The sequence below is a fragment of the Actinomycetospora rhizophila genome, from assembly GCF_042657905.1.
In the GTDB taxonomy this organism is placed as follows: domain Bacteria; phylum Actinomycetota; class Actinomycetes; order Mycobacteriales; family Pseudonocardiaceae; genus Actinomycetospora; species Actinomycetospora rhizophila.
In genome coordinates this window covers 55,531-111,758 of sequence record NZ_JBHSKG010000007.1, presented here as the reverse complement: position 1 = coordinate 111,758, position 56,228 = coordinate 55,531, and the positions used below count along the sequence as shown (strand labels likewise).

Here is a 56,228-nt window from a genome sequence, read left to right as displayed (position 1 = left end):
TCGACGAGTGCCACACCTACCGCGGGCTCTTCGGCTCGCACGTGGCGCTGCTGATGCGCCGGCTGCGGCGGGTCTGCGCGCGCTACGGGGCGCACCCGACGTTCGTGCTCGCCTCGGCGACGGTGTCCGAGCCCGCCGCCTCGGCCTCCGTGCTGACCGGGCTCGACGTGGTGGAAGTCACCGACGACGGCTCACCGCGCGGGGCACGGGCGGTCGCGCTGTGGGAGCCGCCGCTGCTCGAGGAGGTCACCGGGGAGAACGGGGCGCCGGTGCGGCGCTCGGCGGGCGCGGAGACCGCGCGGATGCTCGCCGACCTCGTGCTCGAGGGCGCCCGGTCGCTGGCGTTCGTCCGGTCGCGGCGCGGGGCCGAGCTGACCGCGCTCGGGGCGCGGCGGGTGCTCGCGGAGGTGGATCCGGAGCTCGCCGGGCAGGTGGCGGCGTACCGGGCCGGCTACCTGCCCGAGGAGCGCCGGGAGCTGGAGCAGGCGCTGCTCACCGGGGCGCTGCGCGGCGTCGCGACGACGAACGCGCTCGAGCTCGGCGTCGACATCGCGGGCCTCGACGCCGTCGTCGTCGCGGGCTTCCCCGGGACGCGGGCGTCGTTCTGGCAGCAGGCGGGACGCGCCGGGCGCTCGGGCGACGACGCGCTGGTCGTGCTCGTCGCCCGCGACGACCCGCTGGACACCTACCTCGTGCACCACCCGCAGGCGATGCTGGGCGCGCCCCTCGAACGCTGCGTGCTCGACCCGACCAATCCCTACGTGCTCGCGCCGCACCTCGCCTGCGCGGCCTCGGAGATCCCGCTGACCCGAGACGACGTGGCCGCGCTGGGCGGGACGGCGGCGCTCTCGGTCGTGGACGACCTCGTCGCCGAGGGCCTGCTGCGCCGGCGGCGCGGGGGCTGGTTCTGGTCGCACCCCACCGACCGGCCGCACGCCGGCGTCGACATCCGGGGCTCCGGCGGCGAGCAGGTGGTGCTCGTCGAGTCGGACACCGGGCGGATGCTCGGCACCGTCGACCCCGGGACGGCACCCGCGACCGTCCACCCCGGCGCGGTGCACCTGCACCAGGGCGAGAGCTACGTCGTCGACGCCCTCGACCTCGACGAGGGCCTGGCGCACGTGCACGCCGAGGACCCGGAGTGGACGACCCAGGCGCGCACGGTGATCGACATCTCGGTCGAGGAGACCGAGCAGTGCGCGGGGTACGGCGAGCTGCAGGTCTGCCTCGGCTCGGTCGAGGTCACCGAGCAGGTGGTGGGCTACCTGCGGAAGCTCCCCTCCGGGCGGGTGCTCGACTCGACTCCGCTCGACATGCCGGCGCGGTCGCTGCGGACCCGTGCGGTCTGGTACACGCTGTCCGAGCCGGCGCTGCTGGCGGCGGGCCTGGTGCCCGCGCGCTGGCCCGGCGCCCTGCACGCCGCGGAGCACGCGGCGATCGGGCTGCTCCCGCTGGTGGCGACCTGCGACCGCTGGGACATCGGCGGCGTCTCGACCGCCCTGCACCCCGACACCGGGCACCCGACGGTCTTCGTCCACGACGGCCACCCCGGCGGTGCGGGCTTCGCCGACCGGGCCCACGAGGCGCTGCGGGAGTGGCTCACCGCGACCCGGGCCGCGATCTCCGACTGCGAGTGCCCGTCGGGGTGCCCGTCGTGCGTGCAGTCGCCGAAGTGCGGGAACGGCAACGACCCGCTCGACAAGGCCGGCGCGATCCTCGTGCTCGACGCGGTGCTGGGGCGGTTGGGCGTCGCCCCGGACTGACGTTGGCTCCGCCGCGGGTCGGGGGATCGGGGTCCGTCCCGACCCGCGGCGAGGTCTGGAGCGCCGCAGGCCGGGGAGTGGCTCGACCCGGCCTGCGGCGCCGTTTGTGGCGGCGGTGGGCGCGCGACGCGGTCGCGGGCGGCCCACCGCCGCGGGGTCCTCCCCCGGCCCGGACCGTCGGCCGGTCGCGACGGGTGGACCGGCGCGTCGGCCTTCGGAGGTCCGGGTGGGGTGACGGGCGCGCGGCGCTGGTGTGGCCTCGCTGGTCCGGCGTCGCCCCGAGGGGACCCGAAGTCTGTGGAGTTGTGGTGGTGCCGCCGCCGGCTGCTAGGAGCGGACCCCGGTGGCGACGGTGGCGAGGCGGTAGGTCGACCCGCCGCCGGCGACGGCCGGACGCTGGGCGACGGCCTCGGCCAGCGCGTCCTGGACGCGGAACGGGTCGGGCAGGTTCCAGCTGCACGCGGCGGGGCGGACCCGCCAGTGCGCCGAGCCCTGCGGGTGGGTGGAGGGCGGCGCGACGAACCAGCTGCCGCGGCCGTGCAGCACGATCCCGGCGCGCTCGGCGAGGTCGGGGCGCAGGGGCTCGCCCGGGAGGACCGGGAACAGCCACTCGCCGGTCGGGGTCGCCGCGATCGGCACCGGGACGCCGACCGCGCGCAGCACGGCGGCGGCGCGGCGCCCGACGGTGGCGGGCACCTCGAGCACGTCGAACGTCAGCCCTGTGGGCAGCAGGATCGAGTACGGCAGGCCGGACCACCAGTCGGCGATCTGGTCGCAGTCGGTGGACGCCCGGCGCGCCCAGTCGTCGAGCACGGGGCACGGCCCGTCCTGGGCGGCGTCCGGGCAACCGCTCCAGACCTCGCCCTGCGGGAACGTGCCCGGAACGACCGCCCAGCCGTGGTCGGCGAGCACCATGGCCTCAGCGCGGAGCTCCGTGCCGTAGACGGCGCGATAGCTGTCCCACCACTGCATCGGCTTCCTCCTGAACCGGTTCCTGCCCCCGGCGTGCTGTATCCAGTAACGGCCCGCACACGTCACTTCGCCACCCGTCATCGCTCATCGGCCGTGATCACACGCCGAGCGTCACGGTCGGCCCCGTTCAGCGGGCGAGCGCGCGACGGACAGCACGACGGCCCCCGATCGCCCACCCGGCCCGCCGCTCACCCGGGGCCGCCCTCCGCTCGTCCCGGCACGTTCACCTCCCGGTCGCCGCGGGTCACCCCTCCAGGACCGGACGGGGGTCCGGCGACCGCGACCGGACCCGCACGGGCTCGCCCGGTGGCGTCACCGGACACGCTCGGCAAGCAGCGGCACGGCGCCGCGGTGATCACCCTCACGGTCCAGCCCTCGACGGCGCACGCCACGAGCCGCGCGTCGTTGCCCGCCGCGATCTCCCCGGCCCGCGCGCAGGCCACATCGGCCCCGCGTACGGCCTCGCGGGCCCCGGCGAGCGCGGCGAGGTCGGCGGCCGCCTCGGCCCGGTGCCGGGCGAGCGTGGCCGCGCCCAGCTGCAGGCCCAGGCCCAGCAGGCACACGAGCACGCCCACCGCGGCGGCCGCGAGGACCGTGGCCGACCCGGCGTCGCCGACCGCTCGTCGACCGCCCGCCGCGCCGCTCACCGCGGGGCTCCCGTCGGTGTCGGCGGCGGTGTCGGCGATCCCCGCAGCGACCCCGGCAGCGACCCCGGCAGCGACCCCGGCAGCGACCCCGGCGGGACCGTGCCGGAGGCCGGCGCCGGGTCGGTCCCGGCCTCGGCCTCCGGCAGCCCGCCGGGGAGCGGATCGGGGCCCTCGGCCGGCGCCACCGGCGAGGGTTCGCGGGACGCCAGCGCCTCCGCGCCGACGCGCACGCCCGGGAGCGCCGAGCCCAGCGGCACCGCACGGACGCGGGCCACGACGTCGTCGCCCCGGACGTCGACGCTGACCTCCGAGCCGCCGGGGAGCAGCCGCTCCGCGGCGTGATGGGCGGCGTCCTCGTCGCCGCGCGCCGCGAACCGGGCGGCCTCGGTGGCGGCGTCGACGCAGCGCAGCTGGAGCACCACCGCCCCCATCGCGGCGAGGACGATGCCGAGCACCACGACGAGCGTGCCGACCGCGAACGCGGCCTCGACGGTGACCGACCCGGAGTCACCGATCAGAAGGTGCTGGTCAGCGCCCTCTGCACGATCTCGGTGAGGGCGCCGACGATCGAGTCGCCGGTGACCACCTGATAGAGGATCGCGCCGAACGCCGCGGCGGCCACGGTGCCGATCGCGTACTCGGCGGTCGACATCCCGGCGTCGTCGTCTCGCAGGTGCGCCAGGCGGTCGCGCAGGCGTGATCGTGCCGTCGGTGCTGTCATGGGGATCTCCTCTCCTCCCACGCCCCGGCGGGGCGGGCGGCCTCATCGCTGCTCCAGCAGCGGCCCGGCGAGGCCCACGACCACCGGGACGATGCCCAGGGCCAGGAACGCCGGCAGGAAGCACAGGCCGAGCGGCCCGGTGACGAGCACACCGGCGCGCTCGGCGCGGGCCTCGACCGCGTCGGCGGCCTCGGCGCGCAGGTCGGCGGCGACGGCCTCGACGACGTCGGCGACCGCGGCCCCGCTGCGCGACGAGCGCCGGGCGGCGCGGGCGAGGCGCGCCGTGTCGGGCACCTCGAGGGCGGGCGCCCAGGCTGCGGCCGGGTCGGCGCCCAGCGCGACGAGGTCGGCCACGCGCCCCAGGGCCTCGCCGGCGGCGGCGGGCAGCACCGGCACGACGGCGCGGGCGGCGCGGTCGAGCGAGAGCCCGGCGCGCAGGCAGGCCGCGAGCTGGTCCCACGCCCCGGCGAGCCCGAGCGGATCGGGGCGCGGGCGGGCCCGGTGCGCCCGCCAGCGGGGCAGCAGGGCGACCACGGCGACGCCGGCGGCCAGGGCGAGCACCCCGGCGACGCCCGCCCCACCGGCCAGCGCGGCGAGGCCGACGGCGACCAGCGCGAGGCCGGGCGCCAGGCCCTCCCGGGCGGCGCGCCGCGGCGGGGCCGGCGGGGCCGTGCGGCAGTGGGCCGCGACCGGGCCCGGCGCCGCCACGAGGGCGGCGGCCAGGGACACCAGGGCGAGGGCCACGCCGACCGGGACGCTCACCGGGTCACCCCCGCGACGATCCGCTCGGTCCACGCGAGCCCGGCGCACACCAGCCCGACGCCGACGACGAGCAGCGCCTGCCCGAGCAGGCCGCCGGTGAGCACCGCCCACGGCCGCGCGCCGATGCCCTCGCCGAGCAGCAGGCCGAGCACCGGCAGCCCGGCCAGCACCGCGGCGGTCGCGCGCGGCCCGGCCAGGCGCGCCCGCAGACCGCCGGCCATCCGGGAGCGGGCGCGCAGGTCGTGCGCCACGGCGCCGGCGGGCCCGGCGAGCGCGATGCCGTGCCGGTCGGCGAGCGCCCACGCGCCGGCGAGACGGTCGAGGTGCACCCCGACGGCCGGCTCGCGGGACCGCGCGGCACGCAGGGCGGCGGGGACGTCGCCCCCGAGGTGCGCGGTCGCCCCGAGCAGCGTCATCACGCGCGCCGCGGCCGGGTGCGCGTCCGCGCCCGCCGACGCGGCCGCCGCGGCGGGCGGAGCGCCGGCCCGGATCTCCGCGGCGAACGAGGACAGGGCCTCGGCGAGGGCGCTGGTGGCCGCGGTGCGCTCGCGCTCGGCGCTCGCGGCCACCCGGTGCCGGTCGAGGGTCGCGGCGAGCACGACGGCGGCGAGCGCACCGCCGGGACCGGCGGCCACGAGACCGAGGAGGGCCGCGGCGGGCAGCAGGACTGCCCGGCGTCGCAGGAGGCCCGACAGCCCGGGCAGGTCGCGCCGCGCCGGCGTCGCGGGCCGGGCGAGGCGCAGCGCCGCGCTCGGGGCCGGCCAGCACACGAGCGCGGCCGCGACGAGCGCCAGGACCGTGCTCACGCCGGCTCCCGGTGCAGCACGGCGACACCGGCGGCGACCGGCACGGCCCGCGGGGTCCGGGCGGGGACGAGCGCCGGCGGCGCGGGAGCCGGCGGCTCCGGCGGGTCGGGCGCGTCCTCCCACGGCGGTGCCACCCCGCGCTCGCGCAGCATGGCCGCGAGGTCGGCGCGCCCGACGGCCCATCCGTCCCCGCGGGTCCACGCCGGCACGACGACCACCTCGCCGGCCCCGTCGCGGCGCCGCAGGATGCCGACGGCGTCGAGGGTCCGCGCGCCGTCCCGCCCGCGCCGCACCTGGAGCACCACCTGGACCGCCGCGGCGAGCTGGCTGTGCAGGGCGGCCGGCCCGAGCCCGCCGAGCGCCGCGAGGGCCTCCAGGCGGGCGGGCACCTCGCGCGGCGCGTTGGCGTGGACCGTGCCCGCCCCGCCGTCGTGGCCGGTGTTCAGGGCCGCGAGCAGCTCGACGACCTCGCCGCCGCGCACCTCGCCGACCACGAGCCGGTCGGGGCGCATCCGCAGCGCCTGGCGCACGAGATCGCGCAGCAGCACCTGGCCGGCGCCCTCGACGTTCGCCGGGCGGGACACCATGCGCACGACGTGGGGGTGCACCGGCCGCAGCTCCTCGGCGTCCTCGACGCAGACGATCCGCTCACCGGGCGCGACCTCGCCGAGCAGCGCCGAGAGCAGCGTCGTCTTGCCCGACCCGGTGCCGCCGACCACGAGGAAGGCGAGCCGCGCGGCCACCACCGCGCGCAGCAGGGCCGCGCCGTCGGCGTCGACCGTGCCGGTGGCCGCGAGCGTCGCGAGGTCGTGGCGCGCCGGGCGGAGCACCCGCAGCGACACGCACGTGCCGTCCGCCGCGACCGGGGCGAGCACGGCGTGCAGCCGCACCCCGGAGCCCGGCAGGCGGGCGTCGACGTAGGGGCTGGCGTCGTCGAGACGCCGGCCGGCCGCGCTCGCGAGGCGCTGGGCCAGGCGGCGCACGGCGTCCTCGTCGGGGAACGTCACCGCGGTGCGCTCGAGCCCGGCGCCCCGGTCGATCCAGACCGCGTCCGGCGCGGTGACGAGCACGTCCGAGGTGCCCGGCTCGCGCAGGAGCTCCTCGAGCGGCCCCGCCCCGACCAGCTCGCGCTGCAGGCCGCGCACGGCGGTCAGGACGTCCGCGTCGCCGACCACCCCGCGCGCCTCGGCGCGCACCGCGGCCGCGAGCTCGCCCACGCCGGCCTGTCCGCCGGAGGTGACCAGGCGCGTCCGGACCCGGTCGACGAGCTCGGCCGGCGCGGACTCGGGCGCGGCGCTCATGCCGCCCGCCCCCGCTGCGCGCCCGCCTCGAGCGCGTCGACCACGGCCTCGGCGGCGTCCTGGAGCGGCCCGCGGCGCAGGCCCGGCACCTTGCCCTGGTCGAGCGACCGGCCCAGCCCGGGCTCCTGGTCGACCGAGGCCAGCACGTCGAGCCCGAGGGCGTTCGCCACGTCGTCGGCGTCGAGCCCGCCCGGCGCCGGGCCGCGGACCACCAGCCGCAGCACCGCCCCGCGCTCGGCCAGGGGCTCGACGACGCGGGCGGCCGCGGCGACGGCGCGGACCTCGGCCGGGACGACCACGACCACCAGGTCGGCGACGTCGGCGACGGCCAGCGCGGTGTCGGTGGGATGGCGCGGGAGGTCGCACACCACGACCTCGCCGGCCCGCCGGCCGGCCTCGACCACGGCGACGGCCGCGCCGGGATCGGGGCCCGCCCCGGCTCGGTCGCACGCCAGCACCGTGAGCATCCCGTCGGGCGAGGGCAGCGCCTCGTGCAGCGACGCGGCGGCCACCCGACCGCCTCCGCCGCCGCCGAGCGCGAGCCCGCTCCAGCGCAGGCCCTCGAGCTCCTCGGCGCCGGCGAGCAGGTCGAGGCCTCCCCCGAGCGGATCGCAGTCGACGAGCAGCACCCGCGTGCCCCGGGTCCGGGCGCACGCCGCGACCGCCACCGCGAGCACCGAGGCGCCGGCGCCGCCGCGCCCGCCGACCACCGCGACCACCCGCCCGGGCTCCGCGTCGGCGCGCGGACCGGTGTCGGCGAGCTCGGCGACCAGCCACTCCTCGCCCTCGGGCAGCGAGACCACGTGCTCGGCGCCCACCCCGACGGCGTGCTCCCACAGCGTGCCCGGCGGGTCGCCCCGGCACAGGAGCACGACGCCGTCGCGGCGCCCGAGCCGCAGCGGACCGGCGGCGCGCGCGGCGCCCTCGTCGACCAGCACCAGCGCGGCCGTGTGCCACCGGCGCCGCAGGCCCGCCGCGTCCGGCACCCGTTCGAGCTCGACCTCCGCTGCGGCCGCGAGCCGCACGACCTCGTCGAGGAGCTCCTCGTCGTCGGTCATCGCGACCACGCGCCGCTCGGCCGTGCCATACCTCGCCGCCATCGCCCGTGCCCTCCTCGCCCACCGCCTGACGAGGAGCACGCTGCCGTGCCGGGGACCGGGGCCGTGAGCAGCGACTCCGCGCCTGGGGACCGACCGAGGGGGTGGGGACAACCCACGCCCGTGCTGGGCGCCGAACCGGGCCGGACGTCGCAGCGGAGGCGCCCGAGCAGCCGTCCTACGCGGACGCCGCGTCGGCGATGCCGAGCCCTTCGCGCGCGCCGACCTGCCAGGCCTGGGCGCAGTGCGCGAACCAGCGCGCGAGGCCCTCGGGCTCGCCGGTGGCGAAGGCGGCCGCCGACGCGCGGTACTCCTCGGCCGCGCGGTAGTGCCCGACCTCGGGGACCGCGAGGCCCTTCGGGTCGAGTCCCGTCGCGACCGCGGTGAGGCGGGCCGCGGCACGCGCGACGACACCGGTCGCGGTGGCGAACGGCGCGAGGGCGAGCAGCTCGCCGTGGACGACGGCGACCAGCACCGGCGCGGGCACCGACGTCCCGCCCGTCACGAGCCCGGCGAGGGCGTCGAGGCGCTCGCCGACCCCGGGGTCGCGGCGGGGCCGGCCGAGGTCGTCGTCGGTGACCCCCGGCAGGTCGGCGGCGGCGAGCACGTGCAGCCGCGCGAGCGCCTGCCGCGGGGCCGAGCGCCAGGCCGACAGCAGCCCGCCGAGCGCCTCGGCCACACGCAGGGAGCCGGCGAGCACGGGGTCCTCGACCGGACCGTCGGCGGGCAGCTCGGCCGAGCCGCCGTCGAGGCTCGCCGAGGCCCGCGCCGCGCGGACCGACGCCTCGGCGGCGGTGGCGGGCCAGCCGCGCCGGTTGGTGCGGTGGTTGTGCACCCGGGTCAGCGCCTCGCGGACGGCGGCGGCGTCGTCGGCGACGCCCGGCAGGCGGGTGAGGGGCTCCAGCGGGTCGGCCACGACGGGCCATGGTCGCAGGACGGCCCCGACGACCCACGTCACAGTCCAGTAGACACGGCCGAACGGCCCTCGCGGCAACCGCCGGACGGACCTGTATCGGTCCGGTGAATCCATTTCGATTATCCGGTTCGCGAACGCGGGCAGTCCCAGGTCCACGTGATCCGCAGCACAGCCGACCGGAGTGGAGAGCAGCCCATGTCCAGCACCACCGAGATGCGCGACGAGCGCACCGTGAGGACGACGCCGGAACGAGCTCCCGCCCCTGCCGACACCACCCAGAACATCGCCGATCCCGGCCCGCTCGGCCTGGCCGCCTTCGCCCTGACGACGTTCGTGCTCAGCCTGTTCAACGCCGGACTCGCCCCGGAGGCCCTGGAGCCCGCCGTCCTGCCGCTGGCCCTGTTCTACGGCGGGATCGCGCAGTTCGTCGCCGGGCTGTGGGAGTTCCGCAAGGCCAACACGTTCGGCGCCACCGCGTTCTGCTCCTACGGCGCGTTCTGGCTCGCCTTCGCCGCCTACGTCCAGTTCATCGAGCCGGAGATGGAGGCCTCGGGCGTCCCGGAAGCGAGCATCACCACCGCCACCGGCATCTTCCTCGTCGGCTGGGCGATCTTCACGCTGTACATGCTGATCGCCTCGCTGCGCACCACGAGCGCGCTCGTCGGCGTGTTCGCCACCCTGTTCCTGACGTTCGCGCTGCTGGCCGTCGGTGACCTCACCGGGGCCGACGCCATCGCCACCGTCGGCGGTTTCGTCGGCCTCCTGTCGGCGCTGATCGCCTGGTACGCCTCCGCGGCCGTCGTCACGAACGCCACGTGGGGCCGCACCGTGCTGCCGGTGGGTCCGCGCAGCTGAGCGGGCATCCTGCCGGTGTGCCACCGGCGGGACCCTCCAGCACCGACGTCGCGGGTGACCTCGTGGTCACCCGCGACGTCGTGCTCCCCGCCGCCGCCCTGCGGTGGCGCTTCTCCCGCGCGGGCGGCCCGGGCGGGCAGGGCGTCAACACCACCGACTCGCGGGTCGAACTGTCGGTCGACCTCGGTGAGGCACCGCTCCGGGACGCCGACCGCGACCGGCTGCTCGCGCGCCTCGCCGGCCGCCTGCACGACGGCGTCCTGACCGTCGTCGCCGCCGACGACCGCTCCCAGCGACGCAACCGCCGGTCCGCCCGCGAGCGTCTCGCCGCCCTGATCCGCGACGCGCTGGCCCCCGATCCCCCGGACCGCCGCCCCACCGCACCCTCCCGCTCGGCGCGTCGACGACGCCTCGAGAGCAAGCGTCGTCAGGGCGCGGTGAAGGCCCTGCGCCGTCGTCCGACGGGCGAGTAGCCCCCTTCGGGGGAACCGGCGGAGTACGCACCGGCGCTGAAGGGAAGACCCGGGCCGAGCGTGATCAGCGCGCGGCACACCGTGTGGCGCGGAGTACCGCCGGTGACGTGGCACGATGACCGACCTCAGCACCCCGCTCGCCGATCCGACCCGAGCGACCGAACACCGCCAGGAGCGCCCGTGACCCGCCCCGAGCAGCCGGCCAGCGGCTCGTCGACCCCGCCGGTCGTCCCCTCGATCCCCCTCCACGCCGAGCCCGTGCGCCAGGACGGCGACGCCTCCGTCGGCTCGCTGGTGAAGGAGGTCACGACCCACGTCTCGACCCTCGTGCGGGCCGAGGTCGAGCTCGCCAAGACCGAGATCACCGCCGAGGTGAAGAAGGGGGTGCAGGGCAGCGTCTTCTTCGTCGTGGCCGGCGTCGTCGCCCTGTTCAGCCTCTTCTTCTTCTTCATCGCGGTGTCCGAGGCCTTCAACCTCATCTGGCCGACCCAGCAGTGGGCGGGCTACGCGGTCACCTTCGGGCTGATGATCGTCGTCGCCGGCATCGCGGGCCTCCTGGGCTACCTCAAGGTGCGCAAGATCAAGGCGCCGGAGCGGACCATCGAGTCCGCCAAGGAGTCGGTCGCGGTGTTCAGCCGCGGCCGCAGCGACGCCGCCTGAGCGCCGTCGCGGGGTCCGACATCCCGGGCCCCTGGAGCCACCGGACGGTCTCGGCCAACGGCGTGCAGCTGCACGTGGCCGAGGCCGGGCCGGAGTCCGGGCCGCTGGTGCTGCTGCTGCACGGGTTCCCCGGCTTCTGGTGGGCCTGGCGCCACCAGCTGCCCGCGCTCGCCGCCGCCGGGTTCCGGGTCGCCGCCGCGGACCTGCGCGGCTACGGCGACTCCGACCGGCCGCCCCGCGGCTACGACCTGTGGACGCTCGCCGGTGACGCCGCCGGTCTCGTCCGGTCGCTCGGGGCGCGGGAGGCGACGGTCGTCGGTCACGGCTGGGGCGGGGCCGTCGCCTGGACGCTGGCCACGCTGCGCCCGGGGGTCGTGTCCCGCCTGGGCGTCGTCGCCGCGCCGCACCCGCTGGCGCTGCGGGCCGCGGCCCGCCGTCGGCCCTGGGGCCCGGCGCTGCGCACCCTCATGTCGCTGCAGCCGCCGCGGCTGCCCGAGCGGCGGGTGCGCCGGGACGGGGGCGCCTGGGTCGCCGAGCTGCTGCGCACCGGCTCCGGGCCCGGCTGGGCCGCCGCGCCCGAGTTCGCCGAGGTCGCCGCGCACCACCGCGCCGCGATGCTCCTGCCCCGCGTGTCGCACACCGCGGTCGAGGGCTTCCGCTGGAGCGTGCGCTCGCAGTTCCGGCCCGACGGGGCGCGCTACGCCGCCGCGATGGACCGCCGCGTCACCGTGCCCGTGCTGCAGGTCCACGGCGGCGCCGACCCGTGGGTGCCCGACCGGGTCGCCCGCGCCTCGGCCCGCTGGTGCGACGCCGGGCACCGGCACCGGACCCTCGAGCGCGTCGGGCACTTCCCGCACCAGGAGGCGCCGCAGCACGTCACGGACGCGTTGCTGGACTTCCTCGACGACGGGTGATCGTGGGGCGTTTCCTGACGTTGAACGTCAGCGTGGCCGCCACGCTGACACACCCCGTGCGGCAGTAGCCCGTCAGGCCGCGCAGGAGCCGGTGCTGACGCGGCCCGTGGCGGTCGGGGAGGCGTCGAGGGCCGGGCGGACCTGGTCGGCGGTGAGGACGAAGCCCGTGTCGCCCTGGTCGACCGCGGCGCCGAACACGACGCCGATCACGCGGCCCTGCGGGTCGACCAGCGGGCCGCCCGAGTTCCCCGACCGGACCTGCCCGCGGATCGTGTAGACGTCGCGGGTGACGGTCTCGCTCTCGTAGATGTTCGGGCCGCGCAACTGGATCCGCTGGCGGACCTTCGCCGGCGAGGACGAGAACGGGCCGTCGAGGGGGTAGCCGAGCGCCACCGCGTTGTCGCCGGTCTCGGCGCTCGCGAAGTCGAACTCGAGCGGGTCCGCGTCGAGCCCGGGCACCGCGAGCACGGCGACGTCGACCTCGTCGTCGTAGTAGACGACCCGCGCCGAGCGGGTGCGGGCGTCGCCGTCGGAGGTCGGGACCTCGACCGACACCTCGTCGGTGCCGGCGACGACGTGCGCGTTGGTCATCACCCGGTCCTCGCCGATGACGAAGCCGGTGCCCTCGAGGGCGCGCTGGCACGACGGCGCGCGGCCGCGGACCTTGAGCACGCTGGAGCGGGCCTGCTGCACCACGGGGTCCTCGACGAGCGCCTGCTCGGGCGGCGGGACGTCGGCGATCGGCGTCGAGGAGAACGGGCTCAGCACGTCCGGGAAGCCCGAGGCGTCGAACAGCGCGCGCAGCTCGTTGGGCAGCTGGCGCAGCGGGGTCGGCATCACGGCGTCGACGCCGGCGAGCACCCGCGAGTCGCGCAGCGAGGAGGCGAGCGCGGTCTCCGACGAGCCCGCCAGCGGCAGCGCGATCAGCCAGGCGACGATCAGCGCGGTGACCGCCTGCAGGATCGAGCCGAAGAACGAGTCGACGGTGCGCACCGCGGGCAGGCGCATCCGGTCGCGCAGCGCGCGCCCCAGGTACACCCCGAGCGTCTCGCCCAGCGCGACGAGCGCGACCACGAGCAGGACGCTCACGACGATCTTCGAGGTGGTGCCCTCGAAGGTGTCGACGAGCGCGGGCGCGATCTTCAGGCCGAGCAGCGCGCCGCCGAGCACGCCGAGGAAGCTCAGGGCGGCCACGGCGAGCCCGTGGCGCCACCCGGAGATGCCCGCGGCGATCGCCAGCAGCACGACGACGACGTCGACCCAGCTCACCGGATCGGCCCTCCTTCGGCGGCCGTGTCCGGCCGGCTCGGCGCGCGGTGCGCGGTGCTCAGATCGTGCCGCTGCGCCCACACCTCGTCGAGGTCACGCACGTCGGAACCGTCCCAGGGTCTCGCCCACCCGCCCAGGGTCAGCATCCAGTCCACCAGACCGGCCGTGAAGCCCCAGACGAGCAGTCCTCCTGCGGCGAACGCGGGACCGGTGTATCCCGAGGGCCCCGTGACGCGGAACCGCGTGGCCGGGTCGGCCAGCGTCGCGACCGGCACGCGCACCACCGCGGCGGTCTCGCCGGGGTCGACGACGTGCACCGGGGACGGGCGCGCCCAGTGCGCGAGCACGGGCGTCACCGCGAAGCCGGTGACCGGGATGGTCAGGGGCGGCAGGGTCAGCAGGGGGGCGACGCCGTCCGGGTCGAGCCCGGTCTCCTCCCGGGCCTCGCGCAGCGCCGCGCCGACGGGGCCGGTGTCCTCGGGGTCGATCGCCCCGCCGGGGAACGCCGCCTGGCCCGCGTGGGCGCGCATCTCGGCCGCGCGCTCGGTGAGCAGCAGCTCCGGGCCGTGCCCGGCGTCCGCGAAGAGCATGAGCACCGCCGCACGCCGCCCGCCCGGCGAACCACGCCGGCGGAACGGGACGTCGTCGGGGCCGAGGCGCCGGCACGCGTCCACGAGCGGGGTGAGCCAGGCCGGCGCGGCGTCGGGACGGACGTCCTCGTGACCCGGGCTCACCGCGCGGCCCCCCGGGCCGTGTCGACCGCCGCCCGCACCTGCTCGGGCGTGCGCAGGGCCTGCGGCGGGATGTCGACGACGGTGCCGTCGGCGCGCACGAGCACGCTCGCCGGCAGGATCGGCGGCGCGCCCAGCTTCGGCCCGACGACCTGGTCGGGGTCGCTCACCGACGGGTAGCGCGCGCCCAGGCTCTCGAGCAGCCCGAGCGCGGTCGTCGCGCGGTCGGCGGCGTCGACGCCCACCACGGCGACGGCCCCGGGCTGCTCCGCGTAGGCCTGCAGCGCCGGGATCTCCTCGCGGCACGGCCCGCACCAGGACGCCCACAGGTTGACCAGCGTCTCGCGCCCGCCGAGCGCGGCGGCGAGGTCGACCGGGCCCGGGGCGCCCAGGCACTCCAGCGTCACGCCGGCGAGCGCGGCGACCGGCGCGGCGCCGGGCACCGGGGCCGGGCACGGCGCGAGCCCGGCCGAGGCGCGGGCGTCGGCGAGCGCGCCCGGCTCGTCGGGACCCGCGTCCCGCGCCGGCTGCAGCACCGAGGAGGAATCGGCCGTGGGCGGGGCCGGCTCCCCCCGCGGCCACAGCGCGATGACGCCGACGACGACGAGCACCACGACCACGAGCGTGGCCCGGATCTCCGCGCGGGTCACCGCTCGAGGCCGACGAGGGCGAGGAGGTGGTCGGCGTCGGGACCCTTGACGAGCTTCGCGGCCTTGACCGGGTCGAGCTCGCCGGTCTGCGACGACGGGCAGTCGCGCCGGATCGAGCAGGCGCCGCACGCCGGCTTCTTGGCGTGGCAGACGCGGCGGCCGTGGAAGATCAGCCGGTGGGAGAGCATCGTCCAGTCCTTGCGCGGGATGAGCTCGCCCACCTCCTTCTCCACCTGCACCGGGTCCTCCGACGTCGTCCACGCGAAGCGGCGCGCGAGGCGCCCGAAGTGCGTGTCGACGGTGATCCCGGGGACGCCGAAGGCGTTGCCGAGCACGACGTTGGCGGTCTTGCGCCCCACGCCGGGCAGGGTGACGAGGTCCTCCAGGCGCCCCGGCACCACGCCGTCGAAGCGCTCCACCAGCGCGGCCCCGAGCTTCGTCACCGACTCGGCCTTGGCCCGGAAGAAGCCGGTCGGGCGCAGGATCTCCTCGAGCTCGTCGCGGTCCGCGGCCGCGAACGCCGCGGCGTCCGGGTAGCGGGCGAAGAGCCCCGGCGTCACCCGGTTGACCGTGACGTCGGTGGTCTGCGCCGACAGGACGGTGGCGACGAGCAGCTCGAGCGGCGAGGTGAAGTCCAGCTCGCAGTGCGCGTCGGGGTGGGCGATCGCCAGCCCGCGATCGATGCGTCGGGCCCGCCGCACGAGGGCGAGTCGGCTCTCGTCCCCGGCGGCGCGGGCTGCCCTGCTCACCCACCCAGGGTAGGGCCCGGCCCGTCGGCGCCCGGCCGGAGGTGCTGGTCGGAACGGTTCCGCGACACGCCCGACGGGCCCCCGGTGCGTGACGCCGCAGGTCGGTGCGGGACGATGCGCACACCATGACCGCCTGGCTCGCCATCCTCATCCCTCTGCTGGTGATGGTCTTCGCGCTCGGCATGGAGCGCCTCGAGACCCGCCTGCGGTCGGGCACCGTGCGCGAGGACGAGGTCGAGGACTTCCTCGAGCGCGCCCGGCCCGACGAGGTCAAGGCACTGTTCCGCCAAGGCATCGGCGGCGCACTCCAGCTGTTCCGGCTGCGGAACCTCGGCAAGCGCGGGGGTCCACGGCGAACCAAGGAACGGGCCTGACGCTCACGCACGGCAGCGACGCTTCGGGATCTCGGGGGCTATGATGGTCCGATCGGGCGAATACCGGGTGCGAGCCCGGCGGATCGGCCCCGATGCGGTGAGTCCCGACGGCACCACGTGGCGCGATCACGGGTACGGACGTGACTATGCTGTTACGGCGAACGTGACTGGTGACACAGAGGTGCGGGCGCGGGCCGACGGTCCGGCGCCCGTGCGCAGGTGAACTGAGAGTGGGCGAGGAGCGCACGGTGGACGAGGTACTGGCGCGGGCCGGGATCTTCCAGGGGGTCGACCCCGCCGCGATCGAGGTGCTCACGGAGTCCCTCGAGCGCGTGGAGTTCCCTCGCGGGACGGTCATCTTCAACGAGGGTGAGCCCGGCGACCGGCTCTACATCGTGTCGACCGGCAAGGTGAAGATCGGCCGCCGTTCCCCGGACGGCCGCGAGAACCTGCTGTCGATCTTCGGCCCGTCCGACATGTTCGGCGAGCTCTCCATCTTCGACCCGGGTCCGCGCACCTCGACGGCCACGACCGTCACCGACGTGCGCGCCTACACGATGGACCGCAACGCGCTCCGCGAGTGGATCGCCCAGCGGCCCGAGATCGCCGAGCAGCTCCTGCGCGTCGTCGCCCGCCGGCTGCGCCGCACGAACAACCTGCTCGCCGACCTCATCTTCACCGACGTGCCCGGCCGCGTCGCCAAGGCGCTGCTGCAGCTCGCGCAGCGCTTCGGCTCGCAGGAGGCCGGCCTGCTGCGCGTCACGCACGACCTCACGCAGGAGGAGATCGCCCAGCTCGTCGGCGCCTCCCGCGAGACCGTCAACAAGGCGCTCGCCGACTTCGCCGCCCGCGGCTGGCTGCGCCTCGAGGGCAAGAGCGTCCTCATCCTCGAGCCCGACCGCCTGGCCCGCCGCGCTCGATAGCTCCAGGGTCCGCCGGCCACTACCGTCGGGGGCCATGACCCGGATGCTCGACCTGCGGGTCCGGGCATCGGACTCGCCGTACGTCGAGCGCGTGTGGCGCAGCGTCGCCGCGGGCGGCCCGATGGCCTCCGTCGCCGGCGCCCACCAGGAGATCGTCGTCTGGGGTGGGCCGGGGGCCGTGCGGGTCGAGGTCCGCGGACCGGAGACCCGCCCCTGCACCCTCGACGTCCCGCCCGGGCTCACCGCGGTGGGCATCGTCCTCGCGCACGGCACCTCGATGCCGCACCTCCCGGCGCCGACGCTGGTCGACGCCACCATCGCGTGCCCGAGCACCGGGCCCCGCCGGTTCGTGCTGCGCGGCGAGGAGTGGACCGCCCCGGCGTACGACGACGTCGAGATGCTGGTCGGGCGCCTGGTTCGCGGCGGAGTCCTCGTGCGGGACCCGCTCGTCGACGACGTCCTGGGCGGCGGCGCCCCGCGGGTCGGCGCGCGGTCGCGCGAGCGGCGGGTCCGCGCGGCGACGGGGTTGAACCGCCGCGTCATCCACGGCATCGAGCGCGCCCGCGCCGCCGCGGTCCTGCTGAGCGAGGGGCGGACCCCGCTCGACGTCGTCGGGCTGCTGGACTTCCACGACCACCCGCACCTGGCGCACGCGATGACCCGCTTCGTCGGCCGCAGCGCCTCGGGGCTGCGGGCGCGCGACGTCGACGTGTCGCTCGCGTACAAGGCCGACGCGCAGGGGCGCTCCTAGCGTGCTGCGCATGCCCACCTTCACCGCCCCCGACGGCGCCCACCTGTCCTACACCGACGTCGGGACCGGGCCGCCGGTCCTGCTGCTCCACGGCTGGTCGCTCGACGCCACCATGTGGGAGTACCAGGTCTCGGCGCTCGTCGAGGCGGGGTTCCGCTGCGTGACGCCCGACCGCCGCGGGCACGGCCGGTCCGAGGTGGCCGGCACCGGCTACGACATCGACACCCTCGCCGACGACGTCGCCGCGCTCGCCGAACACCTCGACCTGCGCGAGGTCACGCTGGTCGCGCACAGCATGGGCACCTGCGAGGCCGTCCGCTGGCTCGGCCGCGGCCCCGACCGGGTGGCCCGCGCGGTGCTCGTCGGCGCGATGACCCCCTACCTGGTCGGCGTCGTCGGGCCGGGGTTCGTCGACGCGCTGGTCGCCGACCTGCGCGCCGACCGCCCGGCGTGGTTCGCCGACGGAGCGCCCGCCTACTTCGCGACCACCGGCACCGGCGCCTGGGTCTCCCAGGCTCTGGTCGACGACGGGGTGCGCACGATCCTGCGCACGCCGCTCGAGGTGCAGATCGCGTGCCTGCGGACCTTCGCCGGCACCGACCTCAGCGACGACCTCGCCCGGGTCGCCGTGCCGGTCCTGGTGGTGCACGGGGACGCCGACGCGTCCGCGCCGTTCGAGATCACCGGCAAGCCGACCGCGGAGCTCCTCCCGAAGGCCCGCCTGCGCCTGTACCCCGGCGGCCCGCACGGGCTCTACGTCACCGCCAAGGACGCGGTCACCGCCGACCTCCTCGACTTCGTCGCGACCGGCGCCTGACGCGTGCGCCCCGACCCGGCCGCCCGCTTCGTCGCCGCCCTGCACGCGGCGCACGACCCGGCCGAGGTGGCCACGGTCCGCCGCCGGGTCGCCGCGGACGACGAGGTGATCGGCATGCGCATGCGCGACCTCTTCGCCGCCGCGAAGGCCGCCACGGGGATGCCGCTCGCCGACGTCGACGGCCTGCTCGACAGCCCCGTCTACGAGGTGCGGATGGGCGCGCTGTGCATCATGGACTTCCGCGCGAAGGACCGGCGGGTCACGCCCGACGAGCGCGCGGAGCTCTACCGGCTGTACCTGGATCGCCACGACCGGATCACCACGTGGGACATGGTCGACCGGGCGGCACCGTCGGTCGTCGGGGGCCGGCTGCTCGGGCGCGACCCGGCGCCGCTGGCCCGGCTGGCCGCCGCGCCCGAGCCGCTGCGCCGGCGCACCGCGATCACCGCGCCACTGTGGTTCGTGCGCCACGGCGGGCTCGCGGACGTCGAGCACGTCTTCCCGCTGGCCGCCGCGCTCGCCGGCGACCCCGACCCGTCGGTGAGCGCCGCCGTCGGCATCGCCCTCGAGCACGCCGGCGCCCGGCACCCGCAGGCCGCGGCGGCCTTCCTCGACGCCCACGGCGCGACCCTGCCGCGCCCCGTGCTGCGGGCGGCGATGAGCAAGCTCCCCGCCCCGTAGGACCGGTCAGCCGCCGGCGCGGCGCAGGTGCGCGAGCTGGGCGGCCACCGACTGGTCGGCCGCCGGCCAGAGCGACTGGTCGACGTCGGCGTAGACGATCTCGACGACCTCGCGCGGCGCCGGTTCCGGGCCGAGCTCGCGCAGCGCCGCGCGCACCTGGTCGAGGCGTTCCTCGCGGTGGCGCAGGTAGTACCGGGCGGTGTCCCCGGCGTCGGGCAGGTCGGGGCCGTGCCCGGGCAGCAGCGTCGTGCCGGGCGGGAGCTCGGCGAGGCGGCGCAGCGAGGCGAGGTAGTCGGTGAGGGCGCCGTCGTGGTCACCGAGCACGGTGGTGCCGCGCCCGAGCACCGTGTCGCCGGTGAGGACGCTGCCGTCGTCGTCGACCACGAGGCACAGGGAGTCGTCGGTGTGGCCCGGCGTCACGAGCACCCGCAGGTCGAGCCCGGCGACCGCGAGACGCTCCCCCGCGGCGAGCCCCTCGGCGCCCAGGCTCAGCGCCGGGTCCAGCGCCCGGACCGGCGCGCCCACGCGCTCGGCGAACGTGCGGGCGGCCTCGGTGTGGTCGAGGTGGCGGTGGGTCAGGACGACGAGCTCGACCGGCCCGCAGTCGGCGAGGCGGTCGAGGTGCGTCGGGTCCTCGGGGCCCGGGTCGACCACGACGCAGCCCGGCTGGCCGGGCGCGCGCAGGATCCAGGTGTTCGTGCCGTCGAGGGTCATCGGCGACGGGTTGTCGGCGAGGACCACCGACGCGGCCGCGGTGACCGGACGCAGCTGCTCGTAGGCCGGGTGCGCCGGCGCGTCGGGCCCGGGGACGACCCGCCCGCTCATCGCTGCGCCCCGATCGCGTGGGCGGGGACCGCGATCCCGACCCGCTCGCCGGCGGGCCGCAGGCTCGGGGTCACCGGCTCCGGGCGGCGCCCGGCCGCCGACGCCAGCAGCGTCGCGACGTCGGGCGCCGCGGCGAGCTCGGTCAGCACCGCCCACGTCGGCGGCATCAGCGCCCGGTCGGTGTCCTCCCACTCCCGCAGCGCGCGGGACGGCGCGCACCACCCGGCCCCGACCGCCTCGCTCGTCGCGCCGTCGGGCTCCTGGCCCTCCGGCACGGCGGCGACGAAGAACGCGGTGTCGTAGCGGCGCGGCATCGGTTCCGGCGTCAGCCAGCGCGCCCAGGGCCGCAGCCGGTCGGCGGCGAGGCGCCCGACGACGTCGCGCATCCCGATCTCCCGGGCCGCGAGGCGCTCACGGGTGCCGGGCGCCGGCGCGGCGACGTCCGCGAGCAGGACCCCGGTCTCCTCGTAGGTCTCGCGCGCCGCGCAGGCGAGCAGCGCCGCGGCGTCGGTGGGCGTGGTCCCCCAGCTCGCCGCGGCCTGCGCCGCCGCGTCCGCGTCGACGAGCCCGTCGGCGAGGGCGGTGCGGTCGCCGGCGTCGAGGCCGCCGCCGGGGAAGACCGACATGCCCGCCGCGAAGGCCATGCCGTCCGCGCGCTGGAGCAGGAAGACCTCGAGGCCGTCGGCGCCGTCGCGGGCGAGGATCACCGAGGTCGCCGCCCGCAGCTCGCCGGGCGGGCGCCCCTCGAGCTTCTCGAAGGCGGGGCGGTCCATCCCGAACCGCGGAGGCAGGTCGACGAGATCGGTGGTCACCCGCCGCACCCTAGGCGTGGGGCCGCCTGCTCGCCGGGGCCGCTCACGCCTCGTGCGGCGGGCCGTCCTCGTCGTCGTGGTCCCGCCGGTGCGGCAGGCCGTGACCGTTGACGGGGCCGTGCCCGTTGGTGCCGGCCCCGTTCGTCCCCGCGGCGCCGGGGGGCGGGCCCTGCCACGGCCCGGGGCGGCCCGGTCCCGGCGGCGGGCCCGTCGGGCGGGGCCGGGGCGCGGTGGCGTCCTCGGACCCGGGCGGGGCCGCGGGCGGGCGTCCGAGCAGGGGATCCGGGCTCTCGGGGGCGAGGCGCTCCCGGGAGGCCAGCTCCTCGTGCAGGCGCGCCAGGAGCTCGCGCTCGCGCTCGGAGAGCTGCACGTCGAACGAGTCGGGACCCGACGACGCGGGCGGCCGCGGGCCGGACGGCGCCTCGGGCTGCTCGACCGGGCGTGCCGGGGAGGGGGCCGCCTGCCCGGGCCACTCGACCGGGCCGGTGGCCGCGTCGCCGGCGCGGTCGTGGCCGTCGACCTCGGGCCCGTGCCGGTGGCCGTTGGTCGGCGCCGCCGGGGCCGGCAGGTCCGCCGGCAGCTCGATCTCGCCGGTCTCGTGGCGGCTGTGCCGGGCGCGCCGGACCTGGCCGTTCGCGGCGGCCGGGGTCTCCGGCGCGGGCACGTCGGGGCGCGGCCCGACCACGGGCATGTCGCCGGTGGCCGCGTCCGGGTCGACCGGCGCCGTCTCCCGCGCCGGGGCCGGGTCCGGCGCCGCGGTGAGCGGGTCGTCGTCGCCGGGCCCGAAGGTCGGGCCGACCGGGCCCTCGCTCCACGTCGAGATCGGGTGCTCGTCGGAGAGGATCTCGTCGGGCGGCGGCACGCGCCAGAGCGCCGCGATGCGCTCGGCGGTGACGTCGGGGTCGAGATCGACCGGTGCGGGCTCGGAGGTCTCAGGGGGCTCGGAGGGCTCGGAGGTCTCGGCGGGCTGGGGCGCTGCGGCGGCCGGGGGCGGGGTCACCGGCGACCGGGGCGGCTCGCTGTGGGCCGCCTCGACCTGCGGGGCCCGCTCCGGCGCCGGCGCGGCGCGCTCCAGCGGGTCGCGGCCCGCGGACGCGACGGTGCGGTACTCCTCGTCGGCGGGCTCGGCCGGTGCGTCCGGGGCGTCCGCCGGCTCCTCCGCCGCCGGTGCGACCGGCGCCGTGACGGGCGGGGTGACGGGCGGGGTGACGGTCGGCGCGGGGGTGGCCACACCGAACGGCGGGACCTCCTCGTCGCCGCGGCGCCACGTCGGCGCGGGGTCCGCCCGGCGGGGGCGCACGGGAGCCGCGGGCCCGGCCTCGAGCGGGCGGGCGGCCCGGACGGCGGCGCGGTGGTAGGCGGGGAGCTCGGCCCCGGCCGCGAACACCTCGACCGACACGGCCCCGTGCTCCCGGGCGGCGTGGGCCACGTGGTGGGCCACGTGCTCGCAGTCGTCGGCGGAGCGGGTCTCGACGAGGACGACCCGGTGGGGCACGGGCCCGGGCGCGGTGCCGGCCGGCGTGGTCCGCCAGCACTGGTGCACCCGCTGCACGCCGGGCAGGCGGGCGGCGGCCCGCGCGACGGCCTCGCCCGCCCCGCCCGCCGCGGCGGCGCCGGAGGGCGGGTCGGCGGTGAAGCGGTGCTCGTCGCGCCGGTCGGCCTCGGGGTCGCGGGGCAGGGCGTCGACCAGCTCGGGGTCGACCCGGGACGCGGCGAACCAGCGCCCCAGGACGGCGTGCTCGCGCGCGGTGACGCCCGCGCCGGCCGCCAGCAGGCAACCGCCGAGCAGCTCGGCCGCGGCCGCCTCGTCCTCCACGGCCACGAGCTCGCGCACCGAGGTCAGCGCGTCGTCGTCGATCCGCCCGGCCAGCGACAGCAGCACCTCGTGGCGCCCGCCCGGCTCGGACGGTCCGCCGCCCGGCCGGGGTTCGTGCCCAGCGCCGGCGCTCGGGGGGCCGGACGGCCGCCCGGGCGGGCCGGCGTGCGCGTCACGGACCTCGGCCTCGACCGGACCGGACGCGAGCCACGGCCCGAGGCCCTCGTCGGCGGGAGCGTCGCCGGGGGCCTCGGCGGGAGCGTCCTCCGGGGCCGGGTCCGGGCCGGCCGCGACGGGCTCGTCCGCGACGGGCTCGTCCTCGACCGGCCCCTCCTCGACCGGCTCGGCGGCGGCCGCCACGGGGACCGCCGGGATCGCCGGGACCTCGGCCGGCTCGTCCTGCGCCGCCGCCCGCTCCAGCGCCGCCAGGGCCTGCTCGGCGAGCAGCCGCTGCGACATCGGCGCCACGGGCACCTCCGCGGGGTCCTCGGCCCGGGGCTCGACGGGCGCGTCGGTGTCGTCGGTGGCCTCGACGGCGTCCCCGGCCGGCTCCGGCGTGACCGCCGCGGCGCGCTGGCGGCGACGCTCGGCCACCCGGCGCCAGGCGGCGAGCGCCACCGGGTCGCGGTCCGGGCGCTCGGCGCCGGCCTGATCGTCGCGGACCGACCACGGCGGGAGGTTCGCGAGATCGCCCCGGCCGCCGGCGAGGCCGTCGAGCTCACCGAGCCCGCCGATCTCCCCGAAGCCGCCGATGTCGCCGAAGCCGAACCGGCCGATGCGCGGCGGGTCCTCGGCGCGGCGGCGGGCGAGCTCGGGGGTGTCGAGCTCCGGGCGGTCCTCGCCGGTCATGTCCCGCTCAGCCATGGCCCACCAGCTCCCCGGCCTGCGCGCCGAGCCCGGCGCGGGTGGGCGAGGGCACGCGGCCCTCGGTGGAGCGCCACAGCACCTCGGACGCCGCGAGCGCCGCCCGGTGGTAGGGCGAGGCCGGGGCCGTCGGCCCGAGCACCTCGACGCACGGGTCGGCCTCGCCGCGGGCCCGCAGCGCGCGCTGCACGGCGCCGGCCAGGGCCGCGCGGTCGGCGGTGGCGTCGGCCGCCACCAGCACGATCCGCACCGGCCCGTGGGCCCCGGCGCGCCGGGCCCGGCGGATCGCGGTGACACCGGCGGTCACGGGGGCCAGCGCGCGCAGCACGAGGTCGGTGTCGTCCCAGCCGGGCCCGGCGGCGGGCTCGGTGAACGTCACCGCCGGCTCGGGCGCCGCGTCGACGTGCAGCACCGCGTCGACCAGCCGCGCCGGCCCGCCCCAGGCGAGCACCGCGGAGCGCAGGCGCGCCCGCTCGTCCTCGGTGACCCCGACCCGGTGCCGCAGGAGCGCCCGGGGCAGCGCCGTGCGCAGCGCGACGTGCGCACCGCAGGACAGCCAGTCGCGCAGGCGCCAGAGCAGGCGGTCCGGCAGTCGCCCGGCCATGGCCAGCAGGACGTCGTGACACGCCCGCTCGGCCTCGTCGGACGACGCGGTCCGGGATCCGGTCCCGGTCCTCGATTCCACGCTCTGCGCTCCGATCCGCCGCGGCGTTCCCGCCGGCCCGCCCGGTGCCGGGCGGGTCCTCTTCCAGCTCACGTGAGGTCGACGACGACCTCAACCTCGACCGGGGCGTTCAGCGGCAGCGCCGCGACTCCGATCGCCGAGCGGGCGTGCTCACCCGCCGAGCCGAAGACCGCGCCCAGGAGCTCCGAGGCACCGTTGACCACACCGGGCTGACCGCCGAACCCGGGGGCGGAGGCCACGAAGCCGACGACCTTGACCACCGACGCCACCGCCTCGAGCCCGACCAGCGCGTCGATCGCGGCGAGGGCGTTCAGCGTCGCGATGCGGGCGTAGGCGGCCGCGTCGTCGGGGTCGACCTCGGCGCCGACCAGCCCGGTGGCCGGGAGCTCGCCGCCGACCAGCGGCAGCTGGCCCGACGTCCACACCTGGCCGCCCGTGCGCTTCGCCGGCACGTAGACGCCCTTGGGCGTCGCGACCGGCGGGAGCTCGAGACCGAGCGCCGCCAGCCGCTCGCGCGGTCCGTCGCTCATCCCCGCGGCTTCTTCAGGTACGCCACGTGCTGCTCACCGGTGGGGCCGGGGAGCACGGTGACCAGCTCCCAGCCGTCCTCTCCCCACTGGTCGAGGATCTGCTTGGTCGCGTGGGTCAGCAACGGCACCGTCGCGTACTCCCACTTCACGGCGTCGGCACTCATGTCCGCGAGGGTAGAGAAGGCCCCCGACCCCGCTGTGACCCGGACCCCGTGCGCACCGCCCGCGGGGCCCGCCGACCGGGCCTAGGGTGGATGCCGTGACCGATCAGCGCTGGCCCGCCGCCCTCGCCGAGGCCCGGCTGCACGTGGTGAGCGGCAAGGGCGGCACGGGCAAGACGACACTGGCCGCGGCCCTGGCCCTGGCGCTCGCCGCGGGGGGCCGCCGCACCCTGCTCGTCGAGGTCGAGGGCCGGCAGGGCATCGCCCAGGTCTTCGACACCCCGCCCCTGCCGTACGCCGAGCAGCGGATCGCCGTCGCCCCCGACGGCGGCGAGGTCCGCGGGCTGTCGGTGGACGCCGAGGCGGCCCTGCTCGAGTACCTCGAGATGTTCTACAACCTCGGCCTCGCCGGGCGGACCCTGCGGCGGATGGGCGCGATCGAGTTCGCGACCACGCTCGCGCCGGGCCTGCGCGACGTCCTGCTCACCGGCAAGGTCAAGGAGTGCGTCGGGCGCACCGTCGGCGAGGACCGGCGCGGCGGCCGGCGCGTCCCGCTCTACGACGCGGTCGTCCTCGACGCCCCGCCGACCGGGCGCGTCGTGAAGTTCCTCGACGTCACCAAGGCGATGGGCTCGCTGGCGCGCACCGGGCCGATCCACTCTCAGAGCGAGGGCGTGGTCGAGCTGCTGCACTCCTCGCGCACCGCGGTGCACCTGGTGACCCAGCTGGAGGACCTGCCCGTGCAGGAGACCCTCGACACGGTCGAGGAGATCCGCGAGGCCGGGCTGCCGATGGGCGGGGTGCTGGTCAACCGCGTCCGCCCCTCGCGCCTGCCGGCCACCGCGCTCACCGGGGCCGCCACCGGCGCGGGCCTCGGCGCCGGGCTGCGCTCCGGGCTGGAGGCCGCGGGCCTGTTCCTCAAGGACGAGGAGGTGGACGGGCTGGTCAGCGAGACCGTCGAGCACGCCGAGCGGGTGCAGGTCGAGGCCGCCGTGCGGTCGGGACTGGACGCCGCCGGGCTGCCACAGCTCGAGCTGCCCGAGCTCACCGAGGGCGTCGACCTGGGCGGGATCTACGAGCTGGCCGAGCTGCTGCGCGAGCAGGGGGTGCGCTGATGACGGAGACGACACGCTCGGGGCGGCCCCGCCACCTCGACCTCGACAAGCTGCTCGGCGACCGCGCCACCAAGGTGCTCGTCTGCTGCGGCTCGGGCGGGGTCGGCAAGACGACCACCGCGGCCTCGCTGGCCCTGCGGGCCGCCGAGCAGGGCCGCCGCGTCGTGGTGCTGACCATCGACCCGGCGCGCCGGCTCGCGCAGTCGCTGGGGCTCGAGGAGCTCGACAACGAGCCGCGCACCGTGCCGGGCGCGCTGCCGCCGGGAGCGGGCGCCGGCGAGCTGCAGGCGATGATGCTGGACATGCGCCGGACCTTCGACGAGATGGTCTCCGGGCACACCACGCCCGACCGCGCGCAGGCGATCTTCGACAACCCCTTCTACCAGACCATCTCCACGTCGTTCTCCGGGACGCAGGAGTACATGGCGATGGAGAAGCTCGGGCAGCTCACCGCCACCGGCGAGTGGGACCTCGTGGTGGTCGACACCCCGCCGTCGCGCTCGGCGCTGGACTTCCTCGACGCCCCGCAGCGGCTCTCGTCGTTCCTCGACGGGCGCATGATCCGGCTGCTCTCGGCGCCCGCGCGCGCCGGCGGCAACGCCTTCCGCAAGATCGTCGGCTCGACGTTCAACCTGTTCGCCAAGGCCGTGTCGACGATCCTGGGCGGGCAGATGCTCGCCGACGCGTCGGCGTTCGTGCAGGCCTTCGACACGCTCTTCGGCGGCTTCCAGGAGCGCGCGAACAAGACCTACCAGCTGCTGCGCGCCCCGGGCACCCAGTTCGTCGTGGTGGCGGCGCCCGAGCCCGACGCCCTGCGCGAGGCCAGCTACTTCGTCGAGCGCCTGTCGGCCGAGAAGATGCCGCTCGCGGGCCTGGTGCTCAACCGCACCCACCCCGTGCACGCCACGCTCTCGGGCGCCCGGGCCCGGGAGGGCGCCGAGACGCTCGAGGCCTCGCGCGGGGACGAGCTCGCCGCCGCGGTGCTGCGCCTGCACGCCGACCGCGTCGAGACCGCGGAGCGCGAGCGCCGCGTGCTCGGCCGCTTCACCCGCGCGCACCCCACGGTGCCGATCGTCGACGTGCCCGCCATGGCCACCGACGTGCACGACCTCGAGGGTCTGCGCGAGATCGGCCGCCGGCTGGCGTCCTGACGTCAGCCGGCGTGCCGGCGGCCGCCCTCCGTGCCGCCCTCGGCGGCGTCCGGCGCCGGGCGGGACGCCCGGCGCTCGCGGGCCGCGGGCACGTGCGGGTTGGCGGGCGGGCTCGCGGCCGCGGCCCGGCGCGCCGACTCGAGCAGCGCCGCCCACGAGATGACGTCCGGGCGGCGCTTGAGCAGCGCGCGCCGCTCGCGCTCGGTCATGCCGCCCCACACCCCGAAGCGGATGCGGTTGTCCAGCGCGTGGGCCAGGCACTCGGTGCGCACCGGGCACGCCCGGCACACCTCGCGGGCGTCGCGCTGCTGCGCGCCCTGCACGAACAAGGTGTCCGGGTCCTCGTCACGGCAGCGCGCGGAGTGCCGCCAGTCGATCGAGGTCGCCCCGCCCGCCGGCATCGACTCACCTGTCACGTCGTGTCCCCACCCTCTGTTCCCCGTGCGGGCCCCTCGTCCGTGGACACACCTCCCCGCAGGTGGGTCCCCGTGCGCGCTCCGGATCGGTCCCCGGGCGCGGCCGGCCCGTCGTTGGGGTCTGACGCACTCTAGGAGCGCCCGGTTCCCCCCACAACGAAATCGGAAGGATCCGTGACGATCCGTGCGCGCGGGGCCACGGCACGCGCGCCGCACCGACAGGCCCCACACCACGCACCGCGTACCCTCGTCGCCGTGGCGAGGGGCGGACGGAACATCGGGGCGAAGGTCCGGCCGATCACGAAGCTCCTGGCGGTCTGCCTGGTGGCCGGCGTGATCGCGGCCGGCATGGCCTTCCCGTTCGTCGGCGGCGTGGGGCTGCTGTCGAACGACGCGAGCGACACCGTCAACGCGACGTCCTCGGACCTCGCGGCGGGCCAGCTGCCCGGTGTCACGACGGTCATGGACAACCAGGGCGCCCCGATCGCCTACCTCTACGAGCAGAACCGCACCCCGGTCTCGCTGCAGCAGATGTCGCCCGCGATGCGCGGCGCGATCGTCGCCATCGAGGACCGCCGGTTCTACGAGCACGACGGCGTCGACTGGACCGGCACGCTGCGCGCGCTGGTGACCAACCAGACCGCGGGCTCCACCCAGCAGGGCGCCTCGACGCTCACGCAGCAGTACATCAAGAACTACCAGCTCTACGTCACCGCGCAGACCGAGTCCGAGCGGCTGCAGGCCACCGAGCCGACCTACGCCCGCAAGCTGCGCGAGGTCCGCGTCGCCCTGCAGCTCGAGCGCGAGCTCGCCTCCGGTCGCACCAAGCGCGACGCCAAGGACGAGGTCCTCGAGCGCTACCTCAACATCGTCTTCCTGGGCAACAACTCCTACGGCGTCGCCGCCGCGGCGCGCACGTACTTCAACACCACGCCCGACCGCCTCACGATCCCGCAGTCGGCGATGCTCGCCGGGATGGTGCAGTCGACCACCCAGTTCGACCCGACCCGCCACCCGCAGGCCGCGACCGGCCGGCGCAACGAGGTCATCAACCAGATGCTGGGCCAGGGCATGATCACCCAGCAGCAGGCGCAGGAGGCCGTCGCCTCGCCGCTGGGGATCGTCGAGCCGCTGGCGACGCCGCCCAACGGGTGCATCGGCGCCGGCAACGCCGCGTTCTTCTGCAAGTACGTCGTCGACTACCTCGGCGAGTCGGGCATCTCGTCCGAGCAGATCAACCGGGGCGGCTACACCATCCGCACCACGCTCGACCGCAACGCCATGAACGTCATGCAGCAGGCGCTCAACGACGAGGTCCCCGCCCGCCAGCGCAACGTCGCCGACGTCATGGCCACGGTGCAGCCCGGCCGCGAGAAGCACCGCGTCGTCGCGATGGGCGCCAACCGCGTGTTCGGCGTCGACGGCGACGCCCAGGAGACCAGCTACGGGCTGCCCTGGGAGCCGGTGAACCTCGGCGCGGGCTCGACCTACAAGATCTTCACGGCGGCCGCCGCCCTGCAGGAGGGGCTCGGCATCAACTACCAGATGCCGATCCCGCCCGACGGCTACGCGTCGCCGATCTACCGCGACGGCAGCGGCCGGCCGTTCCCGGTGCGCAACGCCGAGGAGGGGCTCGCCCCGTTCCTGAGCATGACCGACGCGCTGGCGCAGTCGCCGAACACCGGGTTCGTCAAGCTCATGGAGACCACCGGCGTGCCCCCGGTCGTGGACATGGCGGTCAAGCTCGGCCTGCGCTCGCTCGCCGACCCCGGCCCGAACGGCGAGTCCATCGCCGACACCGCCCGCGAGCAGAACCAGGGCTCGTTCACCCTCGGCGTCACGCCGACCAGCACGCTCGAGCTCGCCAACGTCGGCGCCACGCTGGGCTCGAGCGGCATGTGGTGCCCGCCGAGCCCCATCGAGTCGATCACCGACACGAGCGGCGCGCCGGTGCCCGTCGCCGAGCAGCCCTGCGAGCAGGTGGTCGACCCGGCCCTGGCCGACACCCTGATGACCGGCCTGAGCAAGGACGACCAGCCCGGCGGCACCGCGGCCGCCGCGGCCGCCGCCAACGGCTGGAACCGGCCCCTCTCGGGCAAGACGGGGACCACGCAGAACAACCGCTCCGCGGCGTTCCTCGGCTTCAACACGCAGTACGCGGGCGCGGTCATCACGTTCGACGACTCCTCGTCCCCCCGCACGCTGTGCGACGGCGGCGGCGACAGCCCGCCGTTCCCCTGCGGCGACGGCAACCTCTTCGGCGGCACCACGCCGGCCCGAACCTGGTTCAAGGCCATGAACCCGCTGTTCGCGCCGCTGCCGGTGGCCCCGCTGCCCCCGACGAGCCCGCGCTACCTGCAGGGCGGCTCGAACGAGCAGGTCCCCGAGGTCGTCGGCGACCGGGCCGAGGAGGCCACCGAGGAGCTGCAGGACGCCGGGTTCCGGGTCGAGCAGCAGGTCGTCGGCAACCGCGCGCCCGCGGGCACGGTCGTCGGCCAGAACCCGCGCGGCTCGGTGCTGCCCGACCAGGTCGTCACCATCCAGGTCTCGAACGGGACGGTGCCGGCGGCGCCGTCGCCGCCGAGCGGGCCGCCGCTGGTCGGCGCCCTGAACGGAGGGGGCGGATGAGCGGGCTCCTGCGTCGCACCGCGGCGGTCGGGGCGGGCCTGAGCGCCGCCGGCGCGCTCGGGCTCGGCTACGCCGTCGGCGTCGAGCGGCAGTGGTTCACGCTGCGGCGGGCCCGGCTCGAGGTGCTCGACCCCGTCACGGCCGCCGGCCGCTCCCTGCGGGTCCTGCACCTCTCGGACCTGCACCTGCGGCCCGGCCAGCGTCTCGAGCAGCGGTTCGTCGAGGGTCTCGCGGCCCTCGAGCCGGACCTCGTGGTCGACACCGGCGACAACCTGTCCCACACCCGCGCCGTCCCCGCGGTGCTGCGCGCCCTCGGCGGGCTGCTCGACCGGCCCGGCCTCGTCGTCTGGGGCAGCAACGACTACCACGGCCCGAAGCCGAAGAACCCGAGCCACTACCTGTTCCGCCCGCAGCACCGCGTCCTCGGGCCCGAGCTGCCGTGGCGCGACCTGCGCGCGGCGATGCTCGAGCACGGCTGGCTGGACGCGACCCACGCCCGGCACACGCTGACGGTCAACGGCGTGCGGATCGCCGCCGCCGGCGTCGACGACCCGCACATCGGCCGCGACGACTACGACCGCATCGCCGGGCCCGCCGACGAGCCGTGCGACCTGCGGCTGGGCCTGACCCACTCCCCCGAGCCGCGGGTGCTCGACGCGTTCGCCGCCGACGGCTACGACCTCGTGCTCGCCGGGCACACCCACGGCGGGCAGCTGCGGCTGCCCGGCTACGGCGCGATCGTCACCAACTGCGGGCTCGACCGCTCGCGGGCGCGGGGCGCGTCGCGCTGGGGCGAGCACATGCGCCTGCACGTCTCGGCCGGTCTGGGCACCTCGCCGTACGCGCCCGCGCGGTTCTCGTGCCGCCCCGAGGCGACGCTGCTGGAGCTCGTGCCGCGCACGTCGGGGCCCGCGGCGGCGTCCGCGCCCGCGGCCGCACGCCAGGGGCATCCCCCGTCGGCCCGCTCGGGAGCGGACGGGTAGAGTCTCGACTGCGCGATCGCCTCCGGGGTGTGGCGCAGCTTGGTAGCGCGCCTCGTTCGGGACGAGGAGGCCGTGGGTTCGAATCCCGCCACCCCGACACCGCCGTCCAAGGCCCCCATCCACCGTGTGGATGGGGGCCTTCGTCGTTCCGGACCAGTGACGTTGCTTCCCTCGTCCGCACCAAACACTTGTCGGTCTCCGTCCGGTAACGACACGATGTCGCTCGACGATGGCCCATGTGCATCACCCTGTCGGGGGGCCGTTACACGATCGGGGACTCCATGGGACACGGACGGGCATCGGACACGCCCGCCGGACGGCACGCGGCACCGGCCGCACCCGCCGTGCCGGCGCCGCCGGCGACCGGACGGCACTCGCGCCACGCCGGCGCCGAGTCCGCGCCGGAGGCCGGCCCGCGGTCCGACCGTCGCCTGCGCGCGGTGCCCGACCTCCCCGAGGTGCGCGACGCCGAGCGCCGCCGCACCCCCCGCCTCGCCGACATCCTCGCCGCGACGCCCGCGGAGTCGGCACGGCCCGACGCCGGGCCCCGGTCCGGCGCGCGCCCCTGGCTCGACGTGCTCGACGCCCCCGACGGGGCGGCCGGCGTGCCCGCACCCCGCCGCGTCCCGGAGCCCCGCGCCCCCGGGACCCGCGGCCCGGAGTCCCGCGCACCGGGCGGGCCCGCGCGGCTCGGCGACCACCCCTCGCTCCCGAGCGTGCCGCCCGTCCCGCGCCCGCCGGCACCCGCCGGCCCCACCGGCGTCGTGACCCCGCCGGTCCAGCCCGCCACCGCCGCCACCCGCGCGACCCCCCGCCACGCCCCGGCGACCGCCGTGACGCGCACGCCGGCCGAGCACACGACCACCACCGGCACGAGCACCGGCAAGCCCGCGAAGCCCCCCGCCGCCCGCCGCTCGGACCCGTCGGAGATCGCCGCACGCGCGACGACGACGCTCATCAGCGCCTCGCCGGGCGGGCGCCGCCGGGCCGACCGCGCCGACCGTGCGGTCATCGCCCCGCCCGCACCGCCCCTCGAGAGCGCCTCGGGCCCCGCGACGCCGGTGTTCGCCGACGGCACGGGCCGCCGGGCCAAGCGCTGGCGCACCGCGGCGATCGCGGCCACGGCCGTCTGCGCGTCGTACGTCGGCGTGGTCGCCGTCGGCGCGATGGCGGGCCCGGTCGGGCCGACGGCCGCGCCGACCCTGCTGCCGTCGCCGACGCTCGCCCCGCCCGCGCCCGTCGCGCCCACCGTCGACGCCCGCAACATCGCCGAGGTCGAGCCGACCACCACCGCGCGCTCCACCCGGGCGACGACCACCAAGCGCGCCACGCCCCGCTCCACGACGGCACGCGTGCCGCGCACCACGCCGCGCCCGGTCGTGGTGGCGCCGGTGGTGCCCGCCGCGCCCCGGGTCCAGCAGCAGGCTCCGCCGGCCCAGCAGGACGACGAGGACGACCAGGGCGCGAACGGGCCCCAGACCGACGGGGCCGCGGGCAACGGCGCCACGGCGACCTGAGCCGCGCCCGGCGCCCGGCGGCCCGCCCGTCGCTGCGCGCCGTCCTGCTCGCCGCGCTGGTCGCCGTGCTCGTCACGGCACCGGTGGTCACCGGGGAGACGCCGACGCCGCAGCCCACGCTCACGGAGGTCACCGCCGGGAGCACCGCGGACGCCCCGCGGCGCCCCGGCGTCGCGGCGCCCGCGGGACCGCTGCCCGCCGTCGCGTTCGCCCCCTACGTCGACCTGACCACCCCGCCGCTGCCGGCCATGACCGACATGGCCGACGCCACCGGCCACGCCGACGTGGTGCTGGCGTTCGTCCTCGCCGGCGCCGACGGGTCGTGCGCGCCGACCTGGGGCGGCACGACGGCGCTGCGCGACCCCGCCGTCATGGCCCGCATCGCCGGGCTGAGGGCGCGCGGCGGCCGGATGACGGTCTCGTCGGGCGGTGCCCTCGGCGACTACCTCGAGAAGGCCTGCCCGGACGCCCCGTCCCTGGCGCGCGCGTACGCGACCGCGCTGGACGCCGTCGGCAGCGACCACCTCGACGTCGACGTCGAGACCGACCGCGGCCGCACGGTGTCCTCGCAGCGCATCGCCGAGGCCCTCGCCCTGCTCCAGCACCAGCGCGGGACGCGGGTCACGCTGACCGTGCAGATCGACGGCGTGTCCGAGGGGCTCAGCGAGGACGCCCGCGACCTCGTGCAGGCGGCCACCACCGCGGGGGTCGCGGCGCGGGTCAACCTCATGGTGATGAACTTCGAGTACCAGGGCGCGTGGGCCGACGCGATGATCGGCGCCGCGCGCTCGGCCGTCGGCCAGCTCGAGGCCATGTGGCCCGGGAGCGAGCCCGCCGACGTCCGCCGGCGCACCGGGATCACGTTCATGCTCGGGCGCAACGACATGGACATGACCACGACGCCCGACGACGCCCGCGCCGTCGTCGACGACGCGCGCGGCAACGGCTACGGCGGCGTCGGGTTCTGGGCGCTGGCCCGCGACAACGGCTCGTGCCCGGACACCGAGGACGAGGCCGACGACTGCAGCGGCATCGAGCAGGAGCCCTGGGCGTTCACGCGGATCGCCCAGGGCTTCACCGCTCCCGCCTGATCACCGCTCCGTGGTCAGCACCATCCGGAAGCGCGCGTCGCCCGTCATCATCCGGTCGTAGGCCTCGGGGGCCCGCTCGAGCGGCATCGTCTCGATCACCGGTCGGACGTCGGTGAGCCGCGCGAAGCGCAGGGTGTCCTCGGAGTCGATCGAGGTCCCCGACGCGTGGCCCGCGATGCTCGCGACCGGGCCGATGAGGCTCATGGCGTCGACCTGCAGCGGCGTCTCGGCGGCGCCGGCGACGAGCAGCTGCCCGCGGCGGTCGAGACCGGGGATCAGCCCGGAGATCGCCTCCCCGCTGGTGGCCGTGGCCAGCACGACCGCGCAGCCGCCCTTCTCGGCGAGCGCCCGGCCGGGGTCGACGGCCTCGCTGTCGACGTAGTCGTGCGCGCCGAGCTTGCGGGCGAGGTCCTCCTTGTCACGGCCGCGGGAGACGGCGACGACCTCGAAGCCCATCCGCGCCGCGAACTGGATGCCGAGGTGGCCCAGGCCGCCGACGCCCTGCACCGCGACCCGGTCGCCCGGACGGGCCGGGCTGGTGCGCAGCGCGTGGTAGGTCGTCACGCCCGCGCACATCAGCGGGGCGGCCTCCTCGGAGGAGAGCTCGTCGGGCACGTGGGCGAGCGCGTCGGCGGGCACCACGAGGTGGTCTGCGTAACCGCCGTCGAAGGTGACGCCGGGGATGCGCCCGTTCTCGCAGGTGATGAAGTCACCGCGGCGGCAGGGCTCGCAGTGGTGGCAGGCGCCGCCGAACCAGCCGACGCCGACGCGGTCGCCCGCATTCCAGTCGCCGAGCACGTCGGGGCCGATCTCGTCGACGCGCCCGACGACCTCGTGGCCGGGCACGATCGGGAACGGGGTCGCCGGCATGACGCCCTCCTTGGCGAACATGTCGCTGTGGCAGACCCCGCAGGCCTCCACGCGGACGCGGACCTCGCCGCGGCCGGGCGTCGGGACGTCCCGCTCGACGAGCTCGAGGTCTCCCCCGGCCCGGGCGATCTGGACGGCGCGCATGGTCGGCACGGTGCTGCTCCCTGAGGTTCGACGATCAACTACTCGCCGGTTGCGTACCCGCGCATGTCCGGGCGCACGCGGGGCATGCGCCGCCTCACCGGGGGTCGCCGCACCACCCCACCGGGTAGGGTCCGCGGGAGACCAGGAGCTGCGGCGACGGGCAGCTCGTCGTCGGGTACGCGACGTCGCGAGGGGCGGAGGTGCGGCGTTGAGCACGCTGGACGACACGGCCACGCTCCCGGATCCGGGGGACCGGCCGCTGGTCGTCCTCGTCGACGCCCCGTCGAGCGTCGAGCGCCGGCTGGTCGACCGCTGGCTCGCCGGCATCCGTCCGGGGATGCGGGGCGGCCGGGGCGTCGAGGTGCTCCCGGCCGAGGGCGAGCAGCTCGCCGGGCGCCTGACCCGCGGCGACAACCCGTTGCTCGTGCCGGTGCGCGTGGTGTGGTCGGCCGACCCGGAGCCCGACCGCACACTGCTGCGCCTCGCCGACGTCCTCACCCGCGGCTGGGCACTGCGGGCCCGCGCCCGCGCGGCGCGCCGGGGGCCCCAGCACCACCGCGTCGTCGTGGGCCGGCCCGCGACGGTCCACGAGCTCATGCGCCGCCACCGCCGTGAGCGCTCGGCCACCGACACGGCCGACTTCGTGCGGTTCGTGGCGCGCCAGGCCACGCTCGCGCTCGACCGCGCCGAGCGGGCGCTGACCGGCAACCGCTTCAAGGTCCCGCGCGAAGTCGCCGGCCAGATCGTCGGGTCGGCGCACTTCAGCCGCGAGATCCGGCGGCTGGCGGAGACCACCGGACGGCCCGAGGACGAGGTCGCCACCGAGGCCGCGGCCGACCTCGAGAGCATCGTCGCCTCCCTCGACCCCGCCGCCGTCGACCTGTTCTCCGGGGTCCTGCGCCCGATGCACGAGAAGGCCTGGACGGTGCACGCCGACACCGCGGGGCTCGAGCCGTTGCGCGAGCTGAACGCCGGGCACGCGCTGGTGTTCCTGCCCTCGCACCGCTCCTACACCGACCCGTTCGTGCTCGCCGACGTGCTGCGCAGCAACGACTTCCCGCGCAACCACGTCCTGGGCGGCGACAACCTGCGCATCCTGGGCCTCGAGGCGCTGGCCCGGCGCAGCGGCATCATCTTCATCCGCCGCAGCTTCGGCGGCGACCCGGTCTACAAGGCCGTCGTGCGCGAGTACTTCTCCTGGCTGTGCGCCAAGCGCTTCAACCTCGAGTGGTACATGGAGGGCGGGCGCACCCGCACCGGCAAGCTGCGCCCGCCGAAGTACGGGCTGCTCGCGGACGTGGCCAGCGCGGTGGAGCGCCGGCGCACCGAGGACGTCTACCTCGTCCCGGTGTCGATCATCCACGACCAGCTGCAGGAAGTGCACCAGATGGCCGCCGAGCAGACCGGCGCCCAGAAGACCCCGGAGGGCCTGCGCTGGCTCATGGGCTACGCCCGCGCGCAGCGTCGCCCCGTCGGCGGGGTGCACGTCAGCTTCGGCCAGCCGCTGTCGCTGCGCGCCGCGCTCACCGCGGCCAACGACCCCGCCCTCGACGCCCGCGCCGAGTCCGACCTCGACGCGGCCGTCGAGGACCAGCCCGCCCGCCGGCTCGCGCTGCAGAAGACCGCGTTCGAGGTGTTCGTCCGCATCAACAGGGTGACGCCGGTGACGCCGATCGCGCTCGCGGCCCTGGCGCTGCTGGGGGTGCGCGACCGCGCGCTGACGCTGTCGCAGGTGCGACGGGTCGTCGAGCCGGTCCTCGACTACGTCGACGCCCGCGGCCTGCCGCACACCGGCATCGCCTCGCTGCGCACCAACGGCGGCGTCGCCGAGGCCCTGCTGTCGCTGCGCCGCGAGAAGGTCGTCACCGCCTACACCGAGGGCTCCGAGCCGGTGTTCTCGGTCGAGAGCGGCCACCACATCGTCGCGGCCTTCTACCGGAACTCCGCGATCCACCACTTCGTCAACCGGGCGATCGTCGAGCTCGCGATCCTCGACGTCGGCGACCTGACCGGCCGCGACGCGCTCGCGCGGGGCTTCCAGGCCGCGCTCGACCTGCGTGACCTGCTGAAGTACGAGTTCTTCTTCCCCGACAAGGAGACCTTCCGCGCCGAGCTGATCGACGAGCTCACGCTCATCGACCCCGACTGGCGCTCCGACGACAACGACGTCGCCCGCACCCGCAAGCTGCTGCGCCAGAGCCGCTTCCTGTGCGCGCACCGGGTGCTGCGCTCGTTCGTCGACGCGCAGTGGGTGGTGGCCGAGCGGCTCGCGGAGCACGACCCCGACACCCCGGTCGACCAGGACCAGCTGCTGGAGCGCTGCGCCGCCGTCGGGCAGCAGCTGCTGTTGCAGGGCAAGCTGCACGGGCCGGAGTCGCTGTCGCGGGAGCTGTTCGCGTCGGCGCTGCGGCTGGCCTCCAACCGGGGGCTGCTCGCCCCGAACACCGCCCCCGCCGACGGGGGCCCCGACCTCGCGACCCGCCGCCGCGCGTTCGCCGCCGAGATCCGCGGCGTGGTGGAGCGGGTCGTGGCCATCGACGAGACCGACGCGACCAACCGACAGGAGTCCGCGGGTGTCCGACCCTGAAGGACGCGAAGCGGAGCGGAGCCGGACCATGGATGAAGCCACCGTGCAGGGCCTGATGGACGCGGTGGAGGCCGCGCCCGACGGCCCCGAGGTGGGCGCGTTCTTCGACTTCGACGGCACGGTGATCGCCGGTTACTCGGTCACCGCGTTCATGCGCCACCACGTCAGGCACCTCGACCTGCACCCCCGCACGACGCTCGAGACGCTGGCCAGCGGCTGGCAGGGCCTCCACGGCGAGGAGGACTTCCGCAAGTTCCTCGGCATCACGCTGCGGACCTGGGCGGGCCGCACGCCCGAGGAGCTCGAGAAGATCGGCAACCAGCTCTTCCGCGACGAGATCGGCCCGAGCGTCTACCCCGAGTCCTGGCGCCTGATCCGGGCGCACCTGGAGAAGGGCCACACGGTCGTGCTGGCCAGCTCGGCGACGCGCTTCCAGGTCGAGCCGGCCGCGAAGGCGCTCGGCGTCGACCACACGATCTACACCGCGGTCGAGGTCGGCGAGGACGGCACGCTCACCGGGCGCCCCGACGGCCGCTCCCCGTACGGCGAGGGCAAGGCCGCCGCAGTCAAGGAGTTCGCCGCCGCGCACGGCGTCGACCTCGACGCGAGCTTCGCCTACTCCAACGGGGGCGAGGACGTGCCGTTCCTGGCCACCGTCGCCCACCCGGCCGCGGTCAACCCGTCCGCCGGGCTGCGCCGCGCCGCCGCCGAGCGGGGCTGGCCGGCGCTGGACTTCACCGGGCGGCCGTGGACGACGCCCGTCGAGATCGCCCGCACCGCGGCGACCTTCGCGGGGATGATGGGCGGCTTCGCCACCGGCCTCGGGCTCGGGCTGCTGGGCGGCTCGCGGCGCGCCGGGCTGAACCTCGGCATCGGGCTCGGGGGCGACCTGTCGCTCATGGCCAGCGGGGTCTCGCTCGACGTGCACGGCGCCCGCCACATCTGGGAGGCCCAGCCGGCGGTCTTCCTGTTCAACCACCAGAGCCAGCTCGACGTGCTGGTGCTCGGCGGGCTGCTGCGCGGCAACTTCGCCCCGGTGGCGAAGAAGGAGCTCGCCAACGACCCGCTGTTCGGCGGGCTCATGCGCCTGCTCGAGACGGCGTTCATCGATCGCGCCGACAACGCCCAGGCTCGCAAGGCCCTCGAGCCTGCGGTGGAGCGCCTGCGCGCCGGGACCTCGATCGTCATCGCGCCCGAGGGCACCCGCTCGCCCACCCCGACGCCCGGCAAGTTCAAGAAGGGCGCGTTCCACCTGGCCATGCAGGCGGGCGTGCCGATCGTCCCGCTGGTGTTCCGCAACACCGGCGAGCTGATGAGCCGCAACGCGATGATCATCCACCCGGGTGTCGTGCAGGTGGCCGTGCTGCCGCCGATCGACGTGTCGGACTGGTCGCGCGAGGACCTCGACGAGCGCATCGAGGGCGTGCGCCAGCAGTACATCCACACGCTGGCGCACTGGCCGGGTGGCTCTGCCATGTGAGCACGATGAAGTGCTCCAGCACTTCATCGTGCTCACATGCCGTCAGGCACCGCGGAACACCGGCGCCCGCTTCTCCTCCCGCGCCCGCCGGCCCTCCTGGAGGTCCTCGCTCGCCCAGCACGCGTCGAAGCCCGCGGCGACCTCGTCGGGCACCGGCGCGTCCTCGAGCAGGCGGGCGACGGCGAGCTTGTTGTAGGCCAGCGTCAGCGGGGCGAGCGCCGCGATCTCGGTCGCCCAGGCCAGCGCGGTGTCGCGGTCGCCGACGCGGTCGACGAGCCCGGCCGCGCGGGCGGCGCCGTGGTCGAGGCGCTCGCAGGCGAGCAGCATCCGCCGGGCCGCGCCGCCGCCCGCGACGAGGGCGAGGCGGCGGATCGTCCAGGGGTCGACGGCGAGTCCGAGCGCGGCGGTCGGCAGCCCGAACACGCCGGGGGTGTCGACGACGCGCAGGTCGGCGGCGAGCGCGAGCTGGGTGCCGGCGCCGATCGCCGGGCCGTGCACCGCGGCGATCACCGGCACCGGGAGCTCCACGAGCCGGTGCAGCATGCCGTAGAGCGCGGCGAGGAAGTCGTCGTCGCCGACGGTGTCGAGGTCGGCGCCGGAGCAGAACGCGGTGCCCTCGGCGGTCAGCACGAGCGCCCGCGCCCCGTCGGCGACGGCGGCGTCGACGGCGGCGTGCAGGTCGCGGCAGTGCGCGGTGTCGAGGGCGTTGCGACGCTCGGTGCGGTCGAGACGGATCTCGTGGACCGCGGCCTCGTGGCGATGGGTGCCGATCACCCCGGGATCATCCCCGGGCGGACGTCCGCCGCGCGACCACTCCCCACAGCCCGCTGCCTGTGACGTCCGCCCCCGGGACCGTGCCGTCGGCCCGCCAGTCGGGCGCCGAGCCCCAGCCCGGCCCCACGAGGGCGAACCCGTCGAGCCACGGGGCCATGTCCTCGGGGTCGCGCAGCCGCGGCGCGTAGCTCCAGCCGCCGTGGTTCATCGTCGCCCAGGCGTGGAGGTCCGGGCGCGCCGCCGACGTCAGGTGCGAGACGGCCAGGCCGCTGCCGGGGGCGAGCGCCGCGGCGTAGGTGCGCACCGCCTCGACGGCCGCCGCGTCGTCGTGCACGTAGTGCAGGACGCCGACGGCGAGCACGCCGACCGGGCGGGCGAGGTCCAGGACGTCGCGGACCTCGGGCGCGGCGAGCACGGCGGCCGCGTCCCCGGCGTCGGCGTGCAGGACCGCCACGCCGTCCTCGCCGGCGAGCAGGCGACGCGCGTGGGCGACGGTGCGCCGGTCCCGGTCGACGTACGCGACGCGGGCACGGGGGTGCACGCGACGGGCCCGGGTGTGCACGTGGTCCACGGTGGGCAGGCCGGAGCCCAGCTCCAGGAACTGGTCGATGCCCTCGGCGCACCAGTGGTCGACGACGGCCGCGGAGAACCGCCGGTGGCCGCGGCACAGCGCGCCCATCCCCGGCAGGACCGCGTCGACCTCGACGGCGAACTCCCGGTCGACCTCGAGGTGCTCGCTGCCGCCGAGGTACATGTCGAACACGCGCGCCATGTTCGGCGGCGTCTCCTCGTCGTCCTCGCCGATCTCCTCGGCGGGATCCACATCGTTCACGGTCCCTCCCCCCGTGACCATCCTCGCCCACGACCCCTCCGCACCGCCGTTCCGGCACCCCGGAGGGCAGGATCCGGGCATGACCCCGACCTCGCCGCGCCGCTCGGACCCGGCCCCGGAGATCCCCGACGCCCTGTTCGCCGACCCCGCGGCCGAGGCGCGGTGGCGGGGCCGCTTCACCGCGGCGCGGGTGTCGGTGCCCGACTGGGCCCGCGACGCCCCGGACCGCAGCGTCTACTCGTCGAACGCCACGGGGACCTGGGAGATCTACGCCTGGGACCGCGGCAGCGACACCCACCGGCGCGTCACCGACCGCCCGCAGGGCACCCGCGGCGGCGCCGCGAGCACCGACGGCACCGCGATCTGGTGGTTCGACGACACCGACGGCGACGAGTTCGGGGTGTGGGTCTCCGAGCCCTTCGAGGGCGGCAGCGCGGCGCCGGCGATCGACGGGGCGGCGCCGGGCTATCCCGCGGGGCTCGAGCTCGGGCGGCGCACCGTCGCCGTCGGCTGGTCGACCGACGACGGGTCGACGCTCGCGGTGAGCGAGGACGGCGGGGCTGCGCGCGTCGTCTACACCCACACCGAGGACGCCGGGATCGGCGCGCTCTCACGGGACGAGACGCTGCTGGCGATCTCGCACGCCGAGCACGGCGACTCGCGCCACCCCGCGATCCGGGTGCTGCGTCTCGCCGACGGGGCGACCGTGGGCGAGCGCCACGACGGCGAAGGCAAGGGCCTCGACCCCCTCGAGTTCGCGCCGGTCGAGGGTGACCAGCGCCTGCTGGTCGCCCACGAGCGCCGCGGCCGCGACGAGCTGCTGATCTGGGACCTCGCCACCGACACCGAGACCGAGGTGGACATCGACCTGCCCGGCGACCTCACCGCCGGCTTCTACCCCGACGCCTCCGCCCTGCTCGTCGCCCACACCCGCGCGGGACGCACGACGCTGCACCGCCACGACTTCGCGACCGGCGAGCTCACCGACCTCCCCACCGCGGCCGGCTCGGTCGGCGGCGCGGACGTGCGCCCCGACGGCACCGTGGAGTACGGGTGGTCGTCGGCGGCGTACCCCTCGTCGGTCCGCGCGCTGCACCCCGACGGGACCGACACCGAGCTGCTCGCCCCGCCCGGCGACCGGCCCGCGCCGTCGGTGGCGCTCGAGGACGCCTGGGTCGACGGGCCGGCCGGGGCGGTGCACGCCCTGTGGACCCGCCCGGAGGGCACCACGGGCCCGGTCCCGACCGTCTTCATGATCCACGGCGGGCCCCAGGCGGCGGACGAGGACCGCTGGTCGCCGGTGCGCGCGGTGTGGGTCGACGCCGGCTTCGCGGTGGTGCACGTGAACTACCGCGGCTCGTCGGGCTACGGGTCGGCGTGGCGCGACGCGATCGAGGGGCGCCCCGGCACCACGGAGCTCGAGGACATCGCGGCCGTGCACGACTGGGCCGTGTCCACGGGGCTCGCCGACCCCGCCGCCTGCGTGCTCGAGGGCTGGTCGTGGGGCGGGTACCTGACGCTGCTGGGCCTGGGCCGCCAGCCCGAGCGCTGGGCGGTCGGGTGCGCGGGCGTGCCCGTCGCCGACTACCTCGCGGCGTACTCCGACGAGATGGAGCCGCTGCGCGCGTTCGACCGCTCGCTGTTCGGGGGCTCGCCGGACGAGGTGCCCGAGCGCTACCGGGAGGCGTCGCCGCTGACCTGGGTCGACGCGGTCCGCGCGCCGGTGCTCGTGCTGGCGGGCGAGAACGACCCGCGCTGCCCCATCCGCCAGATCGACAACTACCTCGACGCGCTCGCCGAGCGCGAGGTGCCGTACGCGATGGTGCGCTACGACGCGGGGCACGGCTCGCTGGTCGTCGCCGAGACCCTCGCGCACACGGTCGCCGAGATCGCCTTCGCCCGCGAGGCCCTCGGCCTGCCCGTGCCGGCCTGAGCGCGCGCCTGGATCCGAGCGAAGGGCACCTTCGCTCGGATAGGCGGGCGAGGGTCACCCTTCGCCGGAACGGTGGCGCGCGGCCCCGGACGAGCGAAGGGCCCCTTCGGTCGATCTACTCGGCCGAAGGGGCCCTTCGCTCAGATCAGGTGACCCCGCACGTGGCTCAGGCCGTCTTGGCCTGCCACATCCAGTGGGCCTCCTCGAGCTTGGCCGTGTGGGCGATGAGCAGGTCCTGGGTGACCGGGTCCGGCTCGTCGGTGGCCGCGATGCGCTCGCGCATGCGCGCGATGAGCGTCGCCAGGGTCGCGACGACGGCCTGGTTGACGTCCTCGACCTTGCGCCACCCCTCGTCGGTGGTGGGCAGGCCGCTGCTCTTGGCGACGGTCTCGGCGCGCCCGTCGGGCGAGACGCCCAGGGCGGCGGCGCGCTCGGCGACCTCGTCGGCGTAGGTGCGCGCGAGGTCGACGAGCTCGTCGAGGTGCAGGTGCGCCTCGCGGAAGTTGGTGCCGACGACGTTCCAGTGCCACTGCTTGGCGGTCAGCGACAGGTCGACGTAGTCGACGAGCGAGTCCTGGAGCACCGTGCCGACGGTCTGCTGGGCGTCGTCGGAGAGCGGGCTGGTGATGGGTGTGGTGGTGGCCATGCCGTACAGCTCCTTCGCTACCGTTGTTTGGAACGGTTCCAATCTAGGATGCCCCTCGATCGGCCCGATCACCACCACGCGGCCCGTCTCGTGGTGTGAGACGGGCCGCGTGAGGTGAGGCTGGGCTGGGCGTCAGCTCTGGCTGAGCACCTTCTCCTGCTTGCCCGTGAGCTCACGGACGCGGTCCTCGACGCGCTGGCCCATGCCCTCGTCGATCGACTTCCAGTAGTCGAACGCGCGGGCGAGCACGTCGTCGCCGACGTTCTTGGCGAGGTGGCCCGAGACGTTCTCGACGAAGCGGTCGCGCTGGGCGTCGTCCCAGACCTCGAGCATCATCGTGCGGGCCTGGACCTCGTCGGTGTCCTCGGCGTGCGGCACGTAGGCCGCGCGCTGGATCTGGCCGTCGGAGTACCAGGTCGGCGGCTGGATCGTCTCGGTGGTCTGCGCGCCGCCCTTGGTGTTGGGCGCGTAGACCGGGTCCTTGACGTTCTGCACGCGCATCGCGCCGGCGACCGTGTAGGAGTGGGCCTCGGTGCCCTGCGGCGCGTTGACCGGGATCTGCTTGTAGTTGACCCCGAGGCGGGCGCGGTGCGCGTCCGCGTAGGAGAACCCGCGGGCCAGCAGCATCTTGTCCGGCGACAGCGCCAGCCCCGGGGGCTGGTTGTTCGGCTCGAACGCGACCTGCTCGATCTCCGTGTGGTAGTCCTCCGGGTTCCGGTTCAGCGTCAGCTTCCCGACCTCCTGCAGGGGGTAGTCGCTGTGCGGCCACACCTTGGTCAGGTCGAACGGGTTGAACCGGTAGGTCTTGGCGTCCTCGAACGGCATGATCTGCACGTGGAGGGTCCAGCTCGGGAACTCCCCGCGCTCGATGGCCTCGTAGAGGTCGCGCTGGTGGTAGTCGGCGTCCTCACCGGCGAGGCGGCCCGCCTCCTCCTCGGTCAGGCACTCGACGCCCTGGTCCGACTTGAAGTGGTACTTGACCCAGAACTCCTCGCCGGCGGCGTTGATCCACATGTAGGTGTGACTCGAGTAGCCGTTCATGTGGCGCCAGTCCTTGGGGATGCCCCGGTCGCCCATGAGCCACGTGACCTGGTGCTTCGACTCCGGCGACAGCGTCCAGAAGTCCCACTGCATGTCGTGGTCGCGCAGGCCGTTGCGGGCCAGGCGCTTCTGCGACCGGATGAAGTTCTGGAACTTCATGGGGTCGCGGATGAAGAAGACCGGCGTGTTGTTGCCGACCATGTCCCAGTTGCCCTCGCGGGTCCACAGCTTCAGGGCGAAGCCGCGGGGGTCGCGCCAGGTGTCGGGGCTGCCGCGCTCGCCGGCGACGGTCGAGAACCGGATGATGCCCTCGGTGACCTCGCCGGGCTGGAACACGGCGGCCTTGGTGTAGGCGGTGACGTCCTGCGTGACCTCGAACTTCGCGAACGCGCCGCTGCCCTTGGCGTGCGGCTGGCGCTCGGGGATCCGCTCCCGGTTGAAGTTCGCCATCTGCTCGATCAGGTAGTGGTCCTGGAGGACCAGGGGCCCGTCGGTCCCGACCGTGGCGGAGAACTCGTGGCTCGGCGCCGGGATCCCGGCGTCATCGGTGGCGTAGGAGGGGTTCGTAGTGGTCACGTTCGCCTCTCAGCGTGGTGGTTGGCTCTCGTGCAGCACCGCGACGGCACCGCGGACAGCTCGACGGGAATGGGTACCCGCTCCGGCCGCGACACACGTCGGGCACGTCCCCCAGAAGACGACCTCGGCCTCGTCGACGACGAAGCCCCCGGTGTCGGAGGGGGTCAGGCACGGCCGCTGGTCGACGATGCAGTCGACGTCGGCCGTCGCGCCGCAGGACCGGCAGACCACGTGGTGGTGGTTGTCGCCGGTCCGCGTCTCGTACAGCGCCGCCGAGCCGGCCGGCTCGATCCGGCGCACCAGGCCGGCGTCCACGCACGCGGCGAGGACGTCGTAGACGGCCTGGGTGCTCACCGACCCGAGCCGGGCGCGCACCGACGACGCCACGGCCTCGGCCGTGGAGTGCGGGTACTCGCCCAGGACCCCGAGCACCGCCTGGCGCGGCGCGGTGACCCGCAGGCCGGCGGCGCGCAGGCGGGCCCGCGGGTCGGCGACGTGGTGGCGCGGATCCGGGGCCGGTCCGGCCTCGGGGACGGCCGCGGGGCTGTCCGCGTCGTCCCGGGAACCGGTCGGTGGCGTCATATCGACCCACGTTGCCACCGAGATTGGAACGGGTCAAGAAAAGCGCGGGTGGGTCACGTCAGCGCCGGACGAGCTCCTCGGCGATCTCGTAGGTGTTCAGCGCCGCGCCCTTGCGCAGGTTGTCGCCGCACACGAAGAAGTCGAGGGTGTTCGGGAAGTCCAGCGCCTGGCGGACGCGGCCCACGTACGTCGGGTCCTCGCCGACGACGTCGGCGGGCGTCGGGAAGCGCTTGGCCTCCGGCTCGTCGACCAGCACGATCGACGGCTGGGCCGCGAACACCTGGTGGGCCGTGGCCACGTCGACCTCGCTGTCGAAGGTCGCGTGGACCGACAGCGAGTGGGTGGTGACCACCGGGACGCGCACGCAGGTCGCCGACACCTTGAGGTCGGGCAGCCCGAGGATCTTGCGCGACTCGTTGCGGACCTTGAGCTCCTCGGAGGTCCAGCCGCCGTCACGGATGGAGCCGGCGAACGGCACCACGTTGAGCGCGAGCGGGGCGTTGAACGGCGACTCGGGCGGCAGACCAGCCGAGGCGATGGCCTCCGCGACGTCCCCGCGCCGGTGGCCGACGCCCTTGCCGGCGACGGCGGCGATCTCCTGCTGCAGGCGGTCGATGCCCTCCTGGCCCGCACCGGACGCCGCCTGGTAGCTCGCGACCACGAGCTCGCGCAGCCCGAACGCGCGGTGCAGGGCACCGAGGGCCGCCATCATCGACAGCGTCGTGCAGTTCGGGTTGGACACGATGCCCTTGGGGCGCTCGTGGGCCTGGTCGGCGTTGACCTCGGGCACCACCAGCGGCACCTCGGGGTCCATCCGGAAGGCGCCGGAGTTGTCGACCGCGATCGCGCCCTTGCTCACCGCGACCGGCGCCCACTGCGCGCTCACCGCGTCGGGGACGTCGAACATCGCGATGTCGACGCCGTCGAACGCCTCCGGCGAGAGCGCGACGACCTCGATGTCCTCGCCGCGCACCCGCAGGCGCTTGCCGGCGGACCGCGGCGAGGCGATGAGCCGGATCTCGCTCCACGGCACGCTCTCGCGCGCGTCGATGATGTCGATCATGACGGAGCCGACCGCACCGGTGGCTCCGACGATGGCGAGTGTGGTCATCCCTAGCGTCCTGTTCCTGCGTGCACCACGGCCTCCTCGTCGCCCCCGAGGTCGAAGGCGGAGTGGAGCGCCCGGACGGCATCGTCGAGCTGGGTGTCGCGGATCAGCGCGGAGATGCGGATCTCCGAGGTGTTCATCATCTCGATGTTCACCCCCGCGACGGCGAGGCATTCGCAGAAGGTGGCGGTGACGCCCGGGTGGCTGCGCATGCCCGCGCCGACCAGCGTCACCTTGCCGACGTGCTCGTCGTAGAGGACGTCCTCGAAGCCGACCTCGCCCTGCATCGCGCTCAGCGCCTCGACGGCCCGGGGACCGTCCTTGACCGGCAGCGTGAAGGTCACGTCGGTCTTGCCCGTCTGCAGGTGCGAGATGTTCTGCAGCACCATGTCGATGTTGACCTCGACGTCTGCGATCGCGCGGAAGATGCGCGCCGCGTACCCGGGCTGGTCGGGCACCCCGACCACGGTCACCTTCGCCTCGGACCGGTCGTGAGCGACGCCGGTGAGGACCGCCTGTTCCACGCTGAGCTCCTCGATGGACCCGACGATCGTCGTGCCGGGCTTGTCGTTGTACGACGAACGCACCCGCAGCGGCACGTTCTCGCGACGCGCGTACTCGACGGCGCGCAGGTGCAGCACCTTCGCCCCGCACGCGGCCATCTCGAGCATCTCCTCGTAGGTGATGGTCTCGAGCAGCTTCGCGTCCGGGACGATGCGCGGGTCGGCCGAGTAGACGCCGTCGACGTCGGTGTAGATCTCGCAGACGTCGGCCTTCATGGCGGCGGCCATGGCCACCGCCGTGGTGTCCGAGCCGCCGCGGCCGAGAGTCGTGATCTCCTTCGAGTCCACGCTGACGCCCTGGAACCCCGCGACGAGCGCGATGTGGTCCTCGGCGAGGGCGGCGTGGATGCGGCCGGGCGTGACGTCGACGATGCGCGCGTCGCCGTGCTTGCCGGTGGTGATCATGCCGGCCTGCGACCCGGTGAACGAGCGCGCCCGCCCGCCCTGGGCGTTGATCGCCATGGCGAGCAGGGCGTTGGAGATGCGCTCACCGGACGTCAGGAGCATGTCCAGCTCGCGGGGCGGCGGGCTGGGGTGCACGGCGAGCGCGAGGTCGGTCAGCTCGTCGGTGGTGTCGCCCATGGCGGAGGCGACGACCACGACGTCGTGCCCGTCCTTGCCGGTGCGCACGATCCGCTCGGCCACCCGGCGGATCCGCTCCGCGTCCTGGACGGACGAGCCGCCGTACTTCTGGACGACGAGTGCCACCGCGACGGACCTCCACGAACTGGTCGGTGAATCGCACCGACCCTATCCGAGGCGGGACTCGTCACGGGGTGGGAGCAACCCCACTCCGGCGGGGTGGCGTCCCTACGGCGCGAGGGCGTTGAGCAGCTTCGACACGACGATCCCGATGACGATCCACACGACGGCCGCGAGGCCGAAGTTGAGGATGATCCGCAGCGACTCGCTGGCCGGGATGAACAGGTCGCCGATGCCGAGCGTGAGGTTGTTCGCGAGATCGCTGAAGAAGATCGTGATCCCGTTGGCGGGGTTGGCGCCGGCCACGGCGAGGATCACGTGGATCACCAGGATCGCCGCGAAGAGCACGGTCAGGATGCGGATCACCGAGGCGGCAACCGTCAGGACCTTACGGGTGAGCGCGCGCAGGTCCTCTCCGGTGTGCGAACGCCGCTGTTCGGAGGTCTCCGTGCTCGCATCCTGCGCCATGCGGGTCATGATGGCACGCAAGGTGACTCGTCGGTAGCCAGGGTTGCGACCTGTGTCACGAGCGGTTCGTCGTGGCTGATCAGCGGCATGATCAGCAGGTCGGCGGGCCCTCGGACGGGCGCCCGGGGTACCGGGCCGGCGCCGCCCGGGTCTACCGTGGTCCCCGATGTCTCGCGCGCACGCAGTCCCCGGACTGCTCCTTCGCCGCCGCGGCGGGGTCTGAACAGACCGGCCCCTCGCCGCGGGTGATGCGCGCTGCCGGTCGCCATCCCTCGCAGTGCTGCAGGCAGGAGCGCGACATCCCATGAGCATCACCCCGGGCTCGCCCGTCAACGACGAGCCCATCTCCGACATCCGGTCGACCGTCGTCCACCCCGACGGCGAGATCCCCGCCGACCAGGCGACGTGGAACACCCAGCGGCCGAGCCGGATGCCGGTGCACCGCTACAAGCCGTTCGCCGACGTGGTCGAGAAGATCTCGCTGCCGGACCGCACGTGGCCGGAGAAGGTCATCGACAAGGCGCCGCTGTGGGGTGCGGTCGACCTGCGCGACGGCAACCAGGCGCTGATCGACCCGATGTCCCCGGCCCGCAAGCGCCGCATGTTCGACCTGCTCGTCCGCATGGGCTACAAGGAGATCGAGGTCGGCTTCCCCGCCGCCTCGCAGACCGACTTCGACTTCGTCCGCGAGATCATCGAGCAGGGCGCCGTCCCCGCCGACGTCCGCATCCAGGTGCTGACGCAGGCGCGCCCCGAGCTGATCACCCGCACGTTCGAGTCGCTCGAGGGCGCCCACTCCGCGGTGGTGCACCTCTACAACTCGACCTCGATCCTGCAGCGGCGCGTGGTCTTCCGCTCCGACCGCGCCGGCATCACGAAGATCGCCGTGGACGGTGCCCGCCTGGTGCGCGAGGAGTCCGAGAAGCGCCCGGACACCGACTGGCGCTTCCAGTACTCGCCGGAGTCCTACACCGGCACCGAGCTCTCCTACGCCAAGGAGATCGTCGACGCGGTCGGCGACGTCTGGGAGCCCACCCCGGAGCGCCCGATGATCGTCAACCTGCCGGCCACGGTGGAGATGGCGACGCCCAACGTCTACGCCGACTCCATCGAGTGGATGCACCGGAACCTGGCCCGGCGCGACTCGATCATCCTGTCGCTGCACCCGCACAACGACCGGGGCACCGGCGTCGCCGCCGCCGAGCTCGGCGTCCAGGCCGGCGCCGACCGCGTCGAGGGCTGCCTGTTCGGCAACGGCGAGCGCACCGGCAACGTCTGCCTGGTGACCCTCGGCATGAACCTGTTCAGCCAGGGCATCGACCCGCAGATCGACTTCTCGGACATCGACGAGGTCCGCCGCACCGTCGAGTTCTGCAACCAGCTGCCCGTCGGCGAGCGCCACCCCTGGGGCGGCGACCTGGTGTTCACCGCGTTCTCCGGCTCGCACCAGGACGCGATCAACAAGGGCCTGCAGGCGATGGCCGTCGACGCCGACGCCGCCGGGCACGCCGTCGACGACCACCCGTGGGAGGTCCCGTACCTGCCCATCGACCCGAAGGACGTCGGCCGCACGTACGAGGCCGTCATCCGCGTGAACTCGCAGTCGGGCAAGGGCGGCGTCGCCTACCTGATGAAGACCGAGCACCAGCTCGACCTGCCCCGCCGCCTGCAGATCGAGTTCTCGCGGCGCGTCCAGGAGGTCACCGACTCCGAGGGCGGCGAGGTCTCCGCCAAGGAGATGTACGACATCTTCACCGAGGAGTACCTGCAGCGCCGCGTCCCGCTCGAGCTGGTCAGCTCGCGCGTCCAGACCCACGACGACGGCAAGGCCGAGCTCAGCGCGACGCTGAAGGTCGAGGGCGACCTGCACGAGGTCACCGGCGTCGGCAACGGCCCGATCGCCGCGTTCGTCGACGCGCTCGCGTCGGTGGGCTACGACGTGCGGGTCCTCGACTACGCCGAGCACGCCATGTCCGCCGGCGACGACGCCCGCGCGGCCGCTTACGTGGAGGCCGCGGTGGGCGACGTCGAGGTCTGGGGCATCGGGATCGACGGCTCGATCCTCACGGCGTCGCTCAAGGCCGTCGTGTCGGCGGTCAACCGCGCGATGCGCTGAGCACGATCGTCGGTCTCGCCGCGTCGACCCGTGTCCCGGGGACACGGGTTCGCGGGTGCTCACGCCGGACCGGTGGCGGATCCCCTATCGGGCGGGGGACCCGCCACCGGGGGCCGCGACCACGAGGGGCGCGACCGGCTTCAGCGGGGCAGGTCGAACTCGCCGGCCTTGACGCCGGCGACGAACGCCGCCCACTCCGCGGGCGTGAACCGCAGCGCCGCGGACGACTTGGTGTCGACGACGCGCACCGCGTCGCCCTCGATCGCGACGCCGACACAGGCACCGTCCGAGCAGAAGCTGCTGGTGCGCACGGACGGGTCGGCGGACGGTGGCGAGGCGGTCACGACGCGCATCTTGGCGCGCGGCCTCCCGCGGCGCGGCAGCGACCCCACGATCAGGCGTCGCCGATGCGCCGAAGGGCGCGCTTCATCAGGGGAACGGACTGGTCCTCGGGCAACGAGGCCTCGACCAGCGCCGCCATCCGCGTGTCGTGCACCGCGATGTCGTCGCGACCGGCGAGGAACTCGCCGGCGATCGGGCGCTCGACGTAGACCAGGCCGTGCTCGATGCCCGCGGAGAACTGCAGCTTCGAGAACGACTCCCGGCTCGCCGGCACCAGACCCGCGCTGAACGGGAGCACGCGGATGTCGACGTGCTCGGCCTCGGCGATCCGGATGAGGTGCTCGACCTGGCCGGCCAGCACGTCGGCGCTGTCGACGACGCGGTAGAGCGTCGACTCGTCGAGCACGCAGCGGAACGTCAGCCCGTGGTCCTCCTTGAGCGCGTCCTGCCGCCGTATCCGCACCTCGACGAGGCGCTCGATCTGCGTCGGACCGAGGGTCCGCCCCCAGAAGGACCGCAGCGCACCCCGGGCGTAGTCGCGGGTCTGCAGGAGCCCGTGGACGATGTGCGCCTCGTAGGCGTCGATCCGCGCCGCGTCCCACTCGTACTCGACGTACAACGCCATGTCCGGAGCGAGGACGTCCGCGTAGTCGGACCACCACGTCCTGGCCCGGCCGGTCCGCGCCCACTCGAGGAGACGCTCGCGCTCCTCGCCGTCGGGCACGCGGTAGACGTCGAGCATGTCCCGCACGTCGCGCCAGCGCGGGACACCCTTGCCGTTCTCGAGACGGCTGATCTTGGACGGCGAGCAGTCCAGGCTGCGGGCGACGTCCTCGAGCTTGTAGTTCAGGCCCTCGCGGAGACGCTTGAGCTCGCCGCCGAGGCGACGTCGGGTCACCACGGGGCCGGGCGACCAGGTCATCCGTTCGCCTCCTGGGTCGGGCGGACGCGCGCCGGCTCCCCCCAGCCGGTCTCGGTGTGCACACGGTAGACCCCGGTCGGCCATGTCGTCACGCAATCGTTGCGTGCAATTGCAGAACACACTTGTGTCGTGCAGTGACACAGGGCACTCTCATGTCACGGCCGGAACGCCGGAGCCGTGGCCCGCACAACGGACCGCACGACTCGACGGGAGGCACTGATCATGACGGCAACGAGGGGCGGTCGACGATGACCGCCATGACGATCATCATCGCGGTGGTCGTCTTCTGGACCCTGTTCGTGGTGGGTGTGCTCGTGGGCATCTCGATGCACCGCGAGGCGACGCGACGTCGCAGTGCCCGCCTCCACCGCGCCGAGATGGCGCTCGACAAGGACCTGATCGTCGCCGGCCGCACGCCCGCGCGCGGCCGGGACTTCCGGATCTGACCAGCTAGAAGGCGCGGCGACCCGCGAGGGCGCGGCCGAGCGTGAGCTCGTCGGCGAACTCGAGGTCGCCGCCCATGGGCAGGCCGGACGCCAGCTTGGTGACGGTCAGGCCCGGGAAGTCGCGCAGCAGGCGCACGAGGTAGGTGGCCGTGGCCTCGCCCTCGGTGTTGGGGTCCATGGCCAGGATGACCTCGGTGATCTCCGGCTCGTCACCGACACCACCGATGCGGGTGAGCAGCTCGCGGACCCGCAGCTGGTCGGGCCCGATGCCCGAGAGCGGATCGAGCGCCCCGCCCAGGACGTGGTAGCGGCCGCGGAACTCGCGGGTGCGCTCCACGGCCATGACGTCCTTGGGCTCCTCGACGACGCACACGAGCGCGGCGTCGCGGCGGGCGTCGCTGCAGATGCGGCACCGGGTCTGCTCGGAGACGTTGCCGCAGACCTCGCAGAACACCACGCCGACCTTGACCTTCTGCAGGGCCTCCTGCAGCCGGGTCACGTCCGCCTCCTCGGTGGCGAGGAGGTGGAACGCGATGCGCTGGGCGCTCTTCGGCCCGATGCCGGGCAGGCGGCCCAGCTCGTCGATGAGGTCCTGGACCGGCCCCTCGAACACCGGGAACTACTGCCCGGGCAGGCCCAGCCCGCCGCCCATGTCCCCGAGCCCGCCGGCGAGCGGGCCCATCTTCTCCGCCTGCAGGTCGGCCGCCGCCTGGGCCGCGTCGGCGAGCGCGCCGACGACGAGGTCCTGCAGCGTCTCGACGTCGTCGGGGTCGACGACCTTCGGGTCGATCTTCACCGAACGGATCTCGCCGGCGGCGGTCTGCGTGACGGTGACCAGGCCGTTGCCCGCCTGGCCGGTGACCTCGGCCTCGGCCAGCTCCGCCTGGGCGGACATCAGCTGCTCCTGCATCGCCTGCGCCTGCTGCAGCAGCGCGCCCATGTCCATGCCTTCAGGGTTCTGACCGGGTTGCACGTCACCAGCGTAACCACGCCGCCGCACTCGCCGCCGCACCCCGCGACCAGGCAGGCTCCACGGCGATGACCACCGCGCGCGACACCCTGCTGCACCGCCTCCTCGACGCGACCACCTGGCGCGCCTTCGACGTCGACGCCGAGGGGCGGATCCTCGCCGGCCACGACGCCTCCGGGTCCGTCCAGCTCGTCGAGCTGCGGCCCGACGGGGCGCGGGTCCCGCTGACCGCCCTGCCCGGCGCGGTCGCGGGGCGCTATCTCCCGGGCCGGCGCAGCGTCGTCGTCTCCCACGACGCCGGCGGCAACGAGCGCGCGCAGCTCTCGCTGCTCGACCCCGACGCGGTCAGCGAGCCCGTCGGCGAGGACGGCCTGACGCCGCTCGTGCACGACCCCGAGCACATCCACGGTCTCGTCGAGGTCCTCGAGGGCGGCCGCGTCGTCTACGCGACCAACCGCCGCAACGGCGTCGACTTCGACCTCGTCGTCCGCGACGTCGACGCCGGGACCGAGCGCGTCCTCTACGACGGCGGCGGCATGGTCGGCAACGCGGCGATCGCCCCCGACGGTTCCCGGGCGCTCATGACCCGCCCCGGCGTCCCGGCGCTGAGCTCGCAGGTCCTGCTGCTCGCCGGCGACACGGTCACCGAGCTCACCGACGCCGCCGAGCACGCCCGCCACCTCGCGCCCGAGTGGCTGCCCGCCGGGGACGCGGCGGTGATCACCACCGACGCGGGCCGCGACCACCTCGGCGTCGCGCGCCTCGACGTCGCCACCGGGGCGCTGACCTGGCTGGTCACCGACGACGCCCACGACGTGTCCGCCCGCCTGTCGCCCGACGGCCGCCTGCTGCTCGTCGTCACCGACGACGACGGCGCGAGCCGCCTCGCGGTGCACGACGTCGACGGGACGTTCCTGCGCGCGGTCGCGCTGCCGCCCGAGCTGCGCGGCGGGGTCGCGGACTTCCTCACCGCGCCGCGCTGGTCGCCGGACTCCACCGGCCTGACGATCACCTGGACCGACCCCGCGACACCGGCCGACGTCCTCATCGTCGACGCCGGGCGCGGGCGCGCCGCCGTCGCGGCCTCGTCGCGCGAGCCGCTGGCGGACCTCGAGCTCGTCGACCCCACCAGCCACGGCGTGCCCACGCCCGACGGCGAGACCGTGCCCTGCTTCGTCTACAGCCCGCGCGAGCCGTCCGGGTCGAGCGTGACGATCGTGCACGGCGGGCCGGAGGGGCAGTCGGTGCGCTCGTTCTCGGCGATCGTGCAGGCGCTCGTCGGCGACGGCCACACGGTGCTCGTGCCGAACGTCCGCGGCTCGGTGGGCTACGGGAAGCGCTGGTACTCCCTCGACGACGTCGAGCGCCGGCTGGACTCGGTGGCCGACCTCGCCGCCCTGCACGCCTTCCTGCCCCGCCTCGGTCTCGACCCCGCGCGCGCCGCGCTGTGGGGCGGGTCGTACGGCGGCTACATGGTGCTGGCCGGCGTCGCGTTCCAGCCCGAGCTGTGGGCCGCGGGCGTCGACATCGTCGGCATCTCCTCGCTCGTCACGTTCCTCGAGAACACCTCGCCCTACCGCCGCGCCCACCGCGAGCGGGAGTACGGCTCGCTCGAGCGCGACCGCGACTTCCTCGAGCGCGCGTCGCCGCTGAACCGCATCGGCGACGTGCGGGCGCCGCTGTTCGTCATCCACGGCGCCAACGACCCGCGCGTGCCGCTCTCCGAGGCCGAGCAGGTCGCCGCGGCGGTGCGCGCGAACGGCGTCGAGGTCGAGATGGCGGTCTACGACGACGAGGGGCACGGGCTGGCGAAGCGGGTCAACCGGCTCGACGCCTACCCGCGGGCGGTCGCGTTCCTGGGACGGGTGCTCGCGGGCTGACGCGCGCCGGGGCGACCCGCCATCCGTTCCATCACCGCTGCTCACCGCGCGTTCATCCCCCGACCCGACGGCTGGGCTGGGGTGTCGGGGTGTCTCGACGACCCCGCGTCCTGGTCCTGTCCGCCGCGATCGGCCAGGGCCACGACGGCGCCGCCCGCGAGCTCGTGCGACGGCTCGACCGCCGCGGCGCGGACGCGCACGTCCTCGACTGGACCGGCCTGGTCCCCGCCTGGGGCCGGCGGACGCTGCGCGACCTCTACGCGCCCTCGGTGCACCACGCCCCCGCGCTGTTCGAGCGCATCTTCACCGACCTCGAGCACCCCCGGCGGCCGGCCAGCCTCGTCACCCGGCGCCTGGTCACGCTCGCCGAGCAGCCCGTCCTCGCGGCGGCGCGCGACGTCGACGCGGTCGTCGCGACCTACCCGCTCGCCGGCCAGACCCTGGGTGCGCTGCGCGCCGGCGGGCGCCTGCGCGTCCCGGCGCTGACGTTCCTCACCGACCCCGCCGCGCACCGCCTCTGGTGCCACCCCGGGCTCGACGAGCACCTCACGGTCACCGACGCCACGGCCGCGGACGGCGCGCGCTACGGCGTCGCGCTGCGCAGCGTCGGGCCGCTGTGCGCGCCGCGGTTCTCGCGCCCGATGCCGGTGGCGACCCGGGGGCGGGTGCGCCGGGAGCTCGGCGTGCCCGGGGACGCCCCGACGGCGCTGCTGGTCTCGGGGTCGCTGGGCATGGGCGAGGTCGAGGAGGCCGTCGACGCGCTGGGGCGGCACCCGCGGGCGTGGTCGGTGGTCGCGTGCGGGCGCAACGCCCGGCTGCGGGCCCGCCTCGCCGCCCGGGAGCGCGTGGTGGCGCTCGGCTGGCGCGACGACGTGCCCGAGCTCATGGCGGCCGCCGACGTGCTCGTGCACAACGCGGGCGGGCTGTCGTTCACCGAGGCCCTGGTCGCCGGGCTCCCCGCCGTCACCTACCGCCCCATCCCCGGGCACGGGCGCGCCAACGCCGCCGTGCTCGACGACGCCGGGATCGCGCCCTGGCTGCGCGGCCCCGACGAGCTCGTCGCCGCGATCGACCGCGCCGGCGCGCGCCCGCGGCGCCGGCGCCCGCCGCGGCCGTGGTGGACCGAGGAGCGTGACGCCTCGGCCGTCGTCGCCCGCCACGCCGGCGTGCTCCCCGGGCCGGCGCTCTCCGCGGCGGGGTAGCCGTGCTCGCCGAGCTGCTCGCCGTCTCCTCGGCCGCCGCGGCCGGCGCGGCGGTGGTCGCCCAGCAGCGGGCCGCCCACGAGCTCGGCGGCGCGGCGGACCGGCGGCTCCTGCGCCGGCCCTGGTGGCTCGCGGGGACGGCCGCCTCGGTCGTCGCGAGCGCGCTGCAGGCCGTGGCCCTGGCCGGGGGCGCGGTGGTCGTCGTGCAGGCGCTGCTCGCGACCGCGGTCGCGTGGACGACGGTCGGCGAGTCCCTCCTCGCCCGCCGCCCGCCCGGACGCGCGGCGCTGGCCGGCGCCGGGCTGGCGATGCTCGGCCCGCTGCTGGTGGTGGTGCTGCTCGGGCCCGTCACCACCGGGGGCACGGTCGAGCTCGCGAGCACCCCGGTCCTGCTCGGCCTGGTGGGTGTCGGGGCGGTCGCGGTCGCCGGGCTGGTGTGGGCGCGGCGGCCCGGCCCGGCGGGTGCGCTCGGCCTCGCGCTGGCCTACGGGGCGGGCTACGGGCTCGCCGCGTCCCTGCTCGCCGTGCTCGCCCGCGATCCCGGGGCCGTGCTGGCCGACCCGCAGCACGCCCTGGCCGCGGCGCTGCTGCTGGTGGTCGGCCCCGCGGCGTTCGTCG

At 75.9% G+C, this 56,228-nt stretch carries 57 protein-coding genes and 1 tRNA gene (2 of these 58 only partly in view); 25 read left to right on the top strand and 33 right to left on the bottom strand.

Translation table 11 applies throughout. The features are described from left to right. On the top strand, positions 1-1,763 hold the 3' portion of the coding sequence (locus ACFPK1_RS15110) for a DEAD/DEAH box helicase (protein WP_378021750.1). 598 nt of this gene lie to the left of the window's left edge; only the last 1,763 of its 2,361 coding nucleotides appear in the window; the start codon falls outside the window, past its left edge; the stop codon is at positions 1,761-1,763. A 327-nt stretch (positions 1,764-2,090) separates the two neighbouring features. Here the strand turns inward: ACFPK1_RS15110 and ACFPK1_RS15105 are convergent, their stop codons facing one another. The 9 genes from ACFPK1_RS15105 to ACFPK1_RS15065 form a co-directional block, all read right to left on the bottom strand. Continuing rightward, a complete protein-coding gene (locus ACFPK1_RS15105) occupies positions 2,091-2,735 on the bottom strand; it encodes a bifunctional DNA primase/polymerase (RefSeq protein ID WP_378021749.1) in 645 nt (214 codons plus the stop codon). A gap of 188 nt (positions 2,736-2,923) precedes the next feature. Beyond that, the gene (locus tag ACFPK1_RS15100; RefSeq protein ID WP_378021748.1) at positions 2,924-3,382 is read right to left on the bottom strand and encodes an Rv3654c family TadE-like protein; all 459 of its coding nucleotides are present in this window, start codon (positions 3,380-3,382) and stop codon (positions 2,924-2,926) included. Next, complete coding sequence (locus tag ACFPK1_RS15095; RefSeq protein ID WP_378021927.1) at positions 3,379-3,897, bottom strand: TadE family type IV pilus minor pilin; 519 nt, start codon at positions 3,895-3,897, stop codon at positions 3,379-3,381. Before ACFPK1_RS15095 ends, ACFPK1_RS15100 begins: the two co-directional genes overlap by 4 nt. Next, on the bottom strand, positions 3,897-4,103 hold the full coding sequence (locus tag ACFPK1_RS15090; protein WP_378021747.1) for a DUF4244 domain-containing protein: 207 nt from the start codon (positions 4,101-4,103) through the stop codon (positions 3,897-3,899). The genes ACFPK1_RS15095 and ACFPK1_RS15090 overlap by 1 nt, the downstream gene beginning before the upstream one ends. A gap of 42 nt (positions 4,104-4,145) precedes the next feature. After that, positions 4,146-4,865 (bottom strand): type II secretion system F family protein, encoded by a 720-nt coding sequence (locus ACFPK1_RS15085; protein ID WP_378021746.1) that lies wholly within the window; start codon positions 4,863-4,865, stop codon positions 4,146-4,148. Beyond that, positions 4,862-5,671: a type II secretion system F family protein gene (locus tag ACFPK1_RS15080; protein ID WP_378021745.1), complete on the bottom strand. Its 810-nt coding sequence runs from the start codon at positions 5,669-5,671 to the stop codon at positions 4,862-4,864. The genes ACFPK1_RS15085 and ACFPK1_RS15080 overlap by 4 nt, the downstream gene beginning before the upstream one ends. Further along, positions 5,668-6,972 carry a TadA family conjugal transfer-associated ATPase gene (locus tag ACFPK1_RS15075; RefSeq protein ID WP_378021744.1) on the bottom strand — a complete coding sequence of 435 codons (1,305 nt, stop codon included), beginning with the start codon at positions 6,970-6,972 and terminating at the stop codon, positions 5,668-5,670. The genes ACFPK1_RS15080 and ACFPK1_RS15075 overlap by 4 nt, the downstream gene beginning before the upstream one ends. Then, the gene (gene ssd, locus ACFPK1_RS15070) at positions 6,969-8,072 is read right to left on the bottom strand and encodes a septum site-determining protein Ssd (protein WP_378021743.1); all 1,104 of its coding nucleotides are present in this window, start codon (positions 8,070-8,072) and stop codon (positions 6,969-6,971) included. The genes ACFPK1_RS15075 and ssd overlap by 4 nt, the downstream gene beginning before the upstream one ends. A 175-nt stretch (positions 8,073-8,247) precedes the next feature. Next, positions 8,248-8,985, bottom strand: a complete 738-nt coding sequence (locus tag ACFPK1_RS15065) for an oxidoreductase (protein WP_378021742.1) — start codon at positions 8,983-8,985, stop codon at positions 8,248-8,250. 195 nt (positions 8,986-9,180) lie between these two features. Here ACFPK1_RS15065 and ACFPK1_RS15060 point away from each other — a divergent pair, with 195 nt between their 5' ends. From ACFPK1_RS15060 to ACFPK1_RS15045, 4 genes are all read left to right on the top strand, one after another. Further along, positions 9,181-9,840, top strand: coding sequence for an acetate uptake transporter (locus tag ACFPK1_RS15060; RefSeq protein ID WP_378021741.1), 660 nt, complete (start codon positions 9,181-9,183; stop codon positions 9,838-9,840). Between the two features lie 17 nt (positions 9,841-9,857). Further along, positions 9,858-10,313, top strand: coding sequence for an alternative ribosome rescue aminoacyl-tRNA hydrolase ArfB (gene arfB, locus ACFPK1_RS15055; RefSeq protein ID WP_378021740.1), 456 nt, complete (start codon positions 9,858-9,860; stop codon positions 10,311-10,313). A 180-nt stretch (positions 10,314-10,493) separates the two neighbouring features. Then, positions 10,494-10,973 (top strand): phage holin family protein, encoded by a 480-nt coding sequence (locus tag ACFPK1_RS15050; protein ID WP_378021739.1) that lies wholly within the window; start codon positions 10,494-10,496, stop codon positions 10,971-10,973. A 62-nt stretch (positions 10,974-11,035) separates the two neighbouring features. Then, on the top strand, positions 11,036-11,887 hold the full coding sequence (locus tag ACFPK1_RS15045; RefSeq protein WP_378021738.1) for an alpha/beta fold hydrolase: 852 nt from the start codon (positions 11,036-11,038) through the stop codon (positions 11,885-11,887). A 72-nt stretch (positions 11,888-11,959) separates the two neighbouring features. On the opposite strand, the gene ACFPK1_RS15040 is transcribed toward ACFPK1_RS15045, so the two are convergent. The 4 genes from ACFPK1_RS15040 to nth are packed head-to-tail and all read right to left on the bottom strand — an operon-like array spanning position 11,960 to position 15,286. After that, entirely contained in the window at positions 11,960-13,156 is a 1,197-nt protein-coding gene (locus ACFPK1_RS15040) for a MarP family serine protease (RefSeq protein WP_378021737.1), read from the bottom strand. Further along, on the bottom strand, positions 13,153-13,890 hold the full coding sequence (locus ACFPK1_RS15035; protein ID WP_378021736.1) for an NUDIX hydrolase: 738 nt from the start codon (positions 13,888-13,890) through the stop codon (positions 13,153-13,155). The genes ACFPK1_RS15040 and ACFPK1_RS15035 overlap by 4 nt, the downstream gene beginning before the upstream one ends. Next, a complete protein-coding gene (locus ACFPK1_RS15030) occupies positions 13,887-14,537 on the bottom strand; it encodes a TlpA disulfide reductase family protein (RefSeq protein WP_378021735.1) in 651 nt (216 codons plus the stop codon). Before ACFPK1_RS15030 ends, ACFPK1_RS15035 begins: the two co-directional genes overlap by 4 nt. After that, the gene (gene nth / locus ACFPK1_RS15025) at positions 14,534-15,286 is read right to left on the bottom strand and encodes an endonuclease III (RefSeq protein WP_378021734.1); all 753 of its coding nucleotides are present in this window, start codon (positions 15,284-15,286) and stop codon (positions 14,534-14,536) included. Before nth ends, ACFPK1_RS15030 begins: the two co-directional genes overlap by 4 nt. 125 nt (positions 15,287-15,411) lie before the next feature. Here nth and ACFPK1_RS15020 point away from each other — a divergent pair, with 125 nt between their 5' ends. The 5 genes from ACFPK1_RS15020 to ACFPK1_RS15000 all read left to right on the top strand — a co-directional run bounded on the left by ACFPK1_RS15020 (position 15,412) and on the right by ACFPK1_RS15000 (position 18,832). Further along, entirely contained in the window at positions 15,412-15,660 is a 249-nt protein-coding gene (locus ACFPK1_RS15020) for a hypothetical protein (protein WP_133826455.1), read from the top strand. A gap of 248 nt (positions 15,661-15,908) precedes the next feature. After that, positions 15,909-16,583, top strand: coding sequence for a Crp/Fnr family transcriptional regulator (locus ACFPK1_RS15015; protein WP_116708603.1), 675 nt, complete (start codon positions 15,909-15,911; stop codon positions 16,581-16,583). A 34-nt stretch (positions 16,584-16,617) separates the two neighbouring features. After that, positions 16,618-17,334, top strand: coding sequence for an AraC family transcriptional regulator (locus ACFPK1_RS15010; protein WP_378021733.1), 717 nt, complete (start codon positions 16,618-16,620; stop codon positions 17,332-17,334). Between the two features lie 10 nt (positions 17,335-17,344). Next, positions 17,345-18,151 (top strand): alpha/beta fold hydrolase, encoded by an 807-nt coding sequence (locus tag ACFPK1_RS15005; protein ID WP_378021732.1) that lies wholly within the window; start codon positions 17,345-17,347, stop codon positions 18,149-18,151. A gap of 3 nt (positions 18,152-18,154) precedes the next feature. Next, entirely contained in the window at positions 18,155-18,832 is a 678-nt protein-coding gene (locus ACFPK1_RS15000; RefSeq protein ID WP_378021731.1) for a DNA alkylation repair protein, read from the top strand. A 6-nt stretch (positions 18,833-18,838) separates the two neighbouring features. Here the strand turns inward: ACFPK1_RS15000 and ACFPK1_RS14995 are convergent, their stop codons facing one another. From ACFPK1_RS14995 to ACFPK1_RS14970, 6 genes are all read right to left on the bottom strand, one after another. Then, positions 18,839-19,657, bottom strand: coding sequence for an MBL fold metallo-hydrolase (locus ACFPK1_RS14995; protein WP_378021730.1), 819 nt, complete (start codon positions 19,655-19,657; stop codon positions 18,839-18,841). Then, complete coding sequence (locus ACFPK1_RS14990; protein ID WP_378021729.1) at positions 19,654-20,469, bottom strand: NUDIX hydrolase; 816 nt, start codon at positions 20,467-20,469, stop codon at positions 19,654-19,656. The genes ACFPK1_RS14995 and ACFPK1_RS14990 overlap by 4 nt, the downstream gene beginning before the upstream one ends. 43 nt (positions 20,470-20,512) lie before the next feature. Continuing rightward, positions 20,513-23,149: a hypothetical protein gene (locus ACFPK1_RS14985; protein ID WP_378021728.1), complete on the bottom strand. Its 2,637-nt coding sequence runs from the start codon at positions 23,147-23,149 to the stop codon at positions 20,513-20,515. Continuing rightward, positions 23,142-23,834, bottom strand: a complete 693-nt coding sequence (locus tag ACFPK1_RS14980; protein ID WP_378021727.1) for a hypothetical protein — start codon at positions 23,832-23,834, stop codon at positions 23,142-23,144. The genes ACFPK1_RS14985 and ACFPK1_RS14980 overlap by 8 nt, the downstream gene beginning before the upstream one ends. A gap of 68 nt (positions 23,835-23,902) precedes the next feature. Then, positions 23,903-24,364, bottom strand: coding sequence for a RidA family protein (locus tag ACFPK1_RS14975; protein WP_378021726.1), 462 nt, complete (start codon positions 24,362-24,364; stop codon positions 23,903-23,905). Beyond that, positions 24,361-24,528: a DUF4177 domain-containing protein gene (locus tag ACFPK1_RS14970; RefSeq protein WP_337704865.1), complete on the bottom strand. Its 168-nt coding sequence runs from the start codon at positions 24,526-24,528 to the stop codon at positions 24,361-24,363. The genes ACFPK1_RS14975 and ACFPK1_RS14970 overlap by 4 nt, the downstream gene beginning before the upstream one ends. Positions 24,529-24,623: 95 nt before the next feature. On the opposite strand from ACFPK1_RS14970, the gene bagA reads away from it, so the two are divergent. Next, positions 24,624-25,640 carry an ATPase BagA gene (gene bagA / locus ACFPK1_RS14965; RefSeq protein ID WP_378021725.1) on the top strand — a complete coding sequence of 339 codons (1,017 nt, stop codon included), beginning with the start codon at positions 24,624-24,626 and terminating at the stop codon, positions 25,638-25,640. Next, positions 25,640-26,791, top strand: a complete 1,152-nt coding sequence (gene bagB / locus ACFPK1_RS14960; protein ID WP_378021724.1) for an ATPase BagB — start codon at positions 25,640-25,642, stop codon at positions 26,789-26,791. The genes bagA and bagB overlap by 1 nt, the downstream gene beginning before the upstream one ends. A gap of 2 nt (positions 26,792-26,793) precedes the next feature. Here the strand turns inward: bagB and ACFPK1_RS14955 are convergent, their stop codons facing one another. After that, entirely contained in the window at positions 26,794-27,192 is a 399-nt protein-coding gene (locus ACFPK1_RS14955) for a WhiB family transcriptional regulator (protein WP_378021926.1), read from the bottom strand. A 270-nt stretch (positions 27,193-27,462) separates the two neighbouring features. On the opposite strand from ACFPK1_RS14955, the gene ACFPK1_RS14950 reads away from it, so the two are divergent. From ACFPK1_RS14950 to ACFPK1_RS14930, 5 genes are all read left to right on the top strand, one after another. Continuing rightward, positions 27,463-29,835 (top strand): penicillin-binding protein, encoded by a 2,373-nt coding sequence (locus ACFPK1_RS14950; RefSeq protein WP_378021723.1) that lies wholly within the window; start codon positions 27,463-27,465, stop codon positions 29,833-29,835. After that, a complete protein-coding gene (locus tag ACFPK1_RS14945; RefSeq protein WP_378021722.1) occupies positions 29,832-30,818 on the top strand; it encodes a metallophosphoesterase in 987 nt (328 codons plus the stop codon). The genes ACFPK1_RS14950 and ACFPK1_RS14945 overlap by 4 nt, the downstream gene beginning before the upstream one ends. 23 nt (positions 30,819-30,841) lie before the next feature. Beyond that, positions 30,842-30,915 (top strand) — tRNA-Pro (locus ACFPK1_RS14940). Between the two features lie 184 nt (positions 30,916-31,099). Continuing rightward, positions 31,100-32,335, top strand: coding sequence for a hypothetical protein (locus ACFPK1_RS14935; protein WP_378021721.1), 1,236 nt, complete (start codon positions 31,100-31,102; stop codon positions 32,333-32,335). 65 nt (positions 32,336-32,400) lie between these two features. Beyond that, the gene (locus ACFPK1_RS14930) at positions 32,401-33,426 is read left to right on the top strand and encodes a glycoside hydrolase family 18 protein (protein WP_378021720.1); all 1,026 of its coding nucleotides are present in this window, start codon (positions 32,401-32,403) and stop codon (positions 33,424-33,426) included. Here ACFPK1_RS14930 and ACFPK1_RS14925 read toward each other — a convergent pair whose 3' ends face one another. Further along, a complete protein-coding gene (locus ACFPK1_RS14925; RefSeq protein ID WP_378021719.1) occupies positions 33,427-34,440 on the bottom strand; it encodes an alcohol dehydrogenase in 1,014 nt (337 codons plus the stop codon). A gap of 208 nt (positions 34,441-34,648) precedes the next feature. Here ACFPK1_RS14925 and ACFPK1_RS14920 point away from each other — a divergent pair, with 208 nt between their 5' ends. After that, a complete protein-coding gene (locus ACFPK1_RS14920) occupies positions 34,649-37,027 on the top strand; it encodes a glycerol-3-phosphate 1-O-acyltransferase (protein ID WP_378021718.1) in 2,379 nt (792 codons plus the stop codon). 28 nt (positions 37,028-37,055) lie between these two features. Then, positions 37,056-38,507, top strand: a complete 1,452-nt coding sequence (locus ACFPK1_RS14915; protein ID WP_378021717.1) for an HAD-IB family hydrolase — start codon at positions 37,056-37,058, stop codon at positions 38,505-38,507. A gap of 42 nt (positions 38,508-38,549) precedes the next feature. On the opposite strand, the gene ACFPK1_RS14910 is transcribed toward ACFPK1_RS14915, so the two are convergent. Beyond that, complete coding sequence (locus ACFPK1_RS14910; protein ID WP_378021716.1) at positions 38,550-39,281, bottom strand: enoyl-CoA hydratase; 732 nt, start codon at positions 39,279-39,281, stop codon at positions 38,550-38,552. Positions 39,282-39,288: 7 nt separating this feature from the next. Continuing rightward, positions 39,289-40,113: an SAM-dependent methyltransferase gene (locus ACFPK1_RS14905; RefSeq protein WP_378021715.1), complete on the bottom strand. Its 825-nt coding sequence runs from the start codon at positions 40,111-40,113 to the stop codon at positions 39,289-39,291. Positions 40,114-40,192: 79 nt separating this feature from the next. Between ACFPK1_RS14905 and ACFPK1_RS14900 the strand changes: the two genes are divergently transcribed. Continuing rightward, positions 40,193-42,046, top strand: coding sequence for a S9 family peptidase (locus ACFPK1_RS14900; RefSeq protein ID WP_378021714.1), 1,854 nt, complete (start codon positions 40,193-40,195; stop codon positions 42,044-42,046). Between the two features lie 166 nt (positions 42,047-42,212). On the opposite strand, the gene ACFPK1_RS14895 is transcribed toward ACFPK1_RS14900, so the two are convergent. The 6 genes from ACFPK1_RS14895 to ACFPK1_RS14870 form a co-directional block, all read right to left on the bottom strand. After that, entirely contained in the window at positions 42,213-42,692 is a 480-nt protein-coding gene (locus ACFPK1_RS14895; protein ID WP_378021713.1) for a Dps family protein, read from the bottom strand. 132 nt (positions 42,693-42,824) lie between these two features. Further along, positions 42,825-44,309, bottom strand: coding sequence for a catalase (locus ACFPK1_RS14890; protein ID WP_378021712.1), 1,485 nt, complete (start codon positions 44,307-44,309; stop codon positions 42,825-42,827). A 9-nt stretch (positions 44,310-44,318) separates the two neighbouring features. Next, positions 44,319-44,783, bottom strand: a complete 465-nt coding sequence (locus ACFPK1_RS14885; RefSeq protein ID WP_378021925.1) for a Fur family transcriptional regulator — start codon at positions 44,781-44,783, stop codon at positions 44,319-44,321. A 166-nt stretch (positions 44,784-44,949) separates the two neighbouring features. Continuing rightward, complete coding sequence (locus ACFPK1_RS14880) at positions 44,950-46,002, bottom strand: aspartate-semialdehyde dehydrogenase (protein ID WP_378021711.1); 1,053 nt, start codon at positions 46,000-46,002, stop codon at positions 44,950-44,952. 2 nt (positions 46,003-46,004) lie between these two features. Further along, complete coding sequence (locus ACFPK1_RS14875) at positions 46,005-47,270, bottom strand: aspartate kinase (RefSeq protein ID WP_378021710.1); 1,266 nt, start codon at positions 47,268-47,270, stop codon at positions 46,005-46,007. A gap of 102 nt (positions 47,271-47,372) precedes the next feature. Further along, a complete protein-coding gene (locus ACFPK1_RS14870; RefSeq protein ID WP_378021709.1) occupies positions 47,373-47,732 on the bottom strand; it encodes a hypothetical protein in 360 nt (119 codons plus the stop codon). A 304-nt stretch (positions 47,733-48,036) separates the two neighbouring features. On the opposite strand from ACFPK1_RS14870, the gene leuA reads away from it, so the two are divergent. Then, positions 48,037-49,848, top strand: coding sequence for a 2-isopropylmalate synthase (gene leuA, locus ACFPK1_RS14865; RefSeq protein WP_378021708.1), 1,812 nt, complete (start codon positions 48,037-48,039; stop codon positions 49,846-49,848). A gap of 140 nt (positions 49,849-49,988) precedes the next feature. Here leuA and ACFPK1_RS14860 read toward each other — a convergent pair whose 3' ends face one another. Further along, positions 49,989-50,192, bottom strand: coding sequence for a DUF397 domain-containing protein (locus ACFPK1_RS14860; RefSeq protein WP_378021707.1), 204 nt, complete (start codon positions 50,190-50,192; stop codon positions 49,989-49,991). Positions 50,193-50,242: 50 nt separating this feature from the next. Beyond that, entirely contained in the window at positions 50,243-51,112 is an 870-nt protein-coding gene (locus tag ACFPK1_RS14855; RefSeq protein WP_378021706.1) for a helix-turn-helix domain-containing protein, read from the bottom strand. A 257-nt stretch (positions 51,113-51,369) separates the two neighbouring features. On the opposite strand from ACFPK1_RS14855, the gene ACFPK1_RS14850 reads away from it, so the two are divergent. Then, positions 51,370-51,558, top strand: a complete 189-nt coding sequence (locus ACFPK1_RS14850) for a hypothetical protein (protein WP_378021705.1) — start codon at positions 51,370-51,372, stop codon at positions 51,556-51,558. 4 nt (positions 51,559-51,562) lie between these two features. On the opposite strand, the gene recR is transcribed toward ACFPK1_RS14850, so the two are convergent. Both recR and ACFPK1_RS14840 read right to left on the bottom strand, forming a co-directional pair. Further along, a complete protein-coding gene (gene recR / locus ACFPK1_RS14845; protein ID WP_378021704.1) occupies positions 51,563-52,171 on the bottom strand; it encodes a recombination mediator RecR in 609 nt (202 codons plus the stop codon). Positions 52,172-52,177: 6 nt separating this feature from the next. After that, positions 52,178-52,498 (bottom strand): YbaB/EbfC family nucleoid-associated protein, encoded by a 321-nt coding sequence (locus ACFPK1_RS14840; protein ID WP_337704887.1) that lies wholly within the window; start codon positions 52,496-52,498, stop codon positions 52,178-52,180. A gap of 98 nt (positions 52,499-52,596) precedes the next feature. Here ACFPK1_RS14840 and ACFPK1_RS14835 point away from each other — a divergent pair, with 98 nt between their 5' ends. The 3 genes from ACFPK1_RS14835 to ACFPK1_RS14825 all read left to right on the top strand — a co-directional run. Then, positions 52,597-54,408 carry a S9 family peptidase gene (locus tag ACFPK1_RS14835; RefSeq protein WP_378021703.1) on the top strand — a complete coding sequence of 604 codons (1,812 nt, stop codon included), beginning with the start codon at positions 52,597-52,599 and terminating at the stop codon, positions 54,406-54,408. 89 nt (positions 54,409-54,497) lie between these two features. After that, entirely contained in the window at positions 54,498-55,610 is a 1,113-nt protein-coding gene (locus ACFPK1_RS14830; RefSeq protein ID WP_378021702.1) for an MGDG synthase family glycosyltransferase, read from the top strand. Positions 55,611-55,612: 2 nt separating this feature from the next. Further along, positions 55,613-56,228 carry the 5' portion of a hypothetical protein gene (locus ACFPK1_RS14825; protein ID WP_378021701.1) on the top strand. Its footprint extends 224 nt past the window's final position, so the window shows 616 of its 840 coding nt (coding positions 1-616); it begins with the start codon at positions 55,613-55,615; the stop codon falls past the right edge of the window.

Bases quoted from the DNA above. Each gene is read 5' to 3' on its own strand.
- ACFPK1_RS15105 (WP_378021749.1), bottom strand. From the start codon at position 2,735: ATGCAGTGGTGGGACAGCTATCGCGCCGTCTACGGCACGGAGCTCCGC.
- ACFPK1_RS15090 (WP_378021747.1), bottom strand. From the start codon at position 4,103: ATGACAGCACCGACGGCACGATCACGCCTGCGCGACCGCCTGGCGCAC.
- ACFPK1_RS15075 (WP_378021744.1), bottom strand. From the start codon at position 6,972: ATGAGCGCCGCGCCCGAGTCCGCGCCGGCCGAGCTCGTCGACCGGGTC.
- ssd (WP_378021743.1), bottom strand. From the start codon at position 8,072: ATGGCGGCGAGGTATGGCACGGCCGAGCGGCGCGTGGTCGCGATGACC.
- ACFPK1_RS15060 (WP_378021741.1), top strand. From the start codon at position 9,181: ATGTCCAGCACCACCGAGATGCGCGACGAGCGCACCGTGAGGACGACG.
- ACFPK1_RS15020 (WP_133826455.1), top strand. From the start codon at position 15,412: ATGACCGCCTGGCTCGCCATCCTCATCCCTCTGCTGGTGATGGTCTTC.
- ACFPK1_RS15010 (WP_378021733.1), top strand. From the start codon at position 16,618: ATGACCCGGATGCTCGACCTGCGGGTCCGGGCATCGGACTCGCCGTAC.
- ACFPK1_RS15005 (WP_378021732.1), top strand. From the start codon at position 17,345: ATGCCCACCTTCACCGCCCCCGACGGCGCCCACCTGTCCTACACCGAC.
- ACFPK1_RS14995 (WP_378021730.1), bottom strand. From the start codon at position 19,657: ATGAGCGGGCGGGTCGTCCCCGGGCCCGACGCGCCGGCGCACCCGGCC.
- ACFPK1_RS14985 (WP_378021728.1), bottom strand. From the start codon at position 23,149: ATGGCTGAGCGGGACATGACCGGCGAGGACCGCCCGGAGCTCGACACC.
- ACFPK1_RS14975 (WP_378021726.1), bottom strand. From the start codon at position 24,364: ATGAGCGACGGACCGCGCGAGCGGCTGGCGGCGCTCGGTCTCGAGCTC.
- ACFPK1_RS14970 (WP_337704865.1), bottom strand. From the start codon at position 24,528: ATGAGTGCCGACGCCGTGAAGTGGGAGTACGCGACGGTGCCGTTGCTG.
- bagB (WP_378021724.1), top strand. From the start codon at position 25,640: ATGACGGAGACGACACGCTCGGGGCGGCCCCGCCACCTCGACCTCGAC.
- ACFPK1_RS14955 (WP_378021926.1), bottom strand. From the start codon at position 27,192: ATGCCGGCGGGCGGGGCGACCTCGATCGACTGGCGGCACTCCGCGCGC.
- ACFPK1_RS14945 (WP_378021722.1), top strand. From the start codon at position 29,832: ATGAGCGGGCTCCTGCGTCGCACCGCGGCGGTCGGGGCGGGCCTGAGC.
- ACFPK1_RS14935 (WP_378021721.1), top strand. From the start codon at position 31,100: ATGGGACACGGACGGGCATCGGACACGCCCGCCGGACGGCACGCGGCA.
- ACFPK1_RS14925 (WP_378021719.1), bottom strand. From the start codon at position 34,440: ATGCGCGCCGTCCAGATCGCCCGGGCCGGGGGAGACCTCGAGCTCGTC.
- ACFPK1_RS14915 (WP_378021717.1), top strand. From the start codon at position 37,056: ATGGATGAAGCCACCGTGCAGGGCCTGATGGACGCGGTGGAGGCCGCG.
- ACFPK1_RS14900 (WP_378021714.1), top strand. From the start codon at position 40,193: ATGACCCCGACCTCGCCGCGCCGCTCGGACCCGGCCCCGGAGATCCCC.
- ACFPK1_RS14895 (WP_378021713.1), bottom strand. From the start codon at position 42,692: ATGGCCACCACCACACCCATCACCAGCCCGCTCTCCGACGACGCCCAG.
- ACFPK1_RS14880 (WP_378021711.1), bottom strand. From the start codon at position 46,002: ATGACCACACTCGCCATCGTCGGAGCCACCGGTGCGGTCGGCTCCGTC.
- ACFPK1_RS14870 (WP_378021709.1), bottom strand. From the start codon at position 47,732: ATGGCGCAGGATGCGAGCACGGAGACCTCCGAACAGCGGCGTTCGCAC.
- leuA (WP_378021708.1), top strand. From the start codon at position 48,037: ATGAGCATCACCCCGGGCTCGCCCGTCAACGACGAGCCCATCTCCGAC.
- ACFPK1_RS14855 (WP_378021706.1), bottom strand. From the start codon at position 51,112: ATGACCTGGTCGCCCGGCCCCGTGGTGACCCGACGTCGCCTCGGCGGC.
- ACFPK1_RS14850 (WP_378021705.1), top strand. From the start codon at position 51,370: ATGACGATCATCATCGCGGTGGTCGTCTTCTGGACCCTGTTCGTGGTG.
- ACFPK1_RS14840 (WP_337704887.1), bottom strand. From the start codon at position 52,498: ATGGGCGCGCTGCTGCAGCAGGCGCAGGCGATGCAGGAGCAGCTGATG.
- ACFPK1_RS14835 (WP_378021703.1), top strand. From the start codon at position 52,597: ATGACCACCGCGCGCGACACCCTGCTGCACCGCCTCCTCGACGCGACC.